The organism is Deferribacter thermophilus (genome assembly GCF_049472675.1).
In the GTDB taxonomy this organism is placed as follows: Bacteria; Chrysiogenota; Deferribacteres; order Deferribacterales; family Deferribacteraceae; genus Deferribacter; species Deferribacter thermophilus.
The window spans coordinates 57,672-115,342 of the sequence record NZ_JAPNXM010000004.1; the positions used below are offsets into that span (position 1 = coordinate 57,672).

General features: G+C 29.8%; 50 protein-coding genes (2 of these 50 cut by a window edge). 24 read left to right on the forward strand and 26 right to left on the reverse strand.

The window, feature by feature from the left end:
- Positions 1-229: the 3' portion of a metal-dependent hydrolase gene (locus OWM07_RS04895; protein ID WP_423302553.1), read on the forward strand. 698 nt of this gene lie to the left of the window's left edge; 229 of the gene's 927 nt are visible here — the last part of the coding sequence; the start codon falls outside the window, past its left edge; its stop codon occupies positions 227-229.
- 25 nt (positions 230-254) lie between these two features.
- On the opposite strand, the gene OWM07_RS04900 is transcribed toward OWM07_RS04895, so the two are convergent.
- The 4 genes from OWM07_RS04900 to OWM07_RS04915 are packed head-to-tail and all read right to left on the reverse strand — an operon-like array spanning position 255 to position 3,458.
- Positions 255-965, reverse strand: coding sequence for a succinate dehydrogenase iron-sulfur subunit (locus OWM07_RS04900; protein ID WP_423302554.1), 711 nt, complete (start codon positions 963-965; stop codon positions 255-257).
- 17 nt (positions 966-982) lie between these two features.
- Entirely contained in the window at positions 983-2,749 is a 1,767-nt protein-coding gene (gene sdhA / locus OWM07_RS04905; protein WP_423302555.1) for a succinate dehydrogenase flavoprotein subunit, read from the reverse strand.
- A gap of 25 nt (positions 2,750-2,774) precedes the next feature.
- Positions 2,775-3,092: a succinate dehydrogenase, hydrophobic membrane anchor protein gene (locus tag OWM07_RS04910; protein ID WP_423302556.1), complete on the reverse strand. Its 318-nt coding sequence runs from the start codon at positions 3,090-3,092 to the stop codon at positions 2,775-2,777.
- Positions 3,093-3,104: 12 nt separating this feature from the next.
- On the reverse strand, positions 3,105-3,458 hold the full coding sequence (locus OWM07_RS04915; RefSeq protein ID WP_423302557.1) for a succinate dehydrogenase, cytochrome b556 subunit: 354 nt from the start codon (positions 3,456-3,458) through the stop codon (positions 3,105-3,107).
- Positions 3,459-3,691: 233 nt separating this feature from the next.
- Here OWM07_RS04915 and OWM07_RS04920 point away from each other — a divergent pair, with 233 nt between their 5' ends.
- A complete protein-coding gene (locus OWM07_RS04920; protein ID WP_423302558.1) occupies positions 3,692-4,639 on the forward strand; it encodes a GGDEF domain-containing protein in 948 nt (315 codons plus the stop codon).
- Between the two features lie 230 nt (positions 4,640-4,869).
- Entirely contained in the window at positions 4,870-5,430 is a 561-nt protein-coding gene (gene amrA / locus OWM07_RS04925) for an AmmeMemoRadiSam system protein A (RefSeq protein ID WP_423302559.1), read from the forward strand.
- Here the strand turns inward: amrA and OWM07_RS04930 are convergent.
- The 7 genes from OWM07_RS04930 to OWM07_RS04960 form a co-directional block, all read right to left on the reverse strand.
- Entirely contained in the window at positions 5,420-5,833 is a 414-nt protein-coding gene (locus tag OWM07_RS04930) for a hypothetical protein (protein WP_423302560.1), read from the reverse strand. The two genes, amrA and OWM07_RS04930, sit on opposite strands and share 11 nt — an antisense overlap.
- Positions 5,830-7,143: an indolepyruvate ferredoxin oxidoreductase subunit alpha gene (locus OWM07_RS04935; RefSeq protein WP_423302561.1), complete on the reverse strand. Its 1,314-nt coding sequence runs from the start codon at positions 7,141-7,143 to the stop codon at positions 5,830-5,832. Before OWM07_RS04935 ends, OWM07_RS04930 begins: the two co-directional genes overlap by 4 nt.
- A gap of 75 nt (positions 7,144-7,218) precedes the next feature.
- Positions 7,219-7,422 carry a TraR/DksA C4-type zinc finger protein gene (locus OWM07_RS04940; protein ID WP_423302562.1) on the reverse strand — a complete coding sequence of 68 codons (204 nt, stop codon included), beginning with the start codon at positions 7,420-7,422 and terminating at the stop codon, positions 7,219-7,221.
- Positions 7,423-7,434: 12 nt separating this feature from the next.
- Positions 7,435-7,866, reverse strand: coding sequence for an FmdE family protein (locus OWM07_RS04945; RefSeq protein WP_423302563.1), 432 nt, complete (start codon positions 7,864-7,866; stop codon positions 7,435-7,437).
- Between the two features lie 13 nt (positions 7,867-7,879).
- A complete protein-coding gene (locus OWM07_RS04950; protein WP_423302564.1) occupies positions 7,880-8,617 on the reverse strand; it encodes a sulfite exporter TauE/SafE family protein in 738 nt (245 codons plus the stop codon).
- Between the two features lie 77 nt (positions 8,618-8,694).
- Positions 8,695-9,504 (reverse strand): MBL fold metallo-hydrolase, encoded by an 810-nt coding sequence (locus OWM07_RS04955; RefSeq protein WP_423302565.1) that lies wholly within the window; start codon positions 9,502-9,504, stop codon positions 8,695-8,697.
- Positions 9,498-10,334 (reverse strand): ATP-binding protein, encoded by an 837-nt coding sequence (locus tag OWM07_RS04960; RefSeq protein ID WP_423302566.1) that lies wholly within the window; start codon positions 10,332-10,334, stop codon positions 9,498-9,500. The genes OWM07_RS04955 and OWM07_RS04960 overlap by 7 nt, the downstream gene beginning before the upstream one ends.
- 161 nt (positions 10,335-10,495) lie before the next feature.
- On the opposite strand from OWM07_RS04960, the gene OWM07_RS04965 reads away from it, so the two are divergent.
- From OWM07_RS04965 to rnr, 10 genes are read left to right on the forward strand one after another with little or no spacing between them, the layout of a single operon-like run.
- Entirely contained in the window at positions 10,496-11,923 is a 1,428-nt protein-coding gene (locus OWM07_RS04965) for a phosphomannomutase/phosphoglucomutase (RefSeq protein ID WP_423302567.1), read from the forward strand.
- A gap of 29 nt (positions 11,924-11,952) precedes the next feature.
- Positions 11,953-15,003: an exodeoxyribonuclease V subunit gamma gene (locus tag OWM07_RS04970; protein WP_423302568.1), complete on the forward strand. Its 3,051-nt coding sequence runs from the start codon at positions 11,953-11,955 to the stop codon at positions 15,001-15,003.
- Positions 14,990-18,280 (forward strand): UvrD-helicase domain-containing protein, encoded by a 3,291-nt coding sequence (locus OWM07_RS04975; protein WP_423302569.1) that lies wholly within the window; start codon positions 14,990-14,992, stop codon positions 18,278-18,280. Before OWM07_RS04970 ends, OWM07_RS04975 begins: the two co-directional genes overlap by 14 nt.
- A 1-nt stretch (position 18,281) precedes the next feature.
- Positions 18,282-20,003: an exodeoxyribonuclease V subunit alpha gene (gene recD / locus OWM07_RS04980; RefSeq protein WP_423302570.1), complete on the forward strand. Its 1,722-nt coding sequence runs from the start codon at positions 18,282-18,284 to the stop codon at positions 20,001-20,003.
- Positions 20,000-21,985, forward strand: coding sequence for an excinuclease ABC subunit UvrB (uvrB, locus tag OWM07_RS04985; protein WP_423302571.1), 1,986 nt, complete (start codon positions 20,000-20,002; stop codon positions 21,983-21,985). The genes recD and uvrB overlap by 4 nt, the downstream gene beginning before the upstream one ends.
- A gap of 43 nt (positions 21,986-22,028) precedes the next feature.
- Positions 22,029-22,229 (forward strand): hypothetical protein, encoded by a 201-nt coding sequence (locus OWM07_RS04990; RefSeq protein ID WP_423302572.1) that lies wholly within the window; start codon positions 22,029-22,031, stop codon positions 22,227-22,229.
- Positions 22,213-24,450, forward strand: coding sequence for a penicillin-binding protein 1A (locus OWM07_RS04995; RefSeq protein WP_423302573.1), 2,238 nt, complete (start codon positions 22,213-22,215; stop codon positions 24,448-24,450). Before OWM07_RS04990 ends, OWM07_RS04995 begins: the two co-directional genes overlap by 17 nt.
- Positions 24,451-24,452: 2 nt before the next feature.
- Positions 24,453-25,382, forward strand: a complete 930-nt coding sequence (locus OWM07_RS05000) for a two-component system sensor histidine kinase NtrB (protein ID WP_423302574.1) — start codon at positions 24,453-24,455, stop codon at positions 25,380-25,382.
- Positions 25,382-26,761, forward strand: coding sequence for a sigma-54-dependent transcriptional regulator (locus OWM07_RS05005; protein WP_423302575.1), 1,380 nt, complete (start codon positions 25,382-25,384; stop codon positions 26,759-26,761). Before OWM07_RS05000 ends, OWM07_RS05005 begins: the two co-directional genes overlap by 1 nt.
- Positions 26,754-28,829: a ribonuclease R gene (gene rnr, locus OWM07_RS05010; RefSeq protein ID WP_423302576.1), complete on the forward strand. Its 2,076-nt coding sequence runs from the start codon at positions 26,754-26,756 to the stop codon at positions 28,827-28,829. Before OWM07_RS05005 ends, rnr begins: the two co-directional genes overlap by 8 nt.
- A gap of 4 nt (positions 28,830-28,833) precedes the next feature.
- Here the strand turns inward: rnr and OWM07_RS05015 are convergent, their stop codons facing one another.
- The 8 genes from OWM07_RS05015 to OWM07_RS05050 are packed head-to-tail and all read right to left on the reverse strand — an operon-like array spanning position 28,834 to position 37,728.
- Complete coding sequence (locus OWM07_RS05015) at positions 28,834-29,274, reverse strand: hypothetical protein (protein WP_423302577.1); 441 nt, start codon at positions 29,272-29,274, stop codon at positions 28,834-28,836.
- Between the two features lie 47 nt (positions 29,275-29,321).
- Positions 29,322-30,419 (reverse strand): ABC transporter permease, encoded by a 1,098-nt coding sequence (locus OWM07_RS05020; protein ID WP_423302578.1) that lies wholly within the window; start codon positions 30,417-30,419, stop codon positions 29,322-29,324.
- Positions 30,416-31,552 carry an ABC transporter permease gene (locus OWM07_RS05025; RefSeq protein WP_423302579.1) on the reverse strand — a complete coding sequence of 379 codons (1,137 nt, stop codon included), beginning with the start codon at positions 31,550-31,552 and terminating at the stop codon, positions 30,416-30,418. The genes OWM07_RS05020 and OWM07_RS05025 overlap by 4 nt, the downstream gene beginning before the upstream one ends.
- Complete coding sequence (locus OWM07_RS05030) at positions 31,527-33,305, reverse strand: ATP-binding cassette domain-containing protein (RefSeq protein ID WP_423302580.1); 1,779 nt, start codon at positions 33,303-33,305, stop codon at positions 31,527-31,529. The genes OWM07_RS05025 and OWM07_RS05030 overlap by 26 nt, the downstream gene beginning before the upstream one ends.
- Positions 33,305-34,483: an HlyD family secretion protein gene (locus OWM07_RS05035; protein WP_423302581.1), complete on the reverse strand. Its 1,179-nt coding sequence runs from the start codon at positions 34,481-34,483 to the stop codon at positions 33,305-33,307. The genes OWM07_RS05030 and OWM07_RS05035 overlap by 1 nt, the downstream gene beginning before the upstream one ends.
- Before the next feature lie 11 nt (positions 34,484-34,494).
- Positions 34,495-36,774, reverse strand: a complete 2,280-nt coding sequence (locus OWM07_RS05040) for an endonuclease MutS2 (RefSeq protein WP_423302582.1) — start codon at positions 36,772-36,774, stop codon at positions 34,495-34,497.
- A gap of 2 nt (positions 36,775-36,776) precedes the next feature.
- The gene (locus OWM07_RS05045) at positions 36,777-37,289 is read right to left on the reverse strand and encodes a CvpA family protein (RefSeq protein ID WP_423302583.1); all 513 of its coding nucleotides are present in this window, start codon (positions 37,287-37,289) and stop codon (positions 36,777-36,779) included.
- Positions 37,276-37,728 (reverse strand): GatB/YqeY domain-containing protein, encoded by a 453-nt coding sequence (locus OWM07_RS05050; protein ID WP_423302584.1) that lies wholly within the window; start codon positions 37,726-37,728, stop codon positions 37,276-37,278. The genes OWM07_RS05045 and OWM07_RS05050 overlap by 14 nt, the downstream gene beginning before the upstream one ends.
- Positions 37,729-37,937: 209 nt before the next feature.
- Here OWM07_RS05050 and OWM07_RS05055 point away from each other — a divergent pair, with 209 nt between their 5' ends.
- From OWM07_RS05055 to OWM07_RS05070, 4 genes are read left to right on the forward strand one after another with little or no spacing between them, the layout of a single operon-like run.
- Positions 37,938-38,999 carry an extracellular solute-binding protein gene (locus tag OWM07_RS05055; protein WP_423302585.1) on the forward strand — a complete coding sequence of 354 codons (1,062 nt, stop codon included), beginning with the start codon at positions 37,938-37,940 and terminating at the stop codon, positions 38,997-38,999.
- A 54-nt stretch (positions 39,000-39,053) separates the two neighbouring features.
- Positions 39,054-40,142, forward strand: a complete 1,089-nt coding sequence (locus OWM07_RS05060) for an ABC transporter ATP-binding protein (protein WP_423302586.1) — start codon at positions 39,054-39,056, stop codon at positions 40,140-40,142.
- The gene (locus OWM07_RS05065; protein ID WP_423302587.1) at positions 40,143-40,997 is read left to right on the forward strand and encodes an ABC transporter permease; all 855 of its coding nucleotides are present in this window, start codon (positions 40,143-40,145) and stop codon (positions 40,995-40,997) included.
- The gene (locus OWM07_RS05070) at positions 40,994-41,851 is read left to right on the forward strand and encodes an ABC transporter permease (RefSeq protein WP_423302588.1); all 858 of its coding nucleotides are present in this window, start codon (positions 40,994-40,996) and stop codon (positions 41,849-41,851) included. The genes OWM07_RS05065 and OWM07_RS05070 overlap by 4 nt, the downstream gene beginning before the upstream one ends.
- Here OWM07_RS05070 and OWM07_RS05075 read toward each other — a convergent pair.
- From OWM07_RS05075 to OWM07_RS05085, 3 genes are all read right to left on the reverse strand, one after another.
- Positions 41,848-42,585, reverse strand: a complete 738-nt coding sequence (locus tag OWM07_RS05075; RefSeq protein ID WP_423302589.1) for a glycerophosphodiester phosphodiesterase family protein — start codon at positions 42,583-42,585, stop codon at positions 41,848-41,850. The two genes, OWM07_RS05070 and OWM07_RS05075, sit on opposite strands and share 4 nt — an antisense overlap.
- 7 nt (positions 42,586-42,592) lie before the next feature.
- Complete coding sequence (locus OWM07_RS05080) at positions 42,593-44,185, reverse strand: glycerol-3-phosphate dehydrogenase/oxidase (RefSeq protein WP_423302590.1); 1,593 nt, start codon at positions 44,183-44,185, stop codon at positions 42,593-42,595.
- Positions 44,186-44,314: 129 nt separating this feature from the next.
- Positions 44,315-44,779, reverse strand: a complete 465-nt coding sequence (locus OWM07_RS05085; RefSeq protein ID WP_423302591.1) for an Hsp20/alpha crystallin family protein — start codon at positions 44,777-44,779, stop codon at positions 44,315-44,317.
- A 493-nt stretch (positions 44,780-45,272) separates the two neighbouring features.
- On the opposite strand from OWM07_RS05085, the gene OWM07_RS05090 reads away from it, so the two are divergent.
- The 4 genes from OWM07_RS05090 (at position 45,273) to OWM07_RS05105 (ending at position 49,751) form a co-directional block, all read left to right on the forward strand.
- Positions 45,273-45,533 carry a DUF4212 domain-containing protein gene (locus tag OWM07_RS05090; RefSeq protein ID WP_423302592.1) on the forward strand — a complete coding sequence of 87 codons (261 nt, stop codon included), beginning with the start codon at positions 45,273-45,275 and terminating at the stop codon, positions 45,531-45,533.
- Between the two features lie 11 nt (positions 45,534-45,544).
- Positions 45,545-47,341 (forward strand): sodium:solute symporter family protein, encoded by a 1,797-nt coding sequence (locus tag OWM07_RS05095; protein WP_423302593.1) that lies wholly within the window; start codon positions 45,545-45,547, stop codon positions 47,339-47,341.
- A gap of 106 nt (positions 47,342-47,447) precedes the next feature.
- On the forward strand, positions 47,448-47,813 hold the full coding sequence (locus OWM07_RS05100) for a hypothetical protein (RefSeq protein ID WP_423302594.1): 366 nt from the start codon (positions 47,448-47,450) through the stop codon (positions 47,811-47,813).
- A 15-nt stretch (positions 47,814-47,828) separates the two neighbouring features.
- A complete protein-coding gene (locus OWM07_RS05105) occupies positions 47,829-49,751 on the forward strand; it encodes a putative nucleotidyltransferase substrate binding domain-containing protein (RefSeq protein WP_423302595.1) in 1,923 nt (640 codons plus the stop codon).
- Position 49,752: 1 nt separating this feature from the next.
- On the opposite strand, the gene OWM07_RS05110 is transcribed toward OWM07_RS05105, so the two are convergent.
- The 4 genes from OWM07_RS05110 to rbr all read right to left on the reverse strand — a co-directional run bounded on the left by OWM07_RS05110 (position 49,753) and on the right by rbr (position 55,531).
- Positions 49,753-50,877, reverse strand: coding sequence for an aminopeptidase (locus OWM07_RS05110; protein WP_423302596.1), 1,125 nt, complete (start codon positions 50,875-50,877; stop codon positions 49,753-49,755).
- Positions 50,861-53,662, reverse strand: coding sequence for a DEAD/DEAH box helicase (locus tag OWM07_RS05115; RefSeq protein ID WP_423302597.1), 2,802 nt, complete (start codon positions 53,660-53,662; stop codon positions 50,861-50,863). The genes OWM07_RS05110 and OWM07_RS05115 overlap by 17 nt, the downstream gene beginning before the upstream one ends.
- Positions 53,659-54,828 (reverse strand): class I SAM-dependent rRNA methyltransferase, encoded by a 1,170-nt coding sequence (locus OWM07_RS05120; RefSeq protein WP_423302598.1) that lies wholly within the window; start codon positions 54,826-54,828, stop codon positions 53,659-53,661. The genes OWM07_RS05115 and OWM07_RS05120 overlap by 4 nt, the downstream gene beginning before the upstream one ends.
- Before the next feature lie 103 nt (positions 54,829-54,931).
- Positions 54,932-55,531 (reverse strand): rubrerythrin, encoded by a 600-nt coding sequence (gene rbr, locus OWM07_RS05125; protein ID WP_423302599.1) that lies wholly within the window; start codon positions 55,529-55,531, stop codon positions 54,932-54,934.
- Positions 55,532-55,702: 171 nt separating this feature from the next.
- Here rbr and OWM07_RS05130 point away from each other — a divergent pair, with 171 nt between their 5' ends.
- The 3 genes in view from OWM07_RS05130 to OWM07_RS05140 are tightly spaced (at most 3 nt apart) and all read left to right on the forward strand, a layout consistent with a single transcriptional unit that may run on beyond the window.
- Positions 55,703-56,113, forward strand: a complete 411-nt coding sequence (locus OWM07_RS05130; RefSeq protein WP_423302600.1) for a Fur family transcriptional regulator — start codon at positions 55,703-55,705, stop codon at positions 56,111-56,113.
- A 3-nt stretch (positions 56,114-56,116) separates the two neighbouring features.
- Complete coding sequence (locus OWM07_RS05135; protein WP_423302601.1) at positions 56,117-57,160, forward strand: hypothetical protein; 1,044 nt, start codon at positions 56,117-56,119, stop codon at positions 57,158-57,160.
- Positions 57,139-57,671: the 5' end (the start) of an HD domain-containing phosphohydrolase gene (locus OWM07_RS05140; RefSeq protein WP_423302602.1), read on the forward strand. Its footprint extends 892 nt past the window's final position; the window shows 533 of its 1,425 coding nt (coding positions 1-533); its start codon is at positions 57,139-57,141; its stop codon lies off the right edge, out of view. The genes OWM07_RS05135 and OWM07_RS05140 overlap by 22 nt, the downstream gene beginning before the upstream one ends.

The following is a 57,671-nucleotide window of genomic DNA, read 5'->3' on the forward strand; positions in this document are numbered from 1 at the left end:
AAAAAACTCATCATTATCAAAACTATTTACTGTTGATGGCTTTTTGAAAACATATTATTGGTTTCTAAAGTATCCTATTGTAAAACAAATTAGTAATAATGAGTATAAGATATCTGATCTACGATTTATAATAAATTTTAAAAATTTAAAAAGAGAAGCGCCATTTAGTTTATTTTTGATAACAGATAAAAACAGTAATATAAGATATTACTATAACTTTAAAAAGTAAAAGGTGGGCTTATAGCCCACCTTTTTTAGTAATTTCTATTCATTAGCATTCTGCGAATTTCTACAATTGCTTTTGTTGGGTTAAGCTCTTTAGGACATGCCTCTACACAGTTGTAAATTGTATGACATCTCCAAACGCCATGCTTATCATTTAATATTGGCAATCTTTCGTCAGCTCCTTCATCCCTTGAGTCAGCAAGATATCTCCATGCTCTCAAGAAAGCATTTGGTCCAAGATAATTTTTGTCAGCCCAGTAAGAAGGACAAGATGAAGAACAGCAACCACAAAGGATACATTCATAAAGGCCATCGAGTTTTTTCCTGTCTTCTGGAGATTGATAAAATTCTTTGTCAGGAGTTGGAGATTTTCTAATTAAATATGGTTTAACAGTAATAAATTTTTGGAAAAAGTCTGTTACATCAACAACAAGGTCTCTCATTACAGGCATACCAGGAAGAGGCTGAATTACAAGATGATCAGTACCAAGATCTTCAATTTTTGTAATACATGAAAGCATATTTACGCCGTTTACATTTATACCATCAGATCCACAAACACCTTCACGGCAAGATCTTCTAAATGAGAGTGTAGGGTCTTGCTCCCATTTAATCTGGTTTAAACCTTCTAAAATAAGCATACCCTTTCTACGAATTTCTACTTTGTATGTTTGATAATATGGCTCTTTATCCTTTTCTGGGTCATATCTAAATATTTCAAAAGTAACATATCTGTTCATAACTATCGCCCCCTATCTTAATATACTCTTGGTTTTGGTGGGAATGGATCAACAGTAAGAGGCTTCATTCTTACTGGTCTATACTTAACCTCAAATTCGCCATCTTCATAGAAAACCTCAGTATGCTTTAAGTAGTTTTCATCATCCCTTTCTGGATAATCATCTCTATAATGTCCGCCACGAGATTCTTTTCTTTCAATAGCAGCTTTAGTAAGTGCTTTTGCTACCATAATCATATTATTTAGTTCTAATGCTTCAATTAATTCAAGATTATAGATATTTGATTTATCATTAACTCTAAAGTCATCCATTTTCTTTTCTAATTCATTTATTTTTTCTAAAGCCTCTAGCATCCCTTCTTCTGTTCTAAACACGGAAACATTTCTCTGCATTGTTTCTATTAACTCGTTGTAAATTGAGCCAAATGTATATTTACCATTTGAGTTAGCAAATTTTTGGAGTAAATTGATACCAAAATCACCTGCATTTTCTTTTAATGGCACAAGTGGATTATTTAGAGCCCATTTTGCAGCTTGTTCACCAGCTGTTCTACCAAATACAACTAAGTCAAGTAGTGAGTTTGTACCAAGCCTGTTTGCTCCATGAACAGATGCAGCAGCACATTCACCAGCAGCAAAGAATCCTGGAACTGGCTCTTCAGGGTTTTCACCTTTAGCTTTTATTACTTGGGTTAAGTAATTAGTTGGAATACCTCCATTTTGATAGTGAGCCGTTGGAACAACAGGGATTGGTTCTTTAGTACAGTCAACGCCAGCAAATACAAGTGCTAATTCGTGAATACCTGGAAGTTTTTCCATAATAGCATCTGCACCAATATGATCTATTTTTAATAAAATATAATCTTTATTAGGTCCAACACCTCTACCTTCTAGAATTTCTCTCATCATAGAACGAGATACGATATCCCTTGGTGCAAGATCTTTGATGGTTGGAGCGTATCTTTCCATAAACCTTTCGCCATTTGCATTAAGAAGTATACCACCTTCACCGCGAACCCCTTCTGTGATGAGGTTGCCTGCACCGTAAATACCTGTTGGGTGAAACTGGAAAAACTCGGCATCACACCATGAGAAACCAGCTCTCATTGCCATTGCAATACCGTCACCAGTATTGATGTGAGCATTTGAATTTGTTTTAAAAATTCTACCACTACCACCAGTAGCAAAAACTACTGCTTTTGCATGGAATATATGAAATCCACCATTTTGAATATCCCAGCAAAGAACACCATTTACTACGCCATCATTAGTTAATAACTCTAAAGCATAGAATTCGCTAAAGAAGTGTGTACCTTGAGCCACTGATTTTTCATATAGGGTTTGAAGCATAGCATGACCTGTTCTATCTGCTGCATAGCAAGCTCTTTTTACAGGTCTTTTGCCAAATTCTGCAGTATGTCCACCAAATGGTCTTTGTGCGATTTTACCATCTGGTGTTCTACTAAATGGTAAACCTATATGCTCAAGTTCGATAATCATTTCTGGAGCTAATCTGGTCATATATTCACAGGCATCCTGATCAGCCAAGTAATCAGAACCTTTTACAGTATCAAACATGTGCCAATGCCAGTGGTCTTCTTCTAAATTTCCCAATGCTGCAGAAATACCACCCTGAGCAGAAATTGTATGACTTCTTGTAGGATAAACTTCTGAAATTACAGCTGTTTTACAGTATTGAGATGCTACCTGTGCAGCATTAAGTCCTGCACCACCAGCACCAACTATTATAACATCAAACTTATGATATTCAACTTTCACAGACATAACTTTTACCCCTCACTAAAATTTTTTATAAAGATGAAATTACTGTTAAAGAAAGTATAGCTAAAGTTACTCCAACAATCCAATAGATAGCAAGTAAAATTGCTCTCCAAGTTGGACTAGAAACATAATCATCAGTAATCATTTTAAAACCGTTGAAAGTATGGAAAATACCGAAAGCGAAAAGTGGCCCTAATACAATCTTTTTTAATCCCCACTCACCACTTTTAATCATTGAGAAAAAGTGTATAAAAATTACAAGGATTAAAATAACACCAGAAATCCTTTGCATTAACCATTCAAATACACCTCTGTCGCTTGAACCCATAAACTTATAATATTTCATAATAATTCCTCCTTATGAAAATATAGGTATTGCACCAATGATAAAAACAACAATCACTAAAAAGATAACAACCATAAACTGCTTAGCAAAAACACCTTTTTCAGCACCATTGCTAAAATCGATTAAAACAATTCTAAAACCGTTAAAAGCATGATAAATGAATGTTAAAAATACTATTGCCCTTACTCCAGCATTTGCAGTAAGGCTTGTAAACCATTCTGCAACACCTGCTTTACCTAAAATATGAAAAATAAGGTAAAGACCTAAAATTACACCGGTGATTCTGTGAAGCAACCATGCGGTCATACCGGTGTGCTTACGATAAGAAACTTTTTTGGGATACGTGATAAGATCTTTTCTTGGCATTTTACACCCCTTCTTTATTTTAAGATACAAACATCGTTAAATTTAACATAAAACTAACATAAGAAATCTTTTTTGTCAATTAGATTGTATACAATATACATGGTATTGGGTTTTAATTAATCAACAAAATCAATAATGATTTATAGTTTTGTAAAAATAAAACATCGTTTTCTACAAGGTTGGCCAGATATAATTTTTATTGTGTAAAAATTAAAATTAATTATAATTGAATTATGATAGAAAGCATTAAAAAAAATTATTTTGTAATTTTAACTGCACTAATTCTTTTTTATGAAACTTATTACAGAGCTGAAAGTAATATACTTTTGGTTACTTCATTGGTTTTAATCCTTTTTTTAGGTTTAACTTTTGTTAAGAAAATATATTTAGATGACTTTTTATTTATCTTATGTTTTTGTTTTTTATTGTTTACTGTTTATTTTGATAATAAATTATTGTACTTCCAAATTTTGCTTTTGCCATATCTGATTTTTCAATCAAAATATTATTTTTTTAAAGTGATATTTTCTTTGTTGGCATTACTATTTGATGTTGTAGTTTTAAAAATAGAAGTGTTATCAAATTTTACAATGATTTATGGGGTACTTTTATTCTTTTTTATTATTATAAGATTTTGGATAGATAAGCTTTATTATCAAATTAATGAATTATCCATAACTGATGATCTTACAGGGCTACTAAATCAAAAAGGGTTTTTGAGAAAGTTTGAAGAAGAATACTACAGATCAGTTAGGTATAAAAAGAGCTTTACACTTATAATGTTGGATAGTGACGACTTAAAAAAAGTCAATGACACTTATGGGCATAAATACGGAACTAAAGTAATTCTGTTCATTGCAGAGGAGATTAAGAAAAATATTCGAAGAACAGATTTTGCATGTAGATACGGTGGCGATGAATTTATGATATGTTTAGTAGAGACCCCTTTAAATAATGGTAAAATTTTTGCTGATAGGCTAAGAAAAAGTATTGCTATAAAGCCTGTGTTTACTGAAAAAGGGAAAGGTTTTAATGTCACAATAAGTCTTGGAGTTGTTGGTTTCCCTGATACCTCGGAAAAAAGTTATGAGTTATTAGACTTGGTAGATAAGGCTCTTTATGATGCAAAAAATAAAGGTAAAAATAAAGTTGTTGTATTGACTAAAAATTCAGCAGAATGAAAAATTGTATTGTTGCGTTAAAATTATACATAGAGTCTGTTGATAATTTCCACAAGAATTGCACAAATGATGTATATAAAAAAATACTTGACAAGGGAACCCTAATATTTAAAGGAATTTTTTTAAAATATTGATAAGTATGAGGAAATGTATATATTTACTTATTGCTATGCTAACATTAGGTTTTTTTGTGAATAGTTTTCAACAAATTTTCAACATTGGGGTGTAAAATGGGTGAGTTAAGTTTTAACTCAAAAAAATATCTGTTAAATGTTGCAAGAAAAACTATTGAGAAAAAATTTAATGGAAAGTTATATGAACCAGAAAATATTCCTGATGAATTAAATTTTAATTCTGGTTGTTTTGTTACTTTACATACTATAAGTGGTGATCTAAGAGGGTGTATAGGTAATTTTCGTAACGATATTAATATAGTTTATAATGTTCGGGATATGGCTATTCAGGCAGCATTTCATGATCCGAGATTTACCCCTTTGACTAAAGATGAGCTTGATAATATAATAATCGAAATTTCAATTTTAACACCAATGCAAAAAGTCCATGATATAGAAGAAATTGTAGTGGGACAAGATGGGTTGTATGTAAAAAAAGGGTTTTTTAGTGGGGTATTGTTGCCACAGGTGGCAGTAGAACATAATTGGGATAAATATGAATTTTTATCATATACTTGTTTAAAGGCAGGTTTGCCACCCGATACATGGAAGAAAGGTGGTGTTGATATATATAAGTTTCAGGCAATAATATTTGATGAAAAAGAAATTAAAAGTTAGTAATAGGTCTTGAATTTGCAAAGATATTTAAAATATCCTTTTTATTTTTTTCAGTTAAAAAACCTGTGAAATAAGCAGTTGATGTATCAGGAAAAGACTTTATGATTGAACCTGCAAGTTGCCAATAATGAAGATTATTATCAATGATTTTATCAGGTTTTATAACTGGTTCAAGTGAATTTTCAATTATATTATCCATATCAACTATAATTTTTTTGATTTCTTTTTTTTGACTGCCAACTATTTTTAATGATGTTACAGTTATAATATCTGGTGTCTCAAATAAATGTCCAAAAGACTGAGTGAGATAATCTGCATTTTCTAATGTTTCAATTATTAATGGATAGATTTCTTCGATGAACAGTTTTTTGTTTAAATAGTAAAATGTAATAAGATAATTCATCTAATTGCTCCATAAGGGCAAAATTCTTTGCAAAAATTGCAACCTATACATAATGCACTGTTGATAAAAACTTTGTTATCATGATAAAATAGAGCTGGACAGTATGTATTTTCTATACATTTTGCTTTTTCATTTAAAGAAAGACATTTGCATTTTTTCTCTTTAATTGTTGCACTTTTTTTATGTGGGATATTTTCGCATGAGTATGGAAATATAAAATTAGTAGCTGGTGCTTTAAACAGCTTTTTTAATAGAGGTAAATTGTTAATTTTATAAGTTTCGTTATCTGCTAAAAGGATTATTTTTTGATGTGGCTTAAGATTATTTATAAAATGATTGTTTATGTTTGAAATGTTTCCAATATAAAGTGTATTTAGCTGTGTTCTTTCATAAGTTAGTCCATAATACTCATTAAAATTTGCAAATTTAACATTGAAGAGATTTTGAATTATGCTGCAAGGGATATCGGAGAATACCATTTGATAATTTTTTACAATACCTTTTAATGGGACAAAAGGACATCCTGGACACAGATAACTTTTAGTGTCAACTTCACTGTCTCTTTTTTCATAAATTTCAAATTTAAGATTTATATTAAATTGTAAACTTAATTTATTAAAGAAATATTTCTCTTCATTTGGGATTTTGAAAGTTGATTGAGCAATTTTTTCGATAAATTTATTTTTTATATTGGGTACTATATATGGTATAAAACTTTTATTATTTTCATAAAATGAGAGCTCGTCTGTTAATTCAATATTTTTAAAAAAATTAGATAAAATGGCCTCAGATAATTGAAGATGTTCATATAAGGATTCGAAGTCGAATTTTTTTAAAGAATCACTACTTAGATAGGGTTTTATGATAGAATGTTCCCTCTCAATATTATTATTTTTTGATATATTGTTAAAAACATTTGGTGATAAAACAACATTTACGGGTAAGTTTGATTCCATAGAAGTTTTTTCAGCTATATTAAGTAAATCTATAAGATTATCCAGGTTTTTTATAAAAATTGTAGGTATTTCTAAATGTTCAGGTAAAAGTCGAGTTATGAACAATAAAGGAGCTCTGAGTTTAAATAGTGTTTGTATCCTTGGGATTTTATGGAAAAAAGCAATGGTTTTAGTTCCTACGGATGACATCCCTAATAAGACTTCTACAACATCATTTTTATTTATGTTTATTGATGAAGTCTTAATGGGGAATAAAGCTTCTCTGTAAATAACATTAAATTTGCTGTTATTTAAAAACAGCTCAAAAATCTGATCTGTTGATAAAATATTATTTGTTTCCTCAAAATTTAGCATGAGGAAGATAATATATTTTTTATTAAAATTTTCAATCAATTTTTATAAAAAAGGGGTAGCCCCCTTTTTTATATTTTAATATGGGAAGCGGTCAGGACAAACTTTTTTGCCATCAACTATCTTAACATAATTTTCTGCAACTGCATCTCCACAGCTTTCGCATATTACAAGGTTAAAGCATGATTTCCCTTTTGGCACATTAAAGTCAAAAGGCCCTTCTATTTCAACAATATCTTCAAGTTTTAATGTGAAAGGTCTTTTAAAAACTGGTGCTGCCACCTCTATTGGGACTTATGTAGGTTTTACACCTTTTATTCTATAATCTGTTATGAAAGGTGCTTTGAATGCTTTCTGCAAAAGTTCTGGTCTGATTTTCACTTTTACAGCTTTTTCTTTTACCTTATCAACCAAAGTAAAAGTCCATTTCCCTTTTGCTTCTTTTTTCATGAGCCCTTTTCCAAAGGTGCAACCTGTAGCAAATTGAACACCATCAGCAAAGCAACCTGCAGCATGTTTGTCACCTACGTTGATAATAACAAACTTATCCATATTTCTTTCTCTACTTGTTCCAAGAGCTTTTAAAGCTGCAAGTCCTGCCACATAACCCATTGGCATACCGTCACAAATATGGCCATGCATGTTAAGTGCTGAATACAAAAATTCCCTTTCTTCGTTGGTAAGATTTTCGATTGAGTTTACAATTTCTCTGTGTTTGTCAAACATATTGACCTCCTGTTTAAAATATTTTTATTAACAATTTAATTGCTAAAATTAGCAAAATGATGCCTAAGAATTTTTTTACTGTAGCTGGTTTCATTTTTAAATGCATAAGGTGTGTATCTAAATACCCTCCTAAATATGCTGCCAATCCGACAAAAGTTAGTAGTTTGATATTTATATGCCCCATTGCAAGATAAGCAAAAAAACCTGTGATTGATGAAAAAGGGACTACAAAAGCAGTTACTTTAGCAACTTTTTTAGGGTTGAAGCCAAGCATTATCATCAATGGAGAAATTAATCCGCCGCCACCAACACCCAAAAGTCCTGAGATAAAACCAGCTAATGAACCAGTAAATGTCAATTCAATATAAGGGGGATCTTCTCTGTAATTACTCTCATATTTGGAAGCCCTAAAAAATAGCATCATAAAAGATGAAAAGATTAAAAAAGATATAAATATCAATAGGACAACTTTTTTAGGAATAATTGTAGAAAAATATGCACCAATAGGAGCTAAAATTATTGAGGCAACAATAATGGGTATTCCAATTTTTATATCCAGTCTTTTATTTTTTATATTTGAATATGTTGCTCCTATTAAAGATATGGTGTTAATAAAGAGCCCTGTTGGTTTGGCTTCACTTAAAGGGATTCCAAGCCAATACATTATAGGGACTAAAACTATTGCTGAGCCAACTCCTCCAAGTGCAAAAAGAAAACTAAATATGAATGCTAATAGGGTAATGATTATCATTTTTATAAATCTATATTTTTATAAATATAAAAATATAGACATGAAATTAGAAAGTCAGTAATTATTTTTGAAGAAAGTTAATCTAAAATGAGCCCTTCTGTTGCTGCTATGGTATTTGAAAAAAGTTTTTTTGATCTGATAACCATTTTATCAAGGAAACAATCTGTATATTCAGGATTGTGATGGAATAAAATCAGATTTTTTACTTTTGCTTTTTTTGCAAATTTAGCACCATACTCATATGTGGAGTGTCCCCACCCATTTTTTGGTATTCCATCTCTTTCACCTATAAAATCTTCTGGAGTGTAAGTGGTATCAAAAATGAAATAATTTACATGCTTAGCAACTTCTACGATTAAATCATCTTTTGATGAACCATGCTCAAAATCGGTGGCATACAGAAAGGAGAATGATTGATTTTTGCATAAAAACATCGAAGCACCGTTTGGATGGTTGCCTTCAAAAGGGGTGATTGAAAGGTTTGATATTTTAATTTCTTCACCATGAAATATATTTTCAATTTGTAAATTGCAATTAAGTTTTTCGTGTGAAACTGGGAAAAATGGCTCTTTAAATAGATGTTTTATAAACTCAGTGGAATCTATATCATCCTTTTTATCTATAAAAATTTTAATATTTGCTGATGGGTTATAAAAATAAGAAAAGAGTGGCAATCCCATAATATGATCCCAATGAAGATGGGTAAGAAAGATGTATATATTTTTCAAATTCTTAACTTTGTTAAGTTTATATAGACCTGTGCCTGCATCAAAAATTATGGCAGTTTCATTTAAAGGTAAAAATAATGATGGTGTAGAACCACCGTATTTAATATAGGAGTAACCTGATACAGGGATAGTACCTCTAGCTCCAAGTATAGTTAACATTGATTAATCTTCTTTATTAAAGTAGCTTTATTACCTTTTTCGTTATAAATAATTTCATCAAAATACATTTTTGTAATGAGTATTCCTCTTCCGTGTAGCTTTAACAGATTTTCTTCTGGACTGGTATTTGTATTAATTGTGGAGGTATCAAATCCATTGCCCATATCTTCTACAATTACTGTTACCTGGTTATTTGAAATTTCTAAAGTTAGGGTAACATATCTATCTTTATACTTGTTATGGTTTAATCTTTCTTGAATCAATTGCTGATAGGTACCGTTTTCTGTAGCCTCGAATTTTTCTTCACCACTTATTTCAAGATTTCCATGCTCAATAGCGTTTGTAAGTATTTCGGAAATACCTATTCTTAATTTTTGAATTTCAGAAATTTTAAAAAAGTAGATAAAATCCTTTGTTAGAGAATAGACGATCTTATCCACATTTTCAATATCATTGTATACTTTGATGACTTTTTTAATATATTCAGGTATTGAAGCAGAATTAAATGATTCTATAACTCCACCATGATAAATTATGTCTATAACTCCTCTTAAACAAAAATTATTAAAATTTTTAGATATATTATAACAAATCTGTGATTGGTTACATGAAGTAGTTGAACCTACACTGACTAAAGGGATATCTTTAATATTGAACTTTGATAAATCATCTGGCGAATCAGTGATGATTGCTATCCAAGATAGATCAATTTCATCTAAAGATGTTAAGGATTGTAAATCGATAGCCTCAAAACCTTCTTCTTTGGAAAAAGTTAAAACTTTTTCGATTGCATCAGTAAGGTTTTTAAAATAATAACCTATTTTTTTCATAAATTGATTATATCAGATATTCTTTTAATTGTAAATAATTCAACATACAATTTATATTATTTTTCTTGAAAAAGAGGTTTTAATTTAATAAGTTATATAATGATGTTATTTTGTTTATGATTTTTCTTATTATTAATATTTATTAATCAAAGGAGGTCAAAGTGTTAGATAAAAAAATATTTAGGCAGTATGATATTAGGGGGGTTGTTCCAGAAAATTTTAATAAGGAGATAATTAAGCAGATTGCAAATACTTTTGCCTATATGGTAAAAGATGAATTAAAAAAAGAACAACCAGTTATAACAGTGGGTAGAGATGTTCGTCTTTCCTCTGATGAACTGTTTGAAGGTGTAAAAGAAGGGCTTGTTGATGCAGGTGTAAAAGTTATCGAACTTGGTAGATGTCCAACACCAGTGACTTATTTTAGCGCGTTTCATCTAAATCCAGATGCTTTTATTATGATTACTGGTAGTCATAACCCACCTGAATATAATGGTATGAAGTTTGGTATAGGTAAGACTACTTTTCATTCTGAAAAGATTCAGTCAGTTTACGAACATATTGTTAAACATGGTTATAGAAAGAGTGATGAGAAGGGTGTTGTAGAAAAATATAATATTGTTGATGCTTATATTAAATGGTGTGAGGAGCATTTTGCTGATTTAAAAGAGAAAATAAAGAGTTTAAATAGATCAATTAGATTGGTCATTGATGCAGGAAATGGAGTAGCATCAAGGGTTGCGCCAGAAATATTTAAAAGATTAGGAGTTGAAGTGGTTGAACTATATTGTGAAGAGGATGGTAGGTTCCCAAATCATCACCCCGATCCTACAGTTGAGGTAAATCTCCAAGATCTGATAAAGACTGTCAAGGAAAAAGGGGCAGATTTTGGGATCGGTTATGATGGCGATGCAGATAGAATAGGTGTTATTGATGAGAAAGGGGATATAATATGGGGTGATATGTTATTAATAGTTTATACTAAAGAGTTAAAAAAATATTACGAAAAACCAAAGGTTATTGCTGATGTGAAAGCTTCTCAGGTATTTTTCGATTATGCTAAAAAAATAGGTGCAGAACCGATAATGTGGAAGACTGGACACTCGTTGATTAAGAATAAATTAAAGGAGACAAATGCAGAGCTTGCAGGTGAAATGAGTGGGCATATATTTTTTAATGATAAATACTTTGGATACGATGATGCTATTTACTCTTCAGTGAGGTTTTTAGAGGCTTATGTTAATAATCTGATTGAAAATAAAATCGAAAAGGTGAGTGATTTACTTGCCGATGTTCCAAAAGTTTATAATACACCTGAAATTAGGTTTGAATGTCCTGAAGATAAAAAGTTTCAAATTGTCAAAGAATTAACGAATATTTTTAAAGAATATAAAATAAATGGTAAATATAATATAAAAGATATTATTGATATCGATGGTATAAGAGTTATTTTTGATGAAGGTTGGGGGTTGTTAAGAGCCAGCAATACTCAACCAGTTCTTGTAATGAGATTTGAAGCGACTACCAAGGAAAAAATGAAAGAGTATCAAAATATAATAGAAGGGGAGTTAAATAAACTTATTAAATAATAGAGGGGCTTCCCCCTCTCATTAATATTATGAATAAAGGTTTGTTTTTATATCTATCTAATGATTTGAATATTTTATTTGATAATTTGTATAAAAATTTCAAGGTCGGTCCTCAAACTCCTTTTTTCCAGAAAAACTGGATTGTTGTCCAGACTGATGGTATGGTGAGATGGGTATCTTTAAAATTTGCAGAGAGAGATGGTATTTTTGGAAATACAGATTTCTTATTTCCAAAAAATTTTATTTTAAAAGTATTAGAAGTTTTAAAAATTTTAGATGTGGCAAAGATTAGATTTGATAAAAAAGGTGTTTGTTTAGATATATTAAAATATTTACAGCATAATAACATTGAAGAGTTGACTAAATATATTGATGATTGGGGGGGTAAAAAATCGGTTCAACTTGCCTTGAAATTAGCAGATATATTTGACCAATATGTAATTTATAGACCGGAGTTTGTAAAAAATCCCGACAAAATAAGTGTAAAATGGCAAAAGAAAATTTTTAAGCAGGTTATTTATGGTAAACCTAATATTATTAAAGGTATAGAGAAATTTCTTGATGGCAGTTTTGATAAAAGCTTACCTGATTTATTACCACAAGAAATAAATCTCTTTTCTATATCTATTTTGCCTCCAGTATTTGTCAGTTTTATTAAAGAGTTATCAAAATATAAGAAGATTAATATTTATACTATTAATCCATGTAAAAGTTTTTGGTTTGATGATTTGAGTGATAAAGCAAAAGTGTATTTAGAAAATAAATATGGGAAATCTGATTTTATCACAAATGATGGTAACCCTATATTACTAAATAATGGGAAAATGCTCCAAGATTTTATATCCCTTTTATATGAAACAGAGCCTACCCCTATTGAATATGAAAATTATAGTGAAATAGATGTTTCAAATAATTTGAATGAGTTGAAAAAAAGTATTTTATATAATGTAAAGGGTATAGAAAAGGTAAATGATAAAACAGTTCAGATACACTCTTATCACAGCAAACTTAGAGAAGTAGAAGGGCTTTATAATTATATCTTAAATATTATCGAAAATGATAATGAAGTTTGTTTGGAAGATGTTGTGGTTATGTGTTCAGATATTAATGATTATGCACCATTTATTGAAGCAGTATTTAAGGATAAAGGGATAAACTACAATATTTCTGATAATAAATATTTGAATGATGATTTGGGTATTAAGACAATATTCCAAATACTTAATCTACTAAAAAATGATATAAATGCCCTCGATTTTATTGATTTGCTTGAGAATGAAGTGATTAAATCGAAATTTCATTTTACTACATCTGAGATAGAAACTATAAATAATTTGGTCAAAACCTTGAATTTAAGATGGGGGCTTTTGGCAGATGAGTTAAAAACGAAATATGAAAATATTTCACCTTATAATACTTTTGAGTATTTTTATAACAGATTGATAACAGGCATTTTTAACAAAACCGAAGAGATATTATACGGGGTTTTACCTTATCGTGATTTAACTCTTTCTCAAGCAGACTTAATTGGAAAATTACTTTTTATTATTAATAAAATAAAATTTTATTATATAAATTTTCAAAACAAAATATCTTTTAATAGGGCAAAAGAGCTTTTATTTAATATTATCGAAGATTTCATTAGTAAAGATTATAGCAATTCTGCTCCTTTTATTACTTTTATAAAAGAGTTAGAAGATATTGAAGATGATGAAATATTTATTAAGTTAGATGGATTTATTGAATTTTTAAAAGCTGTTTCAGATGATGTAAAAAATACTCATAATTTTATGCGTGGTGGAATTACATTTTGTGAGCTTGTACCTTTGCGAAGTATCCCTTTTAAAGTTGTTTGTTTATTGGGGATGAGTGATGAGAACTTTCCTAGGGCAGATAGAAAACTATTTATAAACGAACTAGAACTTTATAAAAAAAGGGGGGATAGAAATAGAAAACTATCTGATAGGCTGTTGTTTTTAGATACCATAATTTCTTCTGATAAATATTTGTATATAAGTTTTATTGGAAGAGATTTAAAAAGGAATAAGATTATTACCCCTTCTTTGCCTGTATCAGAATTAATCGATTTTTTAGGTTTGCAGATTATAGAGCACCCTTTACATTCTTTTAGTAGAAGGTATTTTTATAAAAATTCGATGTTAATAAATTATAATTTTCAGGATTATAAAATAGTTAAGAATGATAATTTATTAGAGCATCGAAAGGATAATATTGTTTTTTGTAGTATAAAAAATGATAATAAAAAATCTTATGAAAAGTTGTCACTATCAAAATTTCTATGGTTTTTCAAAAATCCTCTAAGATTTTATTTTAATGAGAACTTTTTAGATCTTGTAGAAAAAACTGATATTATTGAAACAAAGGAACCTTTACTATTAGATAAATACACTGAACAAAGGGTTTTATTGGAAGCTTTAAAGGATGAACAATATCTTGAAAAACTCAAATTTATAGGTAGCCTACCTCATGGAAGTATTGGAAAAAGGTATATAAATATTTTCCAGAGAAACCTCAGATGGCTAGAAGAGAGATTAGAAAAGATTTTTAAGGGCGCAACTTTTGATAGTTTAGAAGAAACTGAAATAAATTATAATATAAGTGATGAGTCATATATTGATGGAAAGATTAGATATTTTATAAATGGCAACCTAATTTTTATATATTTGCAGGATGTTTTGAAAAATAATAATAAGTATAGTTTAGAATGGGTTATTAAATCAGTTTTAACTAATAGGGATTTTTTTATTTTATTATATGGTGACGGGGTAAAGAAAGGTGGGGTCAATATTAAATCTAATTTTTTAAAAGAATTATTTGAAATATATAGGTTAGGGAAAACTTATCCATTAATTTTTGATGAGAAGATAATGGAATATGGTTATGAAGAATTTTTAAATTATTTGCAAAAAACTTTAAATCAAAAAAGGTATAGCTTTGTAGCTGATCACGATTTTAAATTTTTTGTAGAAAATTTTGTGATAGATGAGAAATATTTTACATTGTTAAAAGATGTAAATAGCAAACTATACGATTTCGAGGTATATTTTGAAGATTTTTAAACCATATAATTTTGAATTTAATTTAAATGAAAAATATCTAATTGAAGCTTCGGCTGGTACTGGTAAGACTTATACTATCGCTGTGGTCTATTTAAGATTGATTATTGAGAAGAAGCTTTTGCCCCAAAATATACTTGTGGTGACTTTTACAGTTGATGCAGCAGAGGAACTAAAAAATAGAATAAGAAAATTTTTAACTCAATCCTATAAATACCTTAAAGAAGGATATACTGTTATAGATAATACATTAAAAGAATATCTAGAAGATTTTATTGGGGATGAATCTGTTTTGAATCACCTGAAACTTGCTCTTTTCCTTATGGATGAGGCTTCAATTTATACAATACATAAGTTTTGTAGAAAGGTTTTAAGTGAAAATCCAATAGAAACAGGGTCACTTTTTAGTTATGAGATAGAAAATAGTGATAAAGAATTGATTGAAGATATTGTATATCATTTGTTTAGAAAAATATTTTATGGTGAGCATCCGAAAATAATAGACCTTTTTTTTAGAGTTTATAAAATTGAAGACATAGAAAAATTGATTAATGATTACTTAAAATATGTAGAAGTTAAATATATAGATTCTAATCAAATTAATGCGGAAGCTATTTTAGAAAAAATTGAAACGCTTGAAAATAATTTACTTAATATTGAAAAAGGATTTAGTAATCCAAATAAGACAGTTAACAAATTTTTGAATAAATGTAAGGAGTTATCATTTGATATATTAACTTATGATTTTAAAAAAACAGAGTTGAAATATTTTGAAGATTTAAAAGAAGTTCGGGATGATTTAGTAGATACATTTAAAAAATATATAAATAGCAAAATCTTAACCTCACTAGATGAGGCATTAGATTATTTAGAGCAAAAGAAACTACAGGAAAACATAATAACTTTTAATGATATTGTTAAAAATGTTTATAAAAGCTTGCAAAAATGGGAAGAACTTGCAGATAGATACAAAGAATTAAAAGTTTTGCTGATAGACGAATTTCAGGATACTGATTTTTTGCAAACAGAGATTTTTAATAAAGTTTTTAAAAATAGATCGATATTTTTTATTGGTGATCCGAAACAGTCTATATATGCATTTAGAGGAGCCGATTTAAATGCATATTTTGGTGCTACTAAGGATATAAAGCAAGAGAATAGATTCAATTTATCTACATGTTTTAGATCTACAAAAAATCTAATTGAAAATATAAACTTAATATTTTCTAAAGAAAATTTTTTTTATGATGATAGAATAAAATACCAATCTGTCAGCTATTACCCTGAGAATAAAACAAAAATAATTTCTAATATAGATAAAGATTTTGAAGTTTATCTTTTAGATTGTTCAAGCAAAAGTGATTTGATGGAGTATGTTTACAAAAGGGTAAATTTTTCATTAGTGAATGAAAAGATTCAAATACAAAATGAAATTAGGTGTGTTAGGCCTGAAGATATAGCCATAATTGTGCCCACAAACTCTGATGCCGAAGATATTAGGGATTATTTATCCAAAAAAGGTGTAAAATCGGTGTTAAATACTACAAAAACTGTTTTTGAGACCTGGGAAGCTTTTGAAATGATAAAGATATTAGAAGGGTTAGAAGATTATAAAAACCCCACAAAAATAAAAACTGCATTAATCACATCTATTTTCGGTAGGAGTGTTTCAGAAATAAGTGAAGATCTGATAAGGGTGTATGCAGAAAAGTTTTCTAAGTATAGTGTACTGCTTCAAAGAGATGGTATTTTGCCAGCTTTTATGAAAATTTTTGATGATGAAAACAGTAAAGAAAAAATATTGAGTAAGATAAATGGGGAAAGGGTATATACAAATTATTTACATATCCTTGAGCTAATTCAACAAGAGTTTTTAAATGATAATTGTACCCCTGAAAAAATAAAAAAATGGCTTATAAAAAGGAGAAAAGGGGAAGTAAAAGGTAGTGAAGATTATGAGTTAAGATTAGAATCTGATGAGAATGCGGTACAGATAATCACGATTCATAGAAGCAAAGGGTTGGAGTTTCCAATTGTAATCATTCCATTTTTTGATTATCCAAAGAAAGCTGATAAACAAGAAAAATTTTATAATTTTTATTATGATTATAAAAATAAAAGTCATATTTTAGATTTTGCAAATAGCTATGAAAATCAACTTAGTGAGGATATTAAAGAGAAAGCAAGATTATTTTATGTCGCACTAACCAGGGCAAAATGCAAATGTATACTTTTCGATTATAAAAGGAAAAATTATAAATACATTGATACATTTTTTTATGATTCACAGATAAATACAAAAGTTGATCATGACGAAAAAAAAGTAAAATTAGAAGGCTTATTAAAAGATCAGGCTTTTATAAGTGATTTTGTCATATCTACAGAAAAGATGAATAGTAATGTTGAAGAGGCAGATGATGTCTCTTACAAAGAGTTTTTAGGTCAAATAAAAAGTAGTTACACAATCAGTAGCTATACAAATATTGTGAAGTCATCTTACTCAGAAAGTGATGATACTGTTGAGCTGGCAGAGTTATTCGAATTGGAAGATGATGTGGAACATCTTTATGATAATGAAGTATCTCTACCTGCGGGAGCTAAAACGGGTAGCTATATTCACAAAATCTTAGAGGATATCTCTTTTGATTGGGATTATGAACAAATCAGTAAAATTAGTGTTGATTATGCAAAAAAGTATGGTTTTGATGAAGAGGTTGGTGTTGAAGCTTCAAAGCTAATTTTTAATTTGTTAAATAAGGAGTTTAATATTGATGATAAAAGATTCAAATTTGCATTACTTAAAAGTGATATGTGTATAAAGGAGTTTGAATTTTATTTGAGGCTTAAGAAGCCTGATATCTTTTTAAAAAGTCTACAAGATGTTTTAAAAAATAAAGGGGTAGATTATTTTGTAGAAAAACTCAATCAAATAACTTTAAATGAGAATATATTAACTTTTTTGCGAGGTTTTATTGATTTAGTTTTTGAGTACAAAAATAAAATTTATATTGTAGATTGGAAATCAAATTTTTTAGGGGATGTTGAAGAAGATTACTCTTTTGAAAATATTTTGTTGGAAATGGGTGAGCACCATTATTATCTTCAAATGGTAATATATCAGATCGCAGTATATAAATTTTTAGAAAAAGGTGGTTCAAAATATGAGTTAGGTGATATTTTTTATGTGTTTTTAAGGGGGTTTAACCCAGATTTAGGCAGAGGGTTTTATAGATTTTCTTTAAGTGGGGACGAGATAAAACAGTTGTTAGAGTGTTTTTAAAATGAATGGTATTTTTGATAATTTGTTAAAAAATGAAATTATTGGTTATTTTGAATATGAATCAGCTAATTGGGTAAAAAGTTTAACTAATTCTGAACTTGTAGCAAATTTAGTATTATTTTTAACATATAGATATGAAAATGGTGATAGCTGCATAGATTTGACAGAGATAGAAGAAAAAAAACTTTTAGATTTGATAGAAGTAAATGGGTTTGATTATGAGTTTGTATTTCCTAATATACACAAACTAAAAGAGGAGATAAATAAGTATGAGCTTTTAAAAGAGTTTTTTACTATTTTTGATAACAAACTGTTTATTAAAAGGGTTTTTGACTACGAAAAAGTTATTGTGGATAAGATAAAGATTTTGGCAAATAGAAGGAGAATATTAAAAACATTTTTTTGGGATAACAGTTTAAATAAGTTACAAAATCTTGCAGTAAACCTTTCATTGTTGAATAATTTTTTAGTGATTTCGGGTGGGCCTGGTACAGGTAAGACAACAGTTATTAAAAAGATAATTGAGTCTTTATTAAAAGAGGATTCAAAACATAAAATTGCAATTTCTGCTCCAACAGGTAAGGCTGTTTCCAGAATAATAGAATCTTTTAAAGATACCTCTTTTGTGGATATGATAGAGCCTCCATGTACGATTCATAGATTACTTGGGGCGAATAATAGAAGAATGAGTTTTTATTATAATGAAGATAATAAGTTACCGTATGATATTGTGATTATAGATGAAGTTTCAATGGTAGATGTTGAGCTGTTTTACCATCTTTTAAATGCATTGAAAGATGATGTTAGATTAATTTTAATTGGCGATAAAAATCAGCTTTCCTCAGTAGAAGCTGGTGCCGTTATGGGGGAGTTATGCAGTATTAATGATTATTATGATGTAAATGGTTTGAATGTTTTTACAAAAAGTGTTGGCGAGCTATTTAATATTGATGTGGAGGTTTTAGATACTGAAAATACATTATTAGATTGTTTGATAGAGTTTGAAGAAAGTTATAGGTTTGATAGTAATAGTGGGATTGCTCTTATTGCTGAAGCCATAAAATCAGTTAATATAAATAAATTAGAAGAGTTGTTAAACAGTCCTAACAGATATGATGATTTAGTTTTAGTTGATTTTGATAAAAGCTTTATTGAAAAAGTAGTAAACAATTATAGAGAAGAGATAAAAAGGGATTTTAAAAAGGCAATAGATAAGCTTAAGGTTTTAACACCATATAGAAAAGGTGTATTTGGATCTGAAAATTTAAATTTTATCATTGATAAAAAATTAAAAGAGCTATTTGATGGTAAAGATTGGTATAACGGTAAGCAGGTTATAATTAACAAGAATGATTATTTAAATGATTTGTATAACGGTGATATGGGTATCGTAGAGGTTGAAGATAATAAAAGTTATTTTTTGTTTTATGATTTAAATAGTAAGGAATATAGAAAAATTGCTGAATCCCTAGTATCTGGCTATGAGCTTGGATATGTTTTGACAGTTCACAAAAGTCAAGGTTCTGAATTTGACGATGTCTATTTTGTCTTGGGTAATAAAGATAGTGAAATGTTGACCAGAGAATTAGTTTATACTGCCATTACTAGAGGAAAGGATAGAGTTGTTATTGCTGGTAGTAAGGATGTATTGATTAATGCTGTTAAAAGAAAAACAAATAGAAAGTCTGTTATCGGGAAGTTGCTATATGGGAGTAGTCAATGAGATTTATATTAAAATCTGATTATAAACCTGAAGGGGATCAGCCTAAGGCTATTCGTGAAATTGTTGATAATTTTAAGAAAGGTGTTAATAAGCAGGTATTACTTGGTGTTACAGGTTCAGGCAAAACCTTTACTATGGCAAATGTTATTAAAGAGTTGAATGTGCCAACACTTATCATTTCGCATAATAAAACCCTTGCAGCTCAGCTTTTTGGAGAATTTAAAAATTTTTTCCCTGAGAATGCTGTGGAGTATTTTATTAGTTATTATGATTATTATCAGCCAGAAGCGTATTTGCCAGCTTCAGATGTCTATATTGAAAAAGATTCTTCTATTAATGAACATATTGACAGGATGCGACACTCAGCTACAAGAAGCTTATTAGAAAGAAGGGATGTTATTATTGTGGCAAGTGTTTCATGCATTTATGGACTGGGCTCCCCTGAAGCTTATTATGGGAAGTTAGTAAGTTTAGAGGTTGGAGAAGAGGTAGATTTAGAATCAGTTTTATCTAAACTGATTGAAATCCAATATGAGCGAAATGATTATGACTTTCATAGGGGTACTTTTAGACTGAAAGGTGATATTTTAGAAGTATTTCCATCTCATGAAGATTCTATTGCTTATAGAATTGAGTTTTTTGGAGATGAGGTTGATGCGATATCAGAATTTGATCCTATCACTGGTAAAACAATTAGAAATAGACCAAAAGTAGCCATCTATCCAAATACTCATTATGTCACAGCAAATGTTCCTATGGATGAAGCTATTAGGCAGATAAAAATGGATTTGGCTAAAAGGGTTGAGTTTTTTGAAAGTCAAGGGAAGCTATTAGAGGCTCAAAGGTTACAACAAAGGGTTATGCATGATTTGGAGATGCTAAAAGAAACAGGGCATTGCAAAGGGATAGAAAATTATTCTAGGTATTTTGAAGGTAGAAAACCAAGGGAAACACCACCAACTCTTTTAAACTATTTACCCGAGGATGCTCTTATTATAATTGATGAGTCACATATAACAATTCCTCAAATTAGAGGGATGTATCACGGTGATAGATCAAGGAAAATGAATTTAGTAGAATATGGATTTAGGTTGCCTGCAGCCCTTGATAACAGGCCACTTACATTTGAGGAATTTTATAAAAAAGCAAAAAGGGTACTGTATGTAAGTGCTACGCCAGGTGAGTTTGAAATAGAGGATAGCAAAGGCGTTGTTGTCGAGCAGATAGTTAGACCTACAGGTTTAATCGATCCAGTTATTGAGGTTAGACCTGCTAAAAATCAGGTGGATGACCTTTATAAAGAGATAATAAAAACCGTTAAAAATAATGAAAGGGTGATGATCACAACACTTACTAAGAGGATGGCAGAGGATTTGACTTCATACTATAAAGAGCTTGGAATAAGGGTTGAATATTTGCATAGTGAAATAGATACTTTGGAGCGAATAAAGATTATAAGAGACTTAAGGCTGGGTAAATTTGATGTATTAGTTGGTATAAATTTATTGCGAGAGGGTTTGGATATACCTGAGGTGAGTCTTATAGCAATATTAGATGCAGATAAAGAAGGGTTTTTGAGATCTGACAAAGCGTTAATTCAAACAGTTGGGAGAGCAGCAAGGAATGTAAATGGAAGAGCAATTTTTTATGCAGACAGGGTAACGGAATCAATGAAAAGAGCTATTGAGGAAACAGAAAGGAGAAGAAAAATACAGCAGCAATATAACAAAGAGCATGGTATAACACCTGAGACTATTAAAAGTAAGATAACTAATATATTAGAAACCATATACGAGAAAGACTATTATACTGTTGATATTACGGATGAGCTTGGCCTTAATTTGACAGGCAATAGGAAAAAAGACATTGAAACAATAGAAAAAGCAATGTATAAGGCTGCAGAAGAATATGATTTTGAAAGAGCAGCAAAATTAAGAGATTTATTATTTGAATATAAAGGGGTTTATAATGAAAAAAGTTAAATTTACCGTTGAAGGGATGGGGATAAAAGGTGGTTTTTTGTGAATGGGGTGCCCTGATGCCATTGTGGCACATCTTGCAGGTTTGCAGGATGTAGAAAAGATAAGTTTTGATGTAAGTAGTAGAGTTTTTGAGATGGTAGCAAAAGAAACTTTTGATAAAAATAGACTTATAAAAGAGTTGCTGGAAGTATCAAAAAAGGAGAATAGAGAGTTTACATTAGATAGTTATGAAGAAGTTTCTTAAAATAGCTTTATTATTTAGCTTAATTTTTTCTTTTTTGGTGATAGTTGGTTTTTTCACTTATCTTTATAAATTGAGTAGTGAACTCCCCTCTGTAAAAGAGTTGAAAAATTTTAAATATAAAACGCCAACTTTGATACTGGATAGAAAAGAACGAATAATTGCTGAACTTGGGACAGAAAGAAGGTATCCTGTTCCTCTTTCAAAGGTTCCTATTTATTTAAAAAGGGCCGTTATAGCTGTAGAAGATAGCCGTTTTTATGAGCATGGTGGTGTAGATTTCACTGGTATATTAAGAGCTTTTATAAAAAATATCAAGGCTGGCAGAATAGTTGAGGGTGGCTCAACCTTAACTCAACAACTTGTAAAAATTCTTTATTTGACACCTGAGAGGAAACTGAGAAGAAAAGTAAAAGAAGCTATTTTAGCTTATAAACTTGATAACTTTTTAACAAAAGATAAGATATTGGAGATGTACTTAAATCAAGTTTATTTTGGAAGAGGAGCTTATGGTGTTGAGGCTGCTGCAAGGGTTTATTTTGGTAAGCATGTTGATGAGTTGACAATAGATGAAGCTGCATTAATAGCTGGTCTGCCAAAGGCTCCTGGTCTTTATGCACCTCATTTAAACCCTGATAAGGCGTTAAATAGAAGAAATCATGTTCTTTACAGGATGTTTGAAGAGGGGTATTTAACTGAGCAACAATACAAAGAATATTCTTCATTACCTATCAATATTGTAAAAGAATCCCCTAAAATGATTAAACATGCAGAATATTTTGTGGATTTTTTAAGACAATATATAAAGGAAAAGTATAATGAGGATGTTACTGATAAAGGGTATAAAATTTATACAACATTAGATTTAGACTTTCAAAATAGTGCAGAAGAAGCTGTGATAGAAAATCTTTTTAATCTTTCAAAAAGGCAAGGTTTTTCTGGAGCAATTGGGAATATAAATGAGACGAGTTTAGATGAAATTGAGAAGAAATTTAGTTATGTTAAAGATTTTAATCTAAAAATAGCAAAGGTTATTAATGTAGAAAGAGATAAGCTTCAAGTTGAGGTGGATAGTAATAATTATACCTTAAAACTAAAGGATAATAAATGGGCAAAGCCTTTTGGTGCTGAAGTTAGATTTTTAGATGATTTTAGGAAGATATTAAGTAAAGGGGATATTGTTTTAGTGCAATTAAAAGGGGATAAATATTTTCTTTCCCATTTGCCAAAGGTGGAGGGGGCTTTATTGTCTGTATCACCTGAGGACGGTTCAATTTTAGCAATGGTTGGTGGACTGTCTTATAAAAGGAGTATGTTTAATAGGGCTGTGCAGGCAAAAAGGCAGGTAGGGAGTCTTTTTAAACCTATTGTGTATTCTGCAGCTATTGAAAACGGTTATAATATAAACACTCTCATCTATGATGCACCGATAATATTAAGCAGTGGAAAGGATGCTGGATATTGGAAACCTGAAAATTTTGAAGAAGAATTTTATGGATATACAACTTTAAAGGATGCGCTAACACACTCTAGAAATATCGTAACGATTAAATTAGCTGAAAGATTAGGAATTAAAACTATTAAAGATTATGCTAAAAAATTTGGTATTACATCAGAGTTAGAAAATGATTTATCTATAAGTATTGGTTCTGGTTCCATTTCACTTATGGAAATGGTATACGCTTATACGACTTTTGCAAATCTGGGAAAAAGAGCATCTCCATACTTTTTGAAAAAAATAGTTGATAAAAGTGGTGAAGTTATAATAGAAGAAAGCCCTGCTGAGCCAATAGAAGCTATTAAACCTTCAACAGCGCATGTCATGTCAGATATTTTGATTAATGTAGTGGAGAATGGTACAGGTAGGAGAGCTAAATCTATACCACGAATATTGGGTGGAAAAACTGGTACAACAAATGAGTATAGGGATGCGTGGTTTATTGGGGTGATGCCTAATATAGTAACAGGGGTTTGGGCAGGATTTGATGATTTTAAACCTTTAGGCCGACTTGAAACTGGTTCGAGGGCAGCATTGCCAGCTTTTGTTATGTTTACAAAACAGATTATAGATTTTATACCATTTAAAGAATTTCCAATCTCAGATGAGATAACATACTATAAAGTGGACAAAAGTACTCATAAAATTACTGATAGCTATTCAACAGATTTTACTTTTGAACCATTCATTGATAGCAATTCTAAAGAATCTATTGAAATAAAGTAGCTATGAATTCTAAAGAACTTCTTCCATATTTGATTGTGAAGGATAAGGAGATAGTTGACTATAATGATGAATGTGAGAAAATTTTAAATAAATTTTATTTGTCAGGTATTTATGATATCCCTACTTTTTTAAACAGTAAAGAAGAAATATCTTCTAATTTTATAATAATTTTAGATACATATTATGTCTTTAAAAAAATTGCAATGTCAGATGGAAATATTTATTATTTTATACCGATAAATAATCTCGATTTAAATAATTTCTTTGATACAGGGTTGTTACAACATGAATTAAAAAATCCACTTACTGTAATAAGTGGGACTTTGCAATTATTAAAAAGTAAAGATATCGATGATTTTGTTTTAAAATGCGTGGATGTAATAGAAAGAGAAGTGGAAAGGTTATTAGAATTTGTAAATAATCTGAAGATATTTCATGATAATAATCTCAAATTAGAAAAGAACAGTTTGAGTAGATTGATTAATGAATTATTAGAAGCGAACAATATGATTTTTAAAAAAATTAAATTTGAAGTTGAGGTTGATCCAGAAATAAAAGATTTTTATTTTGATTACCAAAAAATGTATATCGCTTTGATGAATATTATAAAAAATGCTTGTGAAGCTCAACTTGAAGGTGTAATTACTGTAAAGATTCAAATTGATTTGACAGTTAAATATCTTAATAAAGATAAAAATGTATTGTATCCTATGGTAAAAATTAGTATAATTGATAAAGGTAAAGGGATTGATGAAGATAATTTAAAGAACATATTTAAACCTTTTTTTACAACAAAAAATAAAGGGATGGGAGTTGGCTTGTCAGTGGCAAAAGAGATTATTACTGCCCATAAAGGGAAAATTGAGATAAATAGTCAGCCTAATAGAGGGACAGTTTTTACTGTTTTAATACCATATATATTGGACAAATAATGGATAATAAAGGTAACATTTTAATTATTGATGATGAAGAGCAGATTTTGTGGCTTTTTCAAGAGTCCCTTAGTGATTTATACCGTGTTTATACAGCTAAAAATTCATTAGAGGCTGAAGAGTGGTTAAATGATGAAAAGATAGATGTTTGTATTGTAGATTTATTTTTAGAAAATGAATCTGGGTTTGATTTGATTAAGAAATGGAAAGATAAGTATGATACTAAATTCATTGTGTTGACTGCCCAGGATACTAGTAGCAATGTAATTGAATCTATGAAGATAGGTGCTGTTGACTTTATACCTAAACCTTTTAATCTGGAAGAAATTAAAAATAAAATCTCCGAATATATTGATAAAAATACTAAATCAGTTAAGTCTGAAACGATAGAATATGACTATCAATCCAAGAATAAAAAGATGATTGAGATATATAAGCTTATAGGTAAAGTTGCCACTTCGAACATTAATATATTAATAACTGGTGAAACAGGCACAGGTAAAGAAGTTATTGCAAAATTAATTCATCAAAAGAGCAATAGAGCAAACAGACCATTTATAGCATTGAATATGGGGGCAATTCCAAATGATCTGATTGAGAGTGAACTTTTTGGTTATGTAAAAGGGGCTTTTACTGGTGCATCATCAGATAAACCTGGAAAATTTGAAGAAGCAAATGGTGGTACAATCTTTTTAGATGAAATCTCTGAGATGGATTTAAATCTTCAGGTAAAACTTTTAAGAGTATTGCAAGAGAAAGAGGTTTATCGGTTAGGTGGTAACAAACCAGTAAAGCTGGATGTAAGAGTTATTGCAGCAACAAACAAAAATTTAGAAGAGTATGTGAAAGCTGGTAAATTTAGAGAAGACCTTTTTTACAGGTTAAATGTAATCAATATCGATTTACCACCATTAAGGGAAAGAAAAGAGGACATACCAGTTTTGATAGAGCATTTTCTCGGAAAATATAAATATATCAAAAATAAAAAATTACATATTAGTGAAGATGCGTTAAATAAACTTATTCTGTATAATTGGCCAGGAAATATTAGAGAGCTTGAAAATGTGGTTCAGTATCTGATTGTTCACTCAACAGGTAATGTGATTGAATTAAAAAATCTACCAGAAAAGGTTTTAAGAAACAATAATAATGGATTATCCATAAGAAAAGAGCTGTATAACCTTGCTGAAAAGCTACTTTACTGCAGTAATGTGAATGATGATGTGACTATTTATGATGAGTATCTTAAAATAGTAGAAACTCCTTTGATTATGGCAGCATTAGATAAAACTGGTAATAATAAATCTGCTGCTGCTAAATTGCTTGGAATAAATAGAAATACTTTGAGAAAGAAAATAAAGGATTACAATCTTGAATAATAACATAGAAACCAAGATTCTCAAATTGTTAAAAGAATCTAAAAAGCCGTTAAGTTTTAATGCAATACTTAAAAGTGTAAAAGTAGAGAAAAAGCAGCTTAGAAAGATTTTGAGAAAATTAATTATCGATGGTCAAATAATCAAGTTTAAAACAGGTAAATATGCACCATGTGATGATTTAGGGATAATTAAAGGGACTATAGATGGTCATCCAGATGGTTATGCCTTTTTGATACCTGAAAATAAAGATATGGATGATTTATTTATTCCACCTAAAAAATTAAATGGTGCTGTTCATGGTGATAAAGTCACTGCTAAGATTGTAGAGTTTAGAGGTAAGAAAGAAGCCCATGTTATAAAGGTCATAGAGCGTGGGTTTAAAAAGGTTGTTGGGAGAGTAGAGAAATCCAAATATTTTGCCTATGTAATACCTTATGAAAAAAAATTTTTTTATGATGTTTATATCCCCAACAAGTATTCAAAAAAATTAAAAGATGATGATGTAGTTGTATGTGAAATTATTAAATACCCTGAAAATGGTAAAAATCCTGAAGGGCGAATAAAACAGATTTTAGGAAACCTTTATGATAAAGGTATTGAAAATAAAATAGTTTTGGCAAAGTATGATTTAAAATTAAACTTTCCAAAATCTGTAAAAAAAGAGGTAAAAGAGACCTCAACAGTTTTATATAAAAATCCTGGCGAAAGAACAGATTTTACAAATTTATTTACAGTTACAATTGATGGTGAAGATGCTAGAGATTTTGATGATGCTATCTCCATTGAAAAAAGTAAAAATGGCTATACCCTTTATGTACACATTGCTGATGTGGCTCATTTTGTAAGGGCAGGTACAAATCTTGATAAAGAGGCTTATAATAGAGGCACAAGTGTATATTTTCCAGAATTTGCGATACCTATGCTCCCTGAAAAGTTGTCTAACGATTTATGTTCTTTAATGCCTAAAAGGAAAAGATTAACTTTAACTGTAAAAATTGAGTATGATAAGCAAGGTAATAGAAAAAAAACTGAATTTTACCAATCTATCATAAAAAGTGATTATAGGTTGACTTACACTTATGTAAATGAAATCCTTGAGGGCGTTACCACAACAGATGACAAAAGGTTACTGAATTTAATAAATACAAGTAAGGAGCTTACAGAAATTTTGATAGCTAAACGAAGAAGAATTGGGATGATCGATTTTGATTTGCCTGAGGCAGTATTTAAATTTGATAGTGATGGGAATTTAATAGATATTACACCTTTTGAAAGAAAATTGTCTCATAGAATTATAGAGAATTTTATGATTGAGGCAAATGAAGCTGTTGCAGAGTTTTTAGAAGAAAATGCACCTGTTTCAGTTTTCAGAGTTCATGATTATCCTGATCCTAAAAAGATAAAAGAGTTTATAAGGTTATGTCACTATTTTGGCATTGATGTTGTAGAGCCAGAAGAGATTACACCTGAAACTGTGCAAAAGTTAGCTGACAAAGTAGCGGAATCAAAATTTGGCTATGTCCTTTCTTCAACACTTGTAGGAACAATGCAGAAGGCTTTGTATTCTATTGATAATATAGGTCATTTTGGATTGGCTTCGCAGTCGTATACACATTTTACAAGCCCCATTAGAAGGTATCCTGATTTGTTGGTACATAGGATTTTAAAATCTCTGTTATTTAATTATGATTATAAAATCAATAAAGAGTATTTAAAGAAAGCTGCAGAATATTCATCTAATAGGGAGCAGAATGCCGAATCTGCTGAAAGAGAAATTCATCAGTATAAAAAACTTAAATTCTTACTTGAAAATAGAGATAGAGTTTACTCAGCTTTTATTAACAGAGTAGCGTCTAACGGGTTTTTTATATTTATTGAAAAACTTCTTCTAACAGGGTTTGTACATCTATCATCACTCGAAAACGATTTTTACTTGGTAGATTTGGAGGCAAATACAGTATTTGCAAAAGGTTCTGGCAAAAAGTATAAAGTGGGAGATATTATTAGGGTCAAACTTGATAAAGTTAATTTTGACCATCTTGAAGCAGATTTTGTGCTTGTAGAGTAATTTACTAGAGATCTAATAGCTTTTGAATATTTTCCCAGGCTTTTTTTCTAAAATAATGGAAGTTTTTTACAGCGTTTTGATCGTTTCTATTTTTCATATAATCATAAAGGTATTTTATCTCCTGTTTCATAAATCCGTAAGTCTGTATGAGATCATAACCAAACTGAACATCTTCACCACTGAAATCTCCTGCATCGATAAGTTTTTTTATTACCTCTTGTTTTTGATCAATAAGTGAATCTTGAACAGAGATAATATTTAATGTCTTGTTAAAATCGTATTGACCCACTTCAAAAAGATCGGCAACAGAATTTATTGCTACATAACTACTGAGAAGATCAGATGTGATTAATGTTCCCAATGCATCAACCATACTGTCTGTATCTGCAAAGCTATTGAAAGTAAAAATGATAAAAAATGACAATACAGTTATTATTTTTTTCATGATTTCCCCCATGAGCTTTCTTATATTATAGCATAAATTCTAAGCTTTTATAATTTTTTGTTGATAAAAAATGTTCCAATAATAAATAGTGGTAACCCCATTAAAAACATCATAATGATATAAAACCACACAAAATTAAGCCCGAGACCTTTTATTATTACTGCATAGCCAGCATCTAAATAATATTTTAGAGGTGATAAATATGTTAGTTTCTGAAATATAAGAGGCATAGATTCATAAGGAGTCCAAGAACCAGATAAAAAAAGGATTGGAAGTAGAAATAATATGGCCAATTGTGAGACCTGAAGCATATTTGATGAGATAGATGCAATAAAGAGTGATAAACCCATCGTTGTGAAAATATAACCTATTGTTAATAATAAGAAAAGTGCTTGATTACCTCTTACTGGTATGTGTAAAGCAGTTTTTATAATCAAATTTATACTAACTGTTGTTCCTAAAAGGATGATTATGGTCATTGCTAAAAGTTTTGCTGCAATAAGTTTTCTGATACTTAATGGGGAAATGAGAATCATCTCTATATTCCCTTCATCTTTTTCTCTAATAATTGATGCAGCTGGCAAAATTAAAACAAGGAGTGTAATGACAGAAAAGAGCTCAGAAAGTGCTAGAAAATATTTTGATTTTGTGTTGGGGTTATAAAGAACTCTACTTCTAAGATCAATTTTAGCAATTTGGTTTTTATAATTTTTTACTTTTTCTAAATAATAATCTGTGATGATACCTGTGGTATAGCCAGCAAAGAGATATCCAGTGCTGGCATCTGCACCGTTTAGATATAAGGCTAAATCAAGTTTATTCTTTTTTATGTTTTCGTTAAAATTTTCAGGTATTACTAAAATACCTACCGCTTTGTCTTTCATTAAATAGGATTCTATCTGTTTTGAATCAGTTATATAACCTTGAAAATTATACCAAGGTGGCACCATTTTTGAAATTAATTCTCTGGATTCATAACTCATATCATAATCTAAGGTATAAAATTTGGCGTGCTTTAAGCTCAAATCAATACCGTTTGCAGCAATATATATGTCTCCAGTAAATAAATATATTACAAATATTAAAAGCCCTTTGTTTCTTAAAAATAGCAAAAGCTCTTTTTTGACAAGGTATAAAAACTTCATTTCTCTTTCTTTTTAAAAAGTAAATATGTCGTTGAAAAAAGTATAATATAGAAAATTATTAAGATACAACTGTTTATTGTGTATAGACTTATGTTTAATCCTTTTAAATAGTTCATTTTTACAATGTTTAAATAATAGAACGTGGGGTATATATGAGCCTGAATAAATGCCTCTTTGCTCATAGAACTAACTGGAACTAAATAACCAGAATATAAAAAAGCAGGAATTATTGTGATCACAGATATTCCAACAATAGCAGAAACCTGTGATTTTAAAAAAGTTGACATTAGTAATCCAAGACTGGTGGAAACAAGTATATACAAAAAAGTGGCAAAGAAGAAAGTTAAAAACTCACCTTTAAATGGAATATTGAAAAGATATTTAATTAACAAAAATTCTATTACAAAATTTATTAGTGATACGGAAACTGCAAAAAGTTGTTTTCCAAAAAGGTATTCAAATTTTGAAATGGATGAAGTGTAAATATTATAAATAGAACCTGACTCTTTCTCTTTTACTATTAAAAGGGAGGCAAATATCGCTGGATTTATAAATAAAATAATGGCAAGAAGACCACTTGTTGTTAGTTTTATATTTTCTAAGTTTTCATTAAACCAGTATCGAATATTGATTTTAAGAGTTTTTGAAAGATCGATTTTATTAAATTCTAATGTAAAATTGTTTATCATCGCAGTAACATAAGACTTTATTACATCGGCTCTATATGGGAAAACACCATCAATTAACACCTGTATTTTAGAGGTCTTGTGATTCTTCAAATTCTCTGTGAAATCTGAAGGGATAACTATACCGAATCTTACAATATTTTTATCGATAAGTTTTATTATTTCGTTTTGACTATAAGCATATTTGTAAAATCTGAAATACTCTTTATTATTAATAAATTTATAAATCAATTCTCTACTTAGCTGTGTTTTATCTTCATCTAAAACAGCAAATGGGATATGTTTTACATCAAGAGCCATTCCATATCCAAAAATAATCATCATTACAAAAGGGACAACAAAAACAATAATTCTTGAAATCCTATCTCTGCGTAATTCTTTCAATTCTTTAACATAAATTGCCTTAATTTTTTTAAATAATCTATTTTGTGTAATAAACAAAAACATCCTCCATATAAGGTTCACTACTTTTTATAATACAATTTTGATTCAGAAAATTTTTGAAATCATCATTCTTTGTAAAAATTCTAATTTTTCTTCCAAAAAGTGAGACATTATATTTGTTTTCTTTAAGTTTATTATATGTTTGAAAATAATTTTTATCAGATATTTCGTACACATTACCTGCTTCTTTTATAAGTTTATTTTTTAGATTTTCAGGTTTATCTACAGCAACAAGCTGACCATTTGAAATTAGTGCCACTCTATCACAGTTTTCAGCTTCACTCATATAATGTGTAGTTACAATTAGTGTTGTGCCGGTTTCTGCAAGTTTGAAAATAAGCTGCCAGAAGACATCCCTTTCCACAGGGTCAACTCCTGAAGTGGGTTCATCAAGAAAAACAATCGGGGGTAAATGAAGCACTGAGCATATTAAGGCTAACCTTTGTTTGAATCCAAGGGGTAAATCTTTGACAAGATGATTTAGATATTTATTTAATCCAACTGTATTTATTATATCATCAAATATTTGAATATCTTTTACATCATAAATTTTAGAGTAATATTCGATGTTCTCATTTACGGTTAAATCTGAGTATAAAGAGAACTTTTGAGACATATAACCTATGTATTTTTTTAAGTTTTTTATATTATCTTTTCCCATAATCTTAAATGTTCCATCTGACTGCTTGTATAACCCTGTAAGAATCTTTAACAATGTGGTTTTACCTGCACCGTTTGGTCCTAATAATCCAAAGATTTCACCTCTTTTAACATTAAATGAGACATTTTTTAGTGCATAAAAATCGCCAAACTTTTTTGAAATATTACTTAATTCTATAATGTTTTCTTCGTTAGTGTTTATATTTGAGGAAGCAAAAGATACTTGTAAAAATTTTGTATTTAACTTTGACATAATCACATCTTCAAAGTAGGGGTCTTTTTCATTTAGATTTAATTTTGTTTGAGAAACAAATCTGATATGTTTTCTTTTCAAGCGACTCCCTTTAAATCTTTGATAATATTCTTCAATGTTTTTATAATTATCTATTCTTTCTTCGTAAACATGAATATCTTTATATAGAGACTCATCGATTTTACCGTAAAAATTTGTTATTCCGTTCATTAAAAATAATACCTTATCACACCTTTCTGCTTCGTCCATGTAAGATGTGGATATTATTATTGATAGATTTTCAATATTTACAAACTCCATGAAAAGATCCCATAATTCTCTTCTAGATATAGGATCTACACCAATTGTGGGCTCATCTAAAATAATAAGCTCTGGACTGTGGATTAATGAACAACATATACCAAGTTTTTGTTTCATCCCTCCAGATAAATTAATAGCTTTTCTATCTTTGAATTTTGACAAACCTGTAATTTCAAGAAGTTTTTGCTTTCTGTCTGCAATATTCTTTATATCTAAGCCTTTTAAGTTTGCAAAAAAATCAATATTTTCATCCACACTTAATCTTTGATAAAGATTTAAGCCTAAACCCTGTGGCATGTATGCAATCTTATCCTTTAAGTAGTCGTAACTTTTATTAGATTTTATTTCGGTATTTAAAATTGTGAGTTTTCCTTGGTCAAAGTTTGTAATGTTAGCAATAATTTTTAGGAGTGTGGATTTTCCTGCACCATCAGGGCCTATAACTCCTAATATTTCCCCTTTATTAAGTTCTAAACTTATATTTTTTAAAGTAAAGTTAGTCTTTTTATAATATTTTGTGATATTTTCTAACTTTACTATCATTATTTTTCTAAATTTATTATTAGATCTGCAGGCATTCCTGGTTTTAAAAATTTAGTTGGGGTTTCGAAATATGCTTTAACAGCAAACACCTGTTTTACTCGTTCATCTTTAGATTGAATTTCTTTAGGTGTAAATTCTGCCTTACTACTGATATAGCTTATTTTTGCTTTAAAAGGCTTATTTTCACCATCAATAAACACTTCTGCTTCATCACCAATCTTTATCTTGCTTAAATATTTCTCAGGGAAATAACCTTTAAAATATATTTTTTCAGGGTCGTAGATTGAAAAAATTGTAGTTAAGTTGGTTGCAATTTCACCTTCATCAATAGATTTTGACATGATTACTCCTGATATGGGAGATGTTATGTATGTGTCGTTAATTTTTATTTTTAACTGAGAGATTATATAGTTGATTTCATTTAGTTTATTTTTCGTAATATCAAGATCAAACTCCTTTGCAGAAATAGTTGTTTCCAAGTTTGAAATTTCTTTGTCTAAAATTTGAATATCGTTTTCTTGTAGTATTACATTTTCCAAGTTTTTTTTAGCTATTTGATAATTTGTGAAAGCTACATCTTTTTCCTTTAATAATGATTTATGTTTTTTATCTATTTCGTCGAACTTTAGAGATATTTCCTCAAATTTTGATTTTGAAATACCACCCTCTTTAAAAAGTTTTTGATACCTTGATAAATCAGTTTTTATCTTTTCAAGTTGCTTTTCAGTTACAGACAGTTGGTTATTAATTATATCAAATTTTCTTTTAGCAATTGTTATATTATTTTCAGCAATTTCTTTAGCAATTTTCAACTCTTTTGCTATTTTTTCCTTTTTTAATTTTATTTGCTCCAGTTTTATTTTAAGTGATTCTATTTCTTTGAGTTTTATTTTAATGAGATTTTCTATTTGTTTTTTTTGAGAAGTAAGCTGTTTTAATTTTTCTAATAATTCTCTTCTATCAACTTCTGCCAATAAATCTCCCCTTTTTACATAATCACCCTCTTTATAATATACTTTTATTATTTCTCCTGGAATTTTAGAAGATATATCTATAATATCAGCTTCAATTCGACCATTTACGAAAAGCTTTTTAGATTCATTTTTGGGTTTAAAAATATTTACTATTATAAGTAATATAAAAATTAACCCGAGAAGGATAATGAGTAATTTTTTCATCTTTAACCCCTTTAAAATTCTACTATTGTTACTGCATCACCACCTTCATGAAAAGTACCTGCTCTAAAACTTTTAATTCTAGGATCATTTTTTAAAAAATCTCTAATAGTATTTTTTAAAATACCACTTCCTCTACCATGAATAATAAATACATTATTTATTCCAGAGATTACCGCCTTGTCAATAAATTTATCTACTTCAAATAAAGCTTCATCAGCTCTTTTACCAATAACATTGATTTCCCATGAGCTATCTTTTTTAATATCACTTTTTATATCAAGCTTCTTATCAACGGTTTTGTTTTTTATTTTTTCTCCAATTAAGTCTGATTTTTTAAGTTCTATTTTAATCCCTTCAAGATTAACAAAAACTGTATCTTTTTTTATTTCAAGTATTTCAGCAATTTTGTTATATTTGGTAAGAAGAATTTTATCGCCCACTTTTAAGTCGTCAATTTTAGGTTTTTTCTCTTTTATTTTGTTAAGTTTTTCACTGACTTTTTTAATGTCTTTTGAAATCTCTTCGGTGGAATATTTTTTACTTTTTTTAATGAGATTTTTCCCTTTTTGTAAAAGTGTGTACGCTTCTTCTAATAACTGTTCTTCCTTTTGCTCCAGTTTGTTGTTAAAAGCTTTTATTCTTTCTTCAAGTTGCTTTTCTCTTTCAATTAGTTCTGCTTGTTTAAGTTCTAAAGATTTTTTTAAATTTTCAGTCTGTAGTTTTATTTCATTTATTTTTTCGATTTCATACTCTATTTCACTACTTTTCTCTTTCAAAAGTTTTTCTGCGAGTTCTATTATTTCTTTATTAAAGTTTAGTTTTTTAGCTATTAAAATTGGGTCAGATTTGCCGATAACACCTTTTAGAAGATTATATTTTGGGGTAAATGTTTCATAATCAAAATTTACTGCATAATTTTCAGCAAAATCGTTTTTTAAAGCAAACTCTTTTAACTCGTTAAAGTGTGTTGTAACAGCTACATAAGCACCTTTATTAATAAGATATTTTAATATTGAGATAGCTAAAATAGCTCCTTCTTTGGGATCTGTACCTGTGCCAAGCTCGTCTAAAAGTATTAGAGAGTTGTTATCAGATTTTTCGATTATCTCTTTAATATTTATCATGTGTGATGAAAATGTACTCAGATCCATAATCAAAGATTGATTATCACCTATATCTGCCAGAATATTTTTAAATAATTTTATTTCTGCATGCTGTCCAAAAAGTGGCAGTCCACACATAGCTAAAATATGGTTTAACCCTATTGATTTTAAAGCTGCTGTTTTACCGCCGGTGTTAGGACCGCTAATTACAATTAACCTTTTTCCATTTTCAAACTCAATATCTATAGGCACAGAGTTATTTTTCTTATGTAATAGTATAATAGGATGATGTATTTTTTTAAATTTTATTCTATCTGAAATTACAGGGAAAGCTATTTCATAATCTTTTATAAAGAGTGAGTATTCTAAAAAGAAAATCAGTTTTTCATAATTACTAATAGTTGTTGTCAATTCTAATCTTTTAGATTTAATTTTTGAAATAATTTCATTTATTATCCTAATGATTTCTTCTTCTTCAGCTTTTTTTAAGGATTGAAATTTATTATTTAGCTCTACTGTCTCAGCTGGTTCAACAAAAACAGTTTGGGCAGTCTTAGATATATCATGTATAATACCGTTTATAAATTGTCTAAAGTTTGGTTTACAAGGGATTACAAATCTATCATTTCTAATGACAATTGTTTTTTCCTGTATAAACTTATCTGAGTTTTTGCCAAAAAGTAATTTTTTTAAAATATTATCTATCTGTTTGCTAACTGTTTTAAGTTCTTTCCTAATAGCAAAAAGCTCATCTGTAGCATTTGATTTTACTGATCCATCATCACTTATTTTTTGTTGTATTTCATCAGTTAACTCGGAGAAAGAAAAAATATTCTTTAAGATATTTTTTAATAAATCAATTTTTTTGTTTGCTAATAAATTTTTTTTTAAATTTCTCAAATAATTATGAAAATTTTTGAATGTTATAAGATCAATAGGGTAAAATGATTCATAAGGGTCTAATAGTTTTTCATAAAACAAAAAATAATCTGAATCATTTTCAATAGTAATGGATTCAGATGATAAAAAGTTTAATGTTTCGTTAAGATACGATTGGGTTTCTTTTATTTTGCTTTCTACTTGAAATGGTTTTAGATTTTCTAAATGTTTTTTAGCGAATTTGGATATAAAATTTTTTTTAATTAAATCTTTATATGTGTTAAATTCTAATGTGTTTACATCAATCATTATCAAAAGTTTTTAAAAGGGTTATTTTTTTTCTCTTTTGGAAGTTTATTCAAAATATCGAAAACATAAGGGGTAATTTTTAATAAATTTTTTGAAACTGTAGATCTTTTTAAATCGTGTGTAAACTTGAATGATGGTGGAAGGGTTTTTACAAGGAATGATAATATTAAAGCCAAAATAATTGAAGACTTTAAAAAACCAAATAAAAATCCACCGAGCCTATCTGCCCAACCTAACTGTATCTTTTTAAAAAATTTCTTTAAGATTATTGAAATAATAATTATTAATGTATAAATGATTATAAATGTAATTACAAAAGCTACGGCTTCAGTAACCGATTTATTAAATCCTAAATAAGCTACTATTTTAGCAGTAAACTGATAATATTGATAAGCTAATAAATAACCTAAAATTAAACCGAGAATACCAAAAACTTCTACAATGAGACCTTTAATGAGACCTTTAATTGCAAATACACCAATTATTATTAAAAGTATAATATCAATTATCCCCATCAAACGCCTCACTAACAAGTTTGTTTACCAGTTTACCATCAGCTTTACCTTTTACTTTAGCCATTACATTTTTCATAACCTGACCAAAGAATTTTTTATCCTTAGATTCTAATTTACTTATCTCATCATCTATAATTCTCTTTAATTCTTCTTCACTTAATTGTTCAGGTAAATATTTTGATAAAATTTCTATTTCTTGTTTTTCTTTTTCAGCAAGTTCTGGTCTATTTGCTTTTTCATATTGTTCTGCGGCTTCTTTCCTTTTTTTGATTGCACTTTGAACTACTTTGATAACATCTTCATCAGTCAATTCACCTTTTTTTTCAATTTCTGCATTTTTAATTTCAGCTCTAAGCATTCTGATAGCACCAAGTGCTACACTGTTTTTCTCTTTCATATAAGTTTTCATATCTTCTAAAATTTGTTCTTTAAGCCCCATAGAAACCTCCTTGAATGTTTTTAACTATAAATAATAATTATATTTTTTCAAGTAAAGTAAATTTTTATATTTATACATATTTATTTTTTTTAGAAAAAATGAGTGTTGTCATATTTTTAGAAGCCTTAGAGTTAAGTTAAGCTTGACTAATATGATATAATCATTAAGAAAGAAAAGAGGTTCTACAAATAAACTATAAGGAGGTTCTTATGTTTAAAAAAACTATACTGGTGTTGGCTGTTTTAATGTTTTCTATCACTTCAGTTTTTGCTGGCGGTACATTGAGGTTATTGACTTGGAAAGGGTATGCTCCAAAAGAATTGGTGGATAAATTTGAGAAAGAAACAGGTATAAAAGTAGAAGTTACATATTCTAACAATGAAGAGATGATTGCAAAACTTAGAGCGACAAGAGGAGCAGGTTTTGACCTTGCTCAGCCAAGCCAGGATAGAATTTCTTCTGTTCAGAAAAAATATAAGATATATAGACCAATGGATTACAGTAAAATTAATACTGATCAAATTATCCCTTCGATGCTTGAGGCTGTAAAGAAAAATACATTGGTAAATGGTAAGTCTTATGCTGTACCTTTCTGCTGGGGTACATCAGGATTGATAGTAAATAAAAAATATGCTCCAGATGCAAAAGATTATACAGCACTTCTTGATCCAAAATACAAAGGGAGAATAAGCTACAGGCTTAAGAGACCAACTTTGATAGCTCTAGCTTTTGCTCTTGGTTATAACCCTTTTGAACTGTATAGCAAGCCTAAAGAGTATGAAGCTTTAATGGAAAAAATAGGTGCTAAACTAATAGAAGCTAAAGACTTAGTAAAGAACTATTGGACGAATGGTGATGCATTATTACAACTTTTAAGATCAGAAGAAGTTTATGTAGCAATGGGTTGGGATGGCGGTGGCTGGAAACTTCACAGAGAAAACCCAAATATTGATTTTGTAGCTCCAAAAAGTGGTGCACTTGGCTGGATAGATACTTTTGCAATTCCTGCAAAGTCAAAGAATTTGGATGCAGCATATAAATGGATTAATTTTATGCTTAGACCAGAGAATGCTGCATATTTTACAAACAAAGAGGGGTATTTTACTGCTTCAAAAGATGCTGAAAAATACTTAAAACCTGAAGTAAAAGATAATTTAAATCGCTCTTTTTCAAAAGCTGATATAGATAATATCAAATGGTATCCACCTGTTCCAGCAAATATTGAGTCTATCGAAGCTAAAATCCTTGATAAAGTAAAATCAGCAAGATAATAGAAGGGGGCTACCCCCCCTTTTTTTTTATAAAATTCAATTTGGAGCTAAATAATGCAATTTGATTTAGAAGTTAAGAATGTTGTAAAAAAGTTTGGAGATTTTACAGCAGTCAAAGGTGTATCTTTTCAGGTAGAGCAGGGTAAATTTTTTTCTATTTTAGGACCATCAGGGTGCGGTAAAACAACTTTACTTAGGATGATTGCAGGTTTTATTGAGCCAACAGAAGGGGAAATTTATATAAGGGGGAATCTAGTAAATGGAATCCCACCAAACAAAAGGCCAGTGAACCTCGTTTTTCAAAATCTTGCTCTTTTTCCAATGATGAATGTGGAAGAAAATATTGCATTTGGTTTAAAAAGAAGAAAGGTTCCAAATAGTGAGATTAAAAAAAGAGTAAAAGATATTTTGGAAAGAGTAGGTTTACCTGGATTTGAGAAAAAATCCATAAATCAGTTATCTGGTGGTCAAAAACAGAGGATTGCAATTGCCAGATGTCTTGTGCTTGAGCCTTCAGTTTTATTGTTGGATGAGCCATTGGGTGCTCTGGATTTGAAACTTAGAGAGCAGATGAAAGTGGAGCTTAAAAAGCTTCAGACCGAAGTTGGAACAACTTTTGTTTATATAACCCATGATCAGTCCGAAGCGCTAGTTATGTCAGATTATGTAGCTGTGATGAATGCAGGAAGATTTGAGCAGATTGACACTCCGCAAAATTTGTATCACCATCCGAAAACTTCATTTGTAGCAAGCTTTGTAGGTGATAACAACAGTTGGGGTGCTGATTTATTATCACAAGAAGATAATTTTGCATTTGTTAGGACAGAAGAAGGTTTTGAGTTCAAAGTAAAAATTTTAAATAAATTATCAAAAAAGGATTGTGAATTTTTTGTTAGGCCTGAAGCCTTTATTATAAAGCCAGATAAAAACTTAGAAGGTTTAAATAGAGTTCATGTGAGAGTTAAAACAATCCTTTTTGATGGGGCAAATAGCAGATTGTTAACTGTTATTGAAACGAGTGGTAAAGAGATAATTGTTGCTCTTCCTCAAAACAAGCAGTTTGATTACATTAGACCAGGTGATATAATTGAGGTTGGTTGGTTTCCTGACAACTGTGTTGCTTTTGAAAAGAGGGATGAATAAATGAAACATGCGAGATTAGGTTTTTATATTTTTTTGACACCTGTTGTTTTATGGCTATTTTTATTGATAGTTATACCCCATATTGATTTGCTTATTATGTCTTTAAAGGCAGATAATGATTTGGGCGAGCTTGTTTGGAGCTTACAAAACTATAAAAACTTTTTTGTAGAGCCTGTTTATTGGCTTACTTTTGTTAGGACTGCGGTTTATTCCATTATTGTCACAATAATTACGGCAATTATTGCTTTGCCAGTATCTTTTTATATCACCAAAGTTGTGAATCCTCGTTTTAGTAATTTCTTGTCTATTTTATTGTTAATGCCTTTTTGGGTGAGTGAGTTAGTTAGAGTTTATGGTTGGATGATTTTACTTAGAGAAAGTGGCGTGATAAATCACTTTTTATTAAAGCTTGGAATACTGGATAAACCTGTTGAGTTTTTATATAATGATGTTTCTATGATTATGGTTCTAGTTTATACATCTATGCTATTTATGGTTGTTCCTTTGATATCAGTTATGGAGAGTCTCGATGATCATTTGATAGAGGCAGCTTACGATTTGGGTGCATCCACTAAAGATATAGTTTTTAAGATCATTATTCCTCATGCAAAACCAGGACTTACTTCGGGTTCCATTGTAGTTTTTATGCTAACTCTTGGAAATTACTTAACACCTAATTTAATTGGTGGCAAAAACTCTCTCTGGTTTACAGAGCAGATATATACACAATTTATTGCAAGTTTTAACTGGAATCAGGGTGCTGCGTTTGGATTTCTACTGCTCCTGCTTTCTTCATTTATAATTTGGCTTGGGCTTAAAATAACGAAACAAAATTTAAGCAAGGTGGTACAATGATAAGAAGCCTTCCAAAGAGTAGAAAATATACAATTTCGTTTAAAATATACATTGTATTATTTTATATTTTTCTTTTTGCTCCACTTGTGATAACTTGTATTCTTGCATTTAATAATTCAGATTTTCCAAGTCTGCCATGGAAAGGTTTTACACTTGATTGGTTTTTTGCAAACGATGGGCACAGAGTAGGGCTTTTTCATGATGTAAATAATTTAAGAAGTATTTGGGTAAGTATAAAAACTGCATTTATTGTTTCTATACTATCTTTAATTGTAGGGACTATGGGTGCATTTTTATTTGAGCAGGAAGAGTTTAAATTTAAACAAGCACTATATTTTTTAACACTTGCGCCACTTGTAATCCCAGGTGTTATCCTTGGTATTTCAATACTTCTTGCTAGTAATAGTGTAGGGCTATTTTTGGAGGAGAAATTAGGGATTGAGGCTCCCATTTTTGCACCAGGATTTTGGCTTGTTGTGCTGGGACAGTTTTCATTTATTACAACATTTGTTGTTTTGGTTGTATCAGCAAGATTGAAAAAGTTTGATAGAACATTAGAAGAGGCTGCATTAAACCTTGGGGCTAATAGGTTTGAGGTGATATGGCATATAACTTTGAGATACTTAAAACCTGCGTTAATTGGAGCTGGTTCAGTAGCATTTTTAATGAGTTTTGAAAACTTTAATACAACATTATTTCTCGTAGGTTCTGAGCCAACACTTCCTATAAATCTTTATTTGCAGGTAAGGGATGGCAGTACACCTGTAATAAATGCCATTTCATTTTTGATGATTGTATTTACTTCTCTTTTGGCTTTAGTTAATCTTTATTTTAGCAAGAAAAAAGATGATTAAGTTTTTAAATTATTTATAATCCAATCAGGTCGATTGGTAGATAGTGATGTTACACCAAGACTCATAAACTGTTTTGCTAAATGAGGGTTATCCACAGTCCAAACATTCCATAACCAATTCTGTTTCTTAATTTCCTTTGCCATTCTAATACAGTGAGAAAGATCAGCGAGTGTAGATATCCCATCTAAGTTTGCTGATTCAATCTTTTTATAGACTTCTTTATACATTTTACTGTGATTTGGAACATTATAGCCATATTCTACAATCCAGAGTACTTTTGTTGAGGGGAAAAGCCTTTTGAGCTCAAAAACTACATCATAATTGAAACTAAACAAAACAAATCTTTCATTTCTCTCCTTGTATTTCTCAATTAATTTTGAAATATGGTCTATTATTTCGGTACCACATTTGATTTCGATATATAAATCTAAATATGAAGGAGTGGTATCTATAATATCAGCTAATAAAGGTATTTTCTCTTTTTTATATTTAATATCAAACCAACTACCAACATTTATTTTTCTTAATGTAGTGTATTTGCTTTTTTTGATATTAAGATTTTTACTACCTGTTCTACCAGTGGATTCATCATGTATAACAACTATTTGATTATCCTTTGTTAGATGGACATCCATTTCAAGCCCATCCACTCCAAACTGTATAGCCAAATCAAATGCTGCTTTCGTATTTTCTGGTGCATAAAAGGAAGCTCCTCTATGTGCTATAATTTTCATAATTACCTCAAATAGCTGTATTTAGTATTTTTAGAGAGTTATTTTTGATATCAGATTTTTTTTCTAAGTCCCAACCAAAAACTTCAGCAAATATATCGCACACTTTATCTAAAGCACTTTTTGCAGATTCTAAATCTGTTTCAGCTAAAGCTGTTCTCCTTACTAAAAAATCTAAAGGGTATTTAGCAAATTCATTATGTATTGAGTAATAGACTTCAGCCAAAATTATTGGTTTGTTGCTTATTAATCTATCAGTTAGGTTATTTTTCAATGCATACTCGTAGATATCTTTTGCTAAAACTCCATAACTGTTTAGTAAGTGTTTTTTAATATCGTTATCAAGCTTACAAATTTTGTTAAAATAATCTATAAATTCTTGATTATAACCGTTGCTACCATAATAAGTAATGTTTTCAGTTATACATTTTTTTGTACCATTAAAGTTGAAATGTGAAAATAATTTGTTAACAGTATCTTCCGCCATTTTTCTAAAAGTTGTCCATTTTCCACCAGTTATTGTTATTAATCCAGAAGGGGAAATTTCGATGTAATGATCTCTGACAATAGAAGCTGTAGAATTAGTTTTACTGTGTTTTACAAGTGGTCTTAAACCAGCCCAAACAGATTTAATATCATTTTTTGAAACTTGCATATCAAAGTATCTGTTTATATGTTTTAATAAGTATTCAATCTCTTTTTCTTTTGGTTGAGGATATTCTGTTACTTGAGCTGGCTCATCAGTTGTCCCAATTATGCAGGCATCTTCCCATGGCAAAACAAATAGTACCCTTCCATCATCAGTTTTTGGAATTAAAAGACCTGTGTTTTCTGAAGCAAAAGATTTATCAAGGGCAATGTGGATGCCAGAGGAAACTTCCATAATTTCTTCACAACTGGGATCATCAAGTTTTCTAATAAAATCAGTAAAGGGTCCTGTAGCATTAACTACTGCATTGCAACCAACTTCTATTTCGAAGTTTTGAATTTTATCAAATAAAACGACCCCTATTATTTTGTTATTTTTTTTAATAAAGCTTTTTAGTTCTGTATAATTTTTTACTTGTGCACCAAACTGCTGGGCAGTTTTTAATATAGAAATGTTCATGCGCATATCATTAAATTGACCATCAAAGTATAGAACACACCCTTTAAGCCCCTCTTTTTTTAGTTTAGGAAAATTTTTTATGGCATTTTTTTTACTTATAATTCTGCTTCTACCAAGACTTTTATCTTTAGATAGAAGATCATATATTGAAAGCCCTGCATACACATAAGGTAGTTCGTACCATTTATAAAGTGGGGTTAATAGAGATATCTTATGACAGAGGTGAGGAGCATTTTTGATTAAGATAAACCTTTCTTTCAAACCATCTTTAACCAGATGATATTGTTCCTTGTCAAAATGCTTTATTGCAGCTTCTAAATATCTAACCCCTCCGTGTAGTAATTTGGTGCTTCTACTACTTGTGCCAGAGGCAAAGTCATTTTTCTCTACTAATAATGTTTTTAATCCTCTTGATGCTGCATCTAAAGCTACGCCAGCTCCCGTTGCACCACCGCCAATTACTATAAGATCGTAAAATTGGTCTATTTTAGTCATATTTAAATCATACTATATTTTGAGATGATTTTAAAGAGAATTATTTTATTTGAGATTTTTAGAAATGAGTATTATTTGAAAAAAAAGGAGGTGGGTAAAGGGAAACTTTACCCACCAGTTAATATTTAATTATTTTTCTACTTCAATTTTAACTGATTTTTCTTTTTCTTCTTCAGCTTTTGGTAATTCAATTTCTAAAACACCATTTTTAAATTTTGCTTTTACTTTATCTTGTAATATTTTTTTAGGAATTTGAATTTCTCTTACAAATGTACCGAATATCCTTTCTTTTCTGTAATAGTTTTTCTCCTTTTCTTCTTTTTCTTCTTTTCTTTCACCTTTAATGGTTAATACATTGTTTGTCAAAGTTACTTCTATATCTTTTTCTGTCATACCTGGTAAATCTGCTTTAATGATGAATGATTCTTTTGTTTCAGCTATATCAATATCTGGTGCAAATACCACATCCTCATCAAAAGCTTTAGGTGCTCTAAAGAAGTCATCAAAAAGTTTGTTAATCTCTTCTTGAAAGTTTAATAATTCTCTAAATGGATTTGCTACAGCGGGTTTGTTGCCTCTAAATCTTTCCAACATGACCCACCTCCTTTTGTTTTTTTATTTTTCTACTTATTAAAATAAATATGAGTTAAGTCATGTCAAGTATTTTTTTGTTGAGTAAACTCAACTTGGTTTTTACTTGAGTTTAAAGCTCTTTTGAAATGAATATGTAATCATTATAATTTCAAAAACAAAAAAAGTTTTAAAAATAATTATTGTAATGTTAATAAAATATAACAATGTAATAAAAGGACAAAAAATAAATTCTATTATTTATAATAAGTTAAAAAGTATTGTATACTGTATGCAATATACAGTATGCGATTTTACGAGATGGCGGTATGATAATCAGTTTTTAAGTATTGACAAGGATAAAACATTGTATTAATATTACAACCGTGGGGTGAGTTTATGAATATATTTATAACTTTATCGAAAGGAGGTGGTAAAAAGGGTAAAGTAGGTAGTAAGTGTTTGTTTCTATTTTTCAATTTTTGTCTTTTTAAAAATCTTTTAGAGAGGTGTTTTTATGGTTGATAAGGAAAGGTTGGAAGCCTATTGGAAGAAAAACTTATCTATTATTAGGAACATTTTAATAATTTGGTTTGTTGTGTCTTATCTTTTTGGTATTATTTTCTATGATGCTTTAAATTCAATTAGAATTGGTGGTTATGGTCTCGGTTTCTGGTTTGCTAATCAGGGTGCTGAAATTATATTTGTGATTCTCATTTTTGTTTATACCAGCATAATGAATAAAGTCGATCGTGAATTCGACGTGCATGAAGATTAGGGAGGATGGTTATGGGTTTACAAACTACTATTTATATAATTGTTGGTCTTACTTTTGCACTTTATATAGGTATAGCAATTTGGTCAAGAGCTGGTAGTACTAAAGAGTTTTATGTTGCTGGTGGTGGTGTACATCCTGTATTAAATGGTATGGCTACTGCAGCTGACTGGATGTCTGCAGCATCTTTCATATCTATGGCTGGTCTTATTGCATTTATGGGTTATGGTGGTTCACTCTTCCTTATGGGTTGGACTGGTGGTTATGTTTTACTTGCTACATTGCTTGCACCATATTTGAGAAAGTTTGGAAAGTATACAGTGCCTGACTTTTTTAAAACTCGTTATTATTCAAATGGTGCAGTAATAGTTGCTGTTATATGTCTTTTAATTGCTTCTATTACATATATAATTGGTCAGATGACAGGGGTCGGTGTTGCGTTTTCAAGATTTTTACAGGTTGATAAAAACACTGGTGTTATTATCGGTATGGCAGTGGTGTTTACCTATGCAGTTTTTGGTGGTATGAAAGGGATTACTTATACTCAGGTTGCTCAGTACATAGTTTTAATTATAGCTTATGTTATTCCAGCTATTTTCATATCAATGCATTTAACAGGTAATCCATTACCACAGCTTGGTTTGGGTTCGAAGTTTGCTGGCACTGATATGTACTTATTGGATAAATTAGATCAGGTTGTTACAGAGCTTGGTTTTACAAAATATTCTACAAGTGTAAGGATTAGTAAGCTTAATATGTTTGTTTATACATTATCACTTATGATTGGTACTGCTGGATTACCTCATGTTATTATTCGTTTCTTTACTGTTCCAAAGGTTAGAGATGCTCGTTCATCTGCTGGTTGGGCTCTTCTTTTCATCGCTATCCTTTATACAACAGCTCCTGCTGTTGGTGCTATGGCAAGGCTCAATCTTCATGCTACAATTAATAAAGCTGTTTTAACTGGTGGAGATGTTTTTGCTCCTGAGAATAATCTTAGATATGAAGATAGACCAGACTGGTTTAAGCGTTGGGAAGTAACTGGGCTTCTTAAATTTACAGATAAAAATGGTGATGGGCGCATTCAGTACTATAATGATAAAAATAAAGCATTCCAGGCAAAAGCTGAAGCAGCTGGTTGGAAAGGTAATGAATTAGTAGTTAACCGAGATATTATGGTTCTTGCTAACCCAGAAATCGCAAAGCTTCCTAACTGGGTTATTGGTTTGGTTGCTGCGGGTGGTCTTGCAGCTGCATTATCAACAGCTGCTGGTTTATTGCTTGCAATTTCATCAGCGATTTCTCACGACTTGTTGAAAAATTTCCTTATGCCTGATTTGAGTGAAAAGGGTGAATTGATGGCTGGTAGGATAGCTATGGCTTGTTCAATTGTTGTAGCTGGATATCTTGGTATGAACCCGCCTGACTTTGCTGCTGGTACAGTTGCTATAGCATTCGGTCTTGCTGCAAGTTCGTTATTCCCTGCTATTATGATGGGTATTTTCAGCAAGACTATGAACAGACAGGGTGCTATAGCTGGGATGATTGCAGGTATAGCTTTTACAATGTTTTATGTTTTTGGATATAAAGGCATATTCTTTATTAAAGGCACAGAATATTTCTCTGCAGCTAATGGTTACTGGTTCTTAGGTATTGAGCCTAACGCTATCGGTGCAGTTGGTGCATTACTTAACTTTATAGTTGCATTCATCGTTAAGAATATGACTACACCTGTTCCTGAAGATATAGCAGAGATGGTTGAAAGTGTTCGTTATCCAAAAGGTGCTGGAGAAGCAGCTGCTGGACATTGATAATATTTGATAAGCTCCCTCTCCAAGAGGGGGCTTTTCTTTATTAAGAAAATTATTTTCTTAACAAATACAAAAAATATGTTATAATATTCAAAAGGAGTGTTTAATGGAGCTGCAAATAGATGTTTTTACCGTTATGACATGGATTTTATTTTTGGGGCTATACCCAATGGCTTATTTTTGGTTAAGAAGAGCATACAGAATCTTTATAAAAAAAGATTATTCTGATGTTGCATTAAAAAGAGGGGAACCACCAAAAAATCCTGAGAAATGGGCGCCTTTTGTGGGTCTATTAAATCTTGTTGCTGGGTTTGCTGCAACATGGACTATTATTGGTGTGATATTTTTTGCATATCCTTATGAGTTATGGACTGAAATAGCTGGATTAACAATATGGTTTAAGCTTATTGGGGATTTTATAATCAAATCTCAAGCTCATCCTATAGCTCCTAAAAAAAAGAGAGCTGTTTGATTAGACTAATTATATATGGCAAATGCTTTAGAGAAGCTTAAAAAAGTAAAGCCTTTTGATAACTTACCAGAAGAAGCGTTTAAATTAATTAAAGAGCGTTCAAAGGTTAAAATTTTCTCCCCTGGAACTATAGTTTTTTCTCAATATGATGAACCTACAGGATATTTATACTTTATTGCAAAAGGTGAGGTTGAGATTATTACAGAGACTGATGAAGGGGTGGAGATTACAGTTGATAAAAGAGGTGAAGGGGATTTCTTCGGATGGACCCCTATTTTTAGTGATAGTGGATATACTGCTGGAGCAAGGACTGCTACTGAAGTAGAAGCACTCCTGATACCTAAAGATGTTATTTTAAAGATTTCGGGTAAATTTCCTGAGGTAGCAAGATATTTTAGTAAAAGTGTTTTTTCAAGAATTAAGAAACTGTATAATGAGGTTGTTAAAACCCATGTAGTAGATCCTATCGCTCAAGTTGAAGCTTACCCTTTTCAGAAAAAATTAAAAGAGATAATGTCTTATCCTGTTGAAAGATGTAAGCCTGATACTACCGTATCTGAAATAGCTAGGATAATGACTTTAAAAGGGATAGGCTCAGTTTTGGTTTGTGATGATGAGGATAATCTGTTGGGTATCATTACAGAGAGGGATTTGGTAACTAAAGTATTGGCTAGAGAAGTAGGGGTTTGTTTAAGAGATACAAAAGCTTGTGAAATAATGACCCCAAACCCTTATGTAATGTCACCTGAATCATATATGTATGAAGCTGCAGCATTTATGATTTCGCACGGAATAAGACATTTACCCGTTGTTGAAAATGGGAAATTACTTGGTATAGTTACTGTTAGGGATCTTTTGAGATTTCGTAGTCAGAAAACTGTTTTGCTTGTAGGAAGAGCAAAAGAGGCTAAAGCACTTGAAGAATTAAAGCAAATTAAAAATGAATTAGTTTTTGTAGCAAAGGTGCTTTTAATGGAAAATAGGTCTCAACTTGAGACGATGGAGATACTTTCTTATATTCATCATGTGATAATTCAGCGAACTTTTGAAATTGTAAAAGATGAAATGACTGAAAAAGGCTATAAATTTCCTGATATTAGGTTTGCTTTTCTGATAATGGGTAGTGGTGGTAGAAAAGAAATGTTACTTGGACCAGATCAGGACAATGGCTTCATATTTGAAGATTATCCTGATGAGATGGAAGAGGAGATTAAAGCTTATTTTTCAATCTTTTCTGAGAGACTTGTAAATGCCTTGGAATTTGTAGGTTATCCAAAGTGCCATGGTAATGTCATGGTTACAAACCCTTTATGGACTGGGCGTTATAAGGAGTGGGAAAAAAGGGTTAGTAAATGGATAGAAGTACCAGAACCTCAGTGGGTTAGGTATTCAACTATATTTTTCGATTTTGTTCCTCTGTTAGGTGATGGTGAACTGTGTAATAAATTGAGGGATTTTATTTTCAAAAAGATAAAAGAGAATATGATTTTTCTTTATCAACTTATGGAGCTGGATTACAAACATAAGGTACCAATAGGGGTTTTGGGTAGATTTATTACTTCGAATGAACCTGATAAAAAAGGGAAGTTATCTGTTAAAGAGAATGGAAGCATATTCATAGTGGATTGTATCAGGATGTATGCATTAGAACATAGTATTCACAATACAAACACTGTGGAGAGGATGGAAAAGTTACTTGAGAAAAAAGTGTTTAATGATGTTACTGTAGAAAACCTTAGAGCTGCTCTGGAATTTTTTACATATCTTAGATTGAAAAATGAAATTGAACTCATTGAAAAGGGTAAGAAACCAAGCCATTATTTAGATCCTTACTCTTTAAGCAAAGATGAACAGGAAGCATTAAAAGAAGCTTTTAAGGTGGCTGACAAATTACAAGATACTGCTAAAAGACATTTTGCGAGAATAGTTGGTCTATAACTTATTCTAAGAAAAAGCTTTTATCTTTTAAAATAACTTTTTTGTTACCATTTTTATCTATTCCATAAACAGTTGGATTTAAGACTAAGTAATCCTCGTGAAAAGGGGCTTGATTACATCCACCAAAAGCATGATTATCCCCAAAAGCTATATGGACAGTTCCAAAAATTTTTTCTGATTCCAATATGTTATCAAGCATTTTTGCATGTTTGTTAGTGCCTATACCGAGCTCTGCTACAAATTTGTTGTTTGGATGGGCATTTATTTTTTGAGTTAGTTCATTGAAATAAGGCTCACCCCCTTCAATTTTTACAATAGCACCATTTTCAACGGTAAGTCTGATTGGTGAGTTAAGTTTTCTGGTTGGAGCATATTCAAGTACTAAAATACCATGACTTTTACCCTCTACTGGTGCCAAAAAAGCTTCACCTGCAGGAAGGTTTCCAAAAGATTTGGGTTTGTTTAGCTTACCAGTATCTGGGATAACTTTTCTATCTTCTTTTACAATGATTATGTCAGTTCCATTTGCGCTTGTGATATGAAATTGTTCAAAATTATTTAGATAATTTGCTAATTTTTCTGTGAAAGCTGCTAATTCGTCAATATCTGCTTGCATTGAAGAATTAAACATTTCTGGCTCAAATAGTGGCATGCTAGCATAACGGCCATTACCAGCTTGGGTGAAAAGTTTTCTAAAAAATGTATGACTTGTAGAAAAATGGGTAAGTGCCATTATGCAGTGATATTTTGGTGGGTTATTTCTAACAAAGTTTATTAGTAAATCTTTGTCATTATCATTTAAAGTTTTATTTAACAATTTGTCAGCTAAAGAATTTTTTTCTATAAAATCAAAGGTTTTATTACCAAAGACTTGATTCCAGACTGTCAGATTTGGCTCTTTCCCATGACCTAATGTGGATTCATATTCTATGAGTTCTGTGTTTTTATGTATTTTTTTTATTTCTGTATATAAGGATTTAGTAAACTCATTTAATTTTTGCCATTTTATTTTATCTTTTTCACTTATATTTATTTTGTCAGAGTATAGCTCAGAAAGGATTAAAAAGTTTTCATATTCTTTTAATTCAAAAATTTTATTTACTATATTTTCAGCATGTTTTTGCATCGTTCACCTCTATTATGCTTTTCCAGTTTACTGGAATTTCGATTTTTAATTCTTTTAATGTACAGTATATCTTGTTATTTTTTAAACCAAATTCAAATATATCTTTAGTAATTTCTACATCTTTTTTACAATAATCAATTATTTTGTCAATTTTCCCTTCTTTAAACCATTTGATAGACTCAAGACCATCTGCAGATTTTTTCGTATTTAAAGTTGCATTGGCTATATTGTTTAATGAAAATCTTCTACCAGTGATTTGTTTTACCTCATTTAAGATATCAAGGACATAAATATTTTCAAACTCAACTGTGAAGTATTTACTTAAGACTTTAAAATCAAAGTTTATGATATTAAAGCCGATTATAATTTTAGCCGAATTAATTAATTTTTGAAATTCATCAACATCTTTTTCTGTATAAACAAAGTATTTATCAAAATTGTAAGAGTATGCTATTAAAACAGCAACACCCATTTTGTGAGCATTTTTCCACCCACCCACTTCATCAGCAGAATATTTTGTTTCTATATCAAAAACAATAATATCATCCTTTTTAGCAAACTTTTCTTCATTTTGAATTTTGGCGGGTAGTTTCTTATTAACTAAAAAATCAAGAAGTTCTATTGAACCTTCTTTGTTTAGAGGGTAGTTGCCTGATCCACATTTTGGAGAGAATATACATGCTGGACAACCATTTTCACATTTGCAGTTTTTTATGTTTTCAAAGGTTAAACTAAGTAGATTTTCTATTTTTTCATAAACTCTATTTGCAATACCAATCCCTCCTGGATATCCGTCATAAATAAAAATAGAAGTTTTGTTAGTCTGAGGATGTTCTAGGTACGATATTCCACCTATATCGTTTCTATCGCAGAGTATTAATAGTGGAATCATAGCTATCAAACCGTGTTCGGTGGCATGAATTGTTCCCATTATATTTTGGGATTGAAATTTTTCTATTTCAATAACAAAACCTTTTGTTTCAAAAAATATTGGTTCTTCAGTTAGTTCTACCTTACCAAGTTTAACACCTGTGTTTTCCTCTATCTTTTCATAACCTTTTAAATGCTCTTTAACCAAAAGTTTTACAAATTTACATGTATAATTTTTAAAGGACTTTTCTGAATAAACTTCTAAAATTGTTGTTTCTTTTTCTAATAAGGCTCTTGTGTAATAGTTTGGATTTGCTGGTTTTACGATAATGTCTCTTTTTGTATGGTCAATATCTTCTACAATAAAAGTTTCACCTCTATGAAGATAAACTGCGCCTTTATAATTTTCTGTATAAGCTTTTTTGGCTGAATTTGTGCCTATGATATTGTTATTAAAAGTTATTGTGTAGCTGTTTCCAGAATTTCTAAGGTCAACCTCTTTATGAGGATACTTTTTCAGAGTTATGATTTTAGACCTATCTTCAGTAGCAAAAAGCTCATTTTTTTCGATCATATTTGATATGTATCTGTGTTTTAGATGAAAGTAATACTCGTTTTTATCGATTGGTTTTTCAAAAGCGGCACACTGTATATGTTGAGCTATTATTAAATCATTTTTTTTATCAATAATTGCTTCTTCAAAATTAGAGCTAAAAAGTTTTTCAGGATTTTGAGCAAAAAACTGGTCTAATGCATCATTTGTAGGGATGAATACGATAAGACTTTCATTTCCATGTCTGCCACTTCTGCCTGCTCTTTGCCATAAGCTCATGAGAGAACCAGGATAACCAACTAAAATAGTTGCGTCAATTCCACCTATATCTATTCCAAGTTCAAAGGCGCTTGTGGATATTACAGCTTTTAAATCACCATTTCGAAATTTTCTTTCAATTTCTCTTCGTTCTTCTGGTAAAAAACCTGCTCTATATGATGAAACACTATTTTTACTGATGTTTTTATTTGTAATTAGATTTCTGTATATAGTTTCTGTTTGCATTCTCGATTTTGTGAAACAAAGAGTTTTTACCCCTGACTCTAAAAACAGTTTAATAAGAAAAGTGGCAATGTTTGCTGGAGGGATATCTTCTGGGTTTATTAGTAAAAAATATTTTTTTGCTGATGGAGACCCACTATCTTTAATATGATAAAAATCTTCTTCAAATAAGCTTTTGGCAAACTGAAGTGGATTGCCCACAGTAGCTGACGAAGCAATTATCTGAATTTTAGGTATAAATCTTTTCAATCTACTTACAATTTCTCTGAAGTGGGCTCCAAAGACCCCTCTATATACATGTAATTCATCAACAACTAAATATTTTAATGAGCTTATAAATTCTGACCACTCATCTATTTTTGTTAATAAGTAATAATGAATTATATCTATATTTGTTATTATGATATCAGGATTTGAAGCAAGAATTTTACGCCTTTTTATTTTATTAGTATCACCATCTAAAACATGAACATTTATTTTAAAGTCTTTTATTTTTGATGAGAGTTCCATTATTTTTTCTTTTTGATCATAGCCTAACGCTTTCATAGGAAAAAGGTATAAAGCTTTAGCTTTATTTTCATAAATATCTTCTAATATTGGAAGATTATAACATAGAGTTTTGCCAGATGCTGTTGGTGTAGTTAGTAAAATATTATTGTCATCTTTAATTTTTTGATATGATAAAGCTTGATGTGAATAAAGTTTTTCAATACCATTTTCAATTAAAGCATTTTTTATATTATCGTTTTTAATAATATCTATATCAACAAAATGACCATCTTTTTCGTCTATAATTTTTTCAAAAGATATGTATTGTGAAACTTTCCCTTTTTTTAAATATGAAATAAGATAGTCTATCATAAAACCTGTATAAAAAGCCCCTTCAGATAATTTGTCTCTGGCATTTTAGGGTTTATTGGGTGATCAAATCCTTGATTTAAAGGTGATAAAATTCTGTATTTTCTGCCAGCTGACTGCGAAGAAACATTAATAATCCAGCAAAATTTTTCAAAATCTATATGCTGTGAGCAGCTACAAGTAAATATAAATCCACCTTTTTTTACACTTCTAAAAGCCCATTTATTTAGATTTATATACCCCTTAATAGCTTCGTTAATATTTTTTTTCGATTTAACATAAGCAGGTGGGTCAATAACTAAAATATCAGGTTTCTCTTGTTCTTGGGATAGATTTTTGAGAAAATCTACAACATCCATTTTGATAAAATCAGTGGAAGCTTTAAATTTATTTAAGGTTACATTATATTGAGCACATTCTAATGCATATTGTGAACTGTCAACAAAAGTTACTCTTTTTGCTCCACCTTTTAGTGCATTTAAGCCCCAACCACCAATGTATGAAAAAGCATCAATTACATAACTATCTTTTGATACCTCTTTAATTTTCTTTTTGTTTTCTCTTTGGTCAAAAAAGTACCCCGTTTTTTGCCCTTTGAGGATATTAACATGCATTTTTACATCATTTTCTTCTAAGATTATATCCCCATTGAATTCTTTATTTAATGATTCTACCTTTAGGGGTAAAGTTTCTAATAATCTCATTTTATTATCATTTTTTAATACTATACTTATATCTTCTCCGAAAATGTTTTGGAGAGCATTTACAATTAACTGCTTACTTTTATCAGCCCAAAATGTGTTAAGCTGGACTGAGAATACTTTATCATATCTATCAATAATAATTCCTGGTAAAAAATCACCTTCACTAAACAGTAGTCTATAAAAAGGGTTTTGATATAGTTTTGTTCTTAACTCTAATGCATTATTTATTCTATTTGCTATAAAACTTTCATCAATATTTATTTCTTTTCTGCTTAGAATTCTAACAGCAATTAGAGAGTGTGGGTTGATATACCCTATACCTATAAACTCCTTATTTGAAGTATATATTTTTACAATTTCACCTGGTGCAAAATTAGATATATTTTCGATTTCATTGGAAAAAATCCATAGATAACCGTTTTGAGCCCTTTTTTCACAAGATTTTTTTAAATAAAGATTTTTCATAGAGATATTTAAACAGTAAAATAACTTTCTTGTCAATTTATTTTGTTTCGAAAATAAATATATAATTTAAGAAGAAAGGAGGGGTAGCCCTCCATTATAAAAATCAGTAATTTTCTACAAAAAGCTCAAAATGCTCCCTTGGATGAGCACATGCAGGGCATGTAGCAGGTGCTTCAAACCCTTCAAAAATGTATCCGCAGTTTCTACATTTCCAATAAACTTTGGTATCTCTTTTGAAAACTTTATTTTTTTCTATATTATCAGCAAGTTTCAAAAACCTTTTTTCGTGCCATTTTTCCACTTCTGCTATCATTCTAAATTGTTGAGCTATTTCAGGAAAACCTTCCTCTTCTGCAATTTCAGCAAATTCTGGGTATAGAACTACAAATTCTTCATGTTCTCCTGCGGCAGCTGCAAGTAGATTTTGATAGGTATTTCCAAGTTGAGCAGGATATGAAGCTTTAATATCCACCATAAGTGGTTCGCTTAAATTTAGATTTTCAACTACATGTTTGTAAAATCTTTTACCATGTTCTCTCTCATTGTCAGCTGTTTCAATAAAAAGGGCTTCAATTTGACGATACCCTTCTTTTCTAGCTATTGCAGCATAAAATGTGTATCTATTCCTAGCTTGTGATTCACCTGCAAAAGATTTCATTAAATTTTCAAGTGTCTTGGTTCCTTCTAAACTTTTTTTGCTCATATTTTCCCCCTTTTAGTTATTTCATAAATTATAGCAGATTATTTATAGGAAATATATTAAATTTTTTCACTTGTCAATATAATTTATTTATTAATTAATAATAGTAAATAATAAAATTTATTGATTGAAATAAGTTGTTGAAATTATAGCTTAATTAGATAAAATATATCTATGCAAAACCTTCTTGAGCTATTAAAGAAAAATAAACTAAAAGCAACACCTCAAAGGATTAAGATTTTGGAGATTTTATTTTCTTCTGGACATGTTACTATTGATGATTTGTATGAGAAGATAAAAACTTATTTACCAACACTTTCATTGGCCACCGTTTATAGTAATCTGAATGCTATGATTAAGGCAGGTATCGTTAAGTCTGTAAAATTATCAAATAATAAAGTTTTGTATGAATGTAATTTAAATGATCATATACATCTTGTCTGCAAAAAGTGTAACAGTATAAAAGATGAATTTATAGATAAAAAAGCTGTTTTGGGCTTGATTGAAAAAGATGTTGGCGTTAATGCGTGCGATATGGAGATAAATCTTTATTATGTTTGTCCAAAATGTAGTGAATTTGAATAATTTATGGAAGATAGTGTTATGCTTAGGAAACTGTTTTTATTTTATTTCTTTTTAACAGCATTAACAGCCTTATTTTACAATGATTATTTTAGAGTAACAGATGGAGTTTATATCCATGGTCTTATTGGGATATTAGGTTTTGCTCTTACAGGGTATTTTACAGTAGTTATTAATAAAAGAAATTTCCCAAGTATTTATAAAGAGTTGGATAAAATTTATTTTTATTTATCAATCTTATTAACTTTAGCAGTTTTTATTAAAAATACTGTCCTTATAAGTATAATATCTGTAATTTTTATGTTTTTCTCTATACCATTGTTACTTAGGTTTAATCCTCCTTTCATTGGTTTGGAAAAGTTTTTTATAAAAAGTTCGTTTATTATTTTGATATTGGATTGGCTGTATTTTGTTTACTCGCTAAACTTTGATCACTTTTTTATGATGAAGACAAAACTTTCTTATAATTATTTGTCATTTTCTTTCCCTCTATCACTTATCCTTTTTTCTGAATTTGTAAAATTTTTAAAATTAAAAAGAGGGGAAGTGGTTTTATCAGTATTTTTTTTGGTAGGGGGTGTTTTAATTCTATTTTTTGGAATGTTGCTCCAAATGAAGATTGTAGAGATTTTAAGTGCTATTATTTTATTAGGATTGATTGTTTATTATTTTATTAAATCTGGTTATATAAAAGAGAAGTATCTGTTTTTCAATTTCATGGGGCTTCTTTTAACTGGTATTTTTGGATTATGGTATTTATTAACTGTTTTTAAGATGGGTGGGGATAGAGTAATTCTACTTTTGCATGCACATTTTGCTCATTATGCTTGGGCTACATACGGTTTATTCTTACTTTTTATTAAAAATAAAAAGCTTAGATTTTACACTATTTTATTACTGATGATTTCACTATTGTTTATTTCTGTATATTTTACATTAAATAATAGATTATTTTTATATTTTTCATTTATATTTTTTATAATATCTGGTATAATTTATATGTTATATCAGTTTAGAGGTGTTATCCCTTGGATGCTAAAAAGGTCTTAGAAATTGCTTCTTTATTAATAAGTAAAAAAAATTTAAATGATCTCATTAATGAAATCCTTTTTTCGATAAGAGAATTGGTTAATGCAGATGCAGGAAGTATTTATCTGTATGATGATGAAAAAGATGAGTTAACTTTTAAATACACTCAAAATGATTCTTTAGATATTTCTTTTAATGAGTTTACAATCCCTGTAGATGAAAACAGTATAGCTGGTTATTGTGCTTTAAATAAAGAGGCATTTACAATTGATGATGTTTATAAAATTCCAGATAATTACCCATTTAAATTTAATAATGATTTTGATGTCTTATCAGGATACAGAACAAAAAGTATGCTTTTAATCCCTATTTTTGATGCAAAAAATAATTTAATCTCAGTTTTACAATTAATTAATAAAAAGGTTGTGAGCTTTGGTGAAAAAGTTAGGGATTTTGAAAATGAGGTTATCTCTTTTAGTAGTGAAGATTTGGAGCTTGTAAAGTCCTTAAGTGGTATTATAGGTGTTTCTTT

Bases quoted from the DNA above. Each gene is read 5' to 3' on its own strand.
- OWM07_RS04900 (WP_423302554.1), bottom strand. From the start codon at position 965: ATGAACAGATATGTTACTTTTGAAATATTTAGATATGACCCAGAAAAG.
- sdhA (WP_423302555.1), bottom strand. From the start codon at position 2,749: ATGTCTGTGAAAGTTGAATATCATAAGTTTGATGTTATAATAGTTGGT.
- OWM07_RS04910 (WP_423302556.1), bottom strand. From the start codon at position 3,092: ATGAAATATTATAAGTTTATGGGTTCAAGCGACAGAGGTGTATTTGAA.
- OWM07_RS04915 (WP_423302557.1), bottom strand. From the start codon at position 3,458: ATGCCAAGAAAAGATCTTATCACGTATCCCAAAAAAGTTTCTTATCGT.
- OWM07_RS04920 (WP_423302558.1), top strand. From the start codon at position 3,692: ATGATAGAAAGCATTAAAAAAAATTATTTTGTAATTTTAACTGCACTA.
- amrA (WP_423302559.1), top strand. From the start codon at position 4,870: ATGGGTGAGTTAAGTTTTAACTCAAAAAAATATCTGTTAAATGTTGCA.
- OWM07_RS04930 (WP_423302560.1), bottom strand. From the start codon at position 5,833: ATGAATTATCTTATTACATTTTACTATTTAAACAAAAAACTGTTCATC.
- OWM07_RS04935 (WP_423302561.1), bottom strand. From the start codon at position 7,143: ATGCTAAATTTTGAGGAAACAAATAATATTTTATCAACAGATCAGATT.
- OWM07_RS04945 (WP_423302563.1), bottom strand. From the start codon at position 7,866: ATGTTTGACAAACACAGAGAAATTGTAAACTCAATCGAAAATCTTACC.
- OWM07_RS04950 (WP_423302564.1), bottom strand. From the start codon at position 8,617: ATGATAATCATTACCCTATTAGCATTCATATTTAGTTTTCTTTTTGCA.
- OWM07_RS04955 (WP_423302565.1), bottom strand. From the start codon at position 9,504: ATGTTAACTATACTTGGAGCTAGAGGTACTATCCCTGTATCAGGTTAC.
- OWM07_RS04960 (WP_423302566.1), bottom strand. From the start codon at position 10,334: ATGAAAAAAATAGGTTATTATTTTAAAAACCTTACTGATGCAATCGAA.
- OWM07_RS04970 (WP_423302568.1), top strand. From the start codon at position 11,953: ATGAATAAAGGTTTGTTTTTATATCTATCTAATGATTTGAATATTTTA.
- recD (WP_423302570.1), top strand. From the start codon at position 18,282: ATGAATGGTATTTTTGATAATTTGTTAAAAAATGAAATTATTGGTTAT.
- uvrB (WP_423302571.1), top strand. From the start codon at position 20,000: ATGAGATTTATATTAAAATCTGATTATAAACCTGAAGGGGATCAGCCT.
- OWM07_RS04990 (WP_423302572.1), top strand. From the start codon at position 22,029: ATGGGGTGCCCTGATGCCATTGTGGCACATCTTGCAGGTTTGCAGGAT.
- OWM07_RS04995 (WP_423302573.1), top strand. From the start codon at position 22,213: ATGAAGAAGTTTCTTAAAATAGCTTTATTATTTAGCTTAATTTTTTCT.
- OWM07_RS05000 (WP_423302574.1), top strand. From the start codon at position 24,453: ATGAATTCTAAAGAACTTCTTCCATATTTGATTGTGAAGGATAAGGAG.
- OWM07_RS05005 (WP_423302575.1), top strand. From the start codon at position 25,382: ATGGATAATAAAGGTAACATTTTAATTATTGATGATGAAGAGCAGATT.
- OWM07_RS05015 (WP_423302577.1), bottom strand. From the start codon at position 29,274: ATGAAAAAAATAATAACTGTATTGTCATTTTTTATCATTTTTACTTTC.
- OWM07_RS05020 (WP_423302578.1), bottom strand. From the start codon at position 30,419: ATGAAGTTTTTATACCTTGTCAAAAAAGAGCTTTTGCTATTTTTAAGA.
- OWM07_RS05025 (WP_423302579.1), bottom strand. From the start codon at position 31,552: ATGTTTTTGTTTATTACACAAAATAGATTATTTAAAAAAATTAAGGCA.
- OWM07_RS05030 (WP_423302580.1), bottom strand. From the start codon at position 33,305: ATGATAGTAAAGTTAGAAAATATCACAAAATATTATAAAAAGACTAAC.
- OWM07_RS05035 (WP_423302581.1), bottom strand. From the start codon at position 34,483: ATGAAAAAATTACTCATTATCCTTCTCGGGTTAATTTTTATATTACTT.
- OWM07_RS05040 (WP_423302582.1), bottom strand. From the start codon at position 36,774: ATGATTGATGTAAACACATTAGAATTTAACACATATAAAGATTTAATT.
- OWM07_RS05045 (WP_423302583.1), bottom strand. From the start codon at position 37,289: ATGGGGATAATTGATATTATACTTTTAATAATAATTGGTGTATTTGCA.
- OWM07_RS05050 (WP_423302584.1), bottom strand. From the start codon at position 37,728: ATGGGGCTTAAAGAACAAATTTTAGAAGATATGAAAACTTATATGAAA.
- OWM07_RS05055 (WP_423302585.1), top strand. From the start codon at position 37,938: ATGTTTAAAAAAACTATACTGGTGTTGGCTGTTTTAATGTTTTCTATC.
- OWM07_RS05060 (WP_423302586.1), top strand. From the start codon at position 39,054: ATGCAATTTGATTTAGAAGTTAAGAATGTTGTAAAAAAGTTTGGAGAT.
- OWM07_RS05065 (WP_423302587.1), top strand. From the start codon at position 40,143: ATGAAACATGCGAGATTAGGTTTTTATATTTTTTTGACACCTGTTGTT.
- OWM07_RS05070 (WP_423302588.1), top strand. From the start codon at position 40,994: ATGATAAGAAGCCTTCCAAAGAGTAGAAAATATACAATTTCGTTTAAA.
- OWM07_RS05075 (WP_423302589.1), bottom strand. From the start codon at position 42,585: ATGAAAATTATAGCACATAGAGGAGCTTCCTTTTATGCACCAGAAAAT.
- OWM07_RS05080 (WP_423302590.1), bottom strand. From the start codon at position 44,185: ATGACTAAAATAGACCAATTTTACGATCTTATAGTAATTGGCGGTGGT.
- OWM07_RS05085 (WP_423302591.1), bottom strand. From the start codon at position 44,779: ATGTTGGAAAGATTTAGAGGCAACAAACCCGCTGTAGCAAATCCATTT.
- OWM07_RS05090 (WP_423302592.1), top strand. From the start codon at position 45,273: ATGGTTGATAAGGAAAGGTTGGAAGCCTATTGGAAGAAAAACTTATCT.
- OWM07_RS05095 (WP_423302593.1), top strand. From the start codon at position 45,545: ATGGGTTTACAAACTACTATTTATATAATTGTTGGTCTTACTTTTGCA.
- OWM07_RS05100 (WP_423302594.1), top strand. From the start codon at position 47,448: ATGGAGCTGCAAATAGATGTTTTTACCGTTATGACATGGATTTTATTT.
- OWM07_RS05105 (WP_423302595.1), top strand. From the start codon at position 47,829: ATGGCAAATGCTTTAGAGAAGCTTAAAAAAGTAAAGCCTTTTGATAAC.
- OWM07_RS05110 (WP_423302596.1), bottom strand. From the start codon at position 50,877: ATGCAAAAACATGCTGAAAATATAGTAAATAAAATTTTTGAATTAAAA.
- OWM07_RS05115 (WP_423302597.1), bottom strand. From the start codon at position 53,662: ATGATAGACTATCTTATTTCATATTTAAAAAAAGGGAAAGTTTCACAA.
- OWM07_RS05120 (WP_423302598.1), bottom strand. From the start codon at position 54,828: ATGAAAAATCTTTATTTAAAAAAATCTTGTGAAAAAAGGGCTCAAAAC.
- rbr (WP_423302599.1), bottom strand. From the start codon at position 55,531: ATGAGCAAAAAAAGTTTAGAAGGAACCAAGACACTTGAAAATTTAATG.
- OWM07_RS05130 (WP_423302600.1), top strand. From the start codon at position 55,703: ATGCAAAACCTTCTTGAGCTATTAAAGAAAAATAAACTAAAAGCAACA.
- OWM07_RS05135 (WP_423302601.1), top strand. From the start codon at position 56,117: ATGGAAGATAGTGTTATGCTTAGGAAACTGTTTTTATTTTATTTCTTT.